The organism is Marininema halotolerans, from assembly GCF_900116235.1.
In the GTDB taxonomy this organism is placed as follows: Bacteria; Bacillota; Bacilli; order Thermoactinomycetales; family DSM-45169; genus Marininema; species Marininema halotolerans.
This window is the reverse complement of record NZ_FPAA01000014.1, coordinates 1-57,671: the sequence shown is the minus strand read 5'-3', so window position 1 is coordinate 57,671 and position 57,671 is coordinate 1. Positions and strand designations below refer to the sequence as shown.

Below are 57,671 nucleotides of genomic sequence, written 5' to 3'. Positions count from 1 at the left end.
GATCCACGTTTTCATAGTCCCTTTCACCTCCGTTGCATGTTATTGGTTATTTTACATTCTATCGGAAAAGCATATTACCGTCAATCCCCTATTGAAATTTCTTTAGAATTGGACGAACTTCAAAATCAATCGATTTATTTACTCATTTTGTTAATCGGACACCCTTATAAGATAAAACAAAAAAACAATGACTTCCAATTGCTTCTCACACAATGAAAGTCATTGTTTTTTACTTACATGGTGGCAATCAACTCGGTTACCTTGTCCTTTGAATCTGCAGCCAGAAGCTCTTCACGGAATTCATCATCGATCAACTTACGTGAAAGTGCCTGCAAAATACGAAGATGATCATCTCCTGCTTGCTCTTTCGGTACTGCGATCATAAAGACTAAAGTTGCTGGGTCACCGTCAATACTGTTCCAGTCAATTCCGGTACGTTTACGACCAAAAGCGACACGCGGTTCCTTTACCCCATCTGATTTACCATGGGGGATCGCAATTCCAAAACCAATTCCTGTGCTACCATGCTCTTCCCTCTCATAAAGGTCCTTTTTAAAAGTTTCTCGATCACTCAATACCTGAGCGTCATCCAATCGGTTGAGTAACTCCTCCATCACTTCTTCACGATTGGAGCCATCAAGTTCCAATATCATGAGATCCTCTGTTAATAAATCGGATAGCTTCATCCTCTTGCACCTCTTTTTTTACCTGCTATTTTTTGTCTATTTACGATCTGTACGGAATGATCACCCGTCTTGTACAGGTTTTTTTAGTAGATTAACCATGGTTGCTGTCACCAATGTACCCACAAGGATGGCAACAAAAAACATTGGAATATTATCCACGGCCTGCACAACAGCTACGATGGGTCCCCCATGGGGTACATGGTCCGTCACTCCAGATAACATGGCAATCACAGCACCTGTCATCGAGCCAACCATAATGCTTGGAATCACCCGTAGTGGATCCCCAGCAGCAAAGGGTATAGCACCTTCTGTAATACCGACTAACCCCATGGCCAGTGCTGCCTTTCCTGCTTCACGCTCTGCTTCTACATACTTTCGTTTTGCTAATAAAGAAGCAAGTCCCATACCAAGGGGGGGAATACAAATGGAAACCGCGAGGGCACCCATAATAAACGTCTGTCCTTCACCAATCATCGCAGCACCGAAGAGAAACGCCACTTTATTGATCGGTCCCCCCATGTCAAAGGCAATCATTGCACCTAAAATCAAGGCCAATAGTACTTTGCTCGATCCCTGCATTCCCTCTAAGAAACCAGTCAACCCCTGCATCAAGGACGCGATCGGCGCACCCAGTACAAAAATGAAGAGGAATGCCACAATAAGCGTTGTTACCAAGGGAATCACCAGAATCGGCATAATCGGTTGGATCATCTGTGGCACTCGAATGGATTTAATCCATTTTGCAATGTATCCCGCCAGAAACCCCGCTACAATTCCACCAATAAATCCAGCCCCTGCCTCTGAGCCATAGAAACTACCTGTCGCTGCAATATACCCACCAATCATCCCTGGAGCTAACCCTGGACGATCAGCAATACTGACAGCGATGTAACCTGCCAGGATCGGGACCATGAATGTAAAGGCTGCTTGACCCACCATAAGAATGGAATGCCACATGGAGTCCTCAGGAACAACCATTCCTTTAGCCGTTGGCTCTCCTCCGATTCCTAAAGAAAGGGCAATTAGAAGACCTCCAACAACCACAAAGGGAATCATAAAGGAAACGCCATTCATCAACGAACGGTAGAAAGGATTCTGTCCTTTTTCCTTTTTCTCCTCATCCGCATCGTTACTTTTGAGGGGTGTGTCTTTTTCTACTTTGGCTTCGTACACCGGAACATTGCCATCAACAAAGCGCTGAAAAAGCGCTTCTGGTTTACGGATTGCATCTGCAACTGCACATTGCAGGACTTTTTTTCCATGAAAACGATCCATTTCCACTGCTTTATCCACCGCAAGAATGATCCCATCCGCTTGACGAATTTCTTCAGGGGTCAGTTCATTTTCAACTCCGATGGAACCTTGTGTTTCGACTTTGATTTCAATATCAAAATCGCCTTCATCTGCTGTTTTCGTTAGTTTTTGCGCTGCCATATACGTATGGGCAATCCCATTGGGGCAAGAGGTAACCGCTAGTAATTTCATAGGATTTTCACCTCACGAAGTTGTATTTTGTTGTAACTGTTGGATCCACATATAGGGATTTTGCAATGTTTGAAGCTTATCCAAACGGGCTGCATCTGCAGATAAATCCACCAACTCACGAAAAATTCGTTGTGACCGATCTCGTTCCTCAGGGAGTAGGGCAAGGAGAAAAATGGTATGGATAGGTTCGCCCTCCCATTGAATCGGTTCTTTTAAAGTGGCTACTGCAATCCCAGGGTGATGGATATGATGCAGAGCGCCATGGGGAATTGCCACTCCCCCACCGATGGCAGTTGACGAGAGATGCTCTCGCTTCAACACACTTTCCACATAAGCGTGATCGACAAAACCTGCTTGAACTAAGGCATCCGCCAACAAACGAAGAACTTGATCCCGTTCCATATTTTCCAACTGAAGAAAGAGACGTTCCTCGGACAACAACTCATTTAAGGATACGTACTTTCTTACAGAGGAGGGACCTGTATTGCCTTCCAAGAACTGTTGAATCCGTTCTTGGTCTTCTTTGAAAAGAAACGGACTTACCTGAATAACGGGTCGCCCTTCCATGCCATTCACGGGATACGTACTGATTACAAAATCAGCACTGCTTCTGTCCCAGACGCGATTGAGTTCATAGGAAGCGATGATATCCACTACTTCCAACTCAGGGAAAAGTCGCATCAGTTTGGCCTGTAACAACTGGGAGGTTCCGATCCCTGAGGTACAGATTAACAACACTTTCCTTCGTTTGGTCATCTGAGAACTTCGCTCTAAAGCCGCTTGAAAATGAAGGGTGAGAAAGCCAACTTCCTCTGCATTAAAATGGATACCTTTCTCTTCCCACTCTGGGAGTAAGGAGATGATCAATTCAAACAAGAACCGATAGTTTTGTTTAATTTCCGCCAACAAAGGGTTGTCCAAATGAATTCCATAGCGATTCCGATTGAGCGCAGCATGAAGATGGAGCCCAAGGCCCGCTAATAATGATTGATCCTTATCAAGGGGTTGATCCAGTAAACTACTCAGCCGCCTTATCATGCAATGGGCAAGTTCCCAAGCCTCCGCATCAACTCGCTCTTCACCGTCACTTCGATCCGGCTGCTCCACTGACTGTCGTACCTTGGCACTAAGCAGATGAATGGTTAGATAGCCAATTTCTTGAACAGGTAAGTGGACCGCATACCGTTTCTCTAGGCGCTTAGCCAAAAATTCTGCATAACGATACTCCGGTTGGGATTTTAAATGATCCATCTCTTCCTCGGATAGATTGACCCGTTGCAATCGCCGAATACGATGCATGGCTACAGACAATTGTATCGCCAGATTGGTAATCCCTTCTTCGGTATAAGAAAGAGAGAAGCTTCGTTCAAGGTGGTTAATCTCATCCTTGATCAGGCTTATTTCATCATTGCCCGGAAACGCTTCATTACACACTCGGTTCTCTTTGATCAATTGAGATAAGGCTAACCTTCGGGCTTTTTCCGCCCCATCTACCCTAATTCCTACATTCGGCTTACGGACAATGCTTAAATCATGCTCTAGGAACCAAGGCTCTATTTGATCGAGATCCGAATGGACAGACCCTTTACTGATATAAAGTTCCTTCGCGAGATCTGCTAAGGTAAGCGGTTGATCCTCCTCAAGTAACAAACGAGTCAACCGAAGCTTCCTTACCCCACGATCACGTTCCTTTTCGTCATCGGATCCAATGACTTTCAGCGCATGCATCACTCGCTCTTTTTCTTGCTCACTTCCTTCAAGATACACCCCAACACCTGAGCGCATCGTGAGGGTTAGATACCCTTGATCTTCTAGGTATCCCTTCACCACACGAAGGTCATTCCGTACCGTTTTCTCGGAGCAACCAATCTCTTCCGCTAAGAAACGTACGGATAAAGGCTCCTTGGCTTGAATCAGGTGTCGGATCAGTTGGACCCTACGTGGACGCATACCACTGATCACCACCTGTAAAAAGAAAACGTTTTCGTTTTCTTTCTTTGATCATAGCATGACCCATTCCAGTCAATATTCGATTTCATTGCCGTAACTTCTGGCATTTATTGAATATCTATTTTCTTCCAATTTATAATTGCTGGCACAGTTGGGTAGGACCATCAAAAAAAAGCCGCCATATGGCGGCCCACTGAGCCCTTGCTCCCTCATCCCCATCCTATGTAGAAAACGACAGGTTGTCACGAAATCAGGGAGTGGAAAAAATTTCGCAGTGATTCACTCGGGAAAAAGGATTTGAGTCACTTTTTTTATGGCGAATTTCATGGGTTTTGGTTGCTCCTGATGAAGAGTGCCTGATGAATATTGTATCGGTTGCTGCTGAAAAGGGGCTGCATGGACATGATTTTGAATCGCAAACAACGTTAAGGCTATTCCCACAGCCATTATCTTTATTTGAAATTTTGTCATCATCTGCACCTTCTTTATCGACCAAATCAAATTGTACTTCTTATCTTTATTATTCGCAGCAGGCATTCATTTTGTGTCCATTTTCATCGTTTTTGCAATATGAGAAACCGGCGCCATAATCTCCTCTACACCACCTTATAACAACAAACCTGCCCACACCGTTTCTCTCGATTTATCATAGAGTAATAGCAGAGGTGAACTATTCTGACGAAATTGATCATTGACCCGGGACACGGGGGAACAGATCCTGGTGCTGTAAGTGGTAGTTTCAAGGAGAAGGATTTTACCCTTACCATCTGTTTAAAGGTAAGAGAATATCTCCTGGCTAACTATGAAGTAACCATTCTTATGACACGAACCACAGACAAAACCGTTAGCTTATCCACACGAACCAACTATGCAAATACCAATCACGGCGATTACTATTGTTCCATTCACATCAACGCAGGTGGAGGTACGGGTTGGGAAAGTTATATTTATAATGGAAGCGTTTCCACCTTTACAATCAATGCGCAAAAAACCATACACGCTACTGTAATGGGAGCCATCGGTGCAAAATACGATGTCAAGGATCGTGGCAAGAAAAAAGCAAATTTCCATGTCCTAAGGGAAGCCAATATGCCGGCCATTCTCTTAGAAAATCTGTTTATCGACACCACCAAAGACCTTAACTTACTTCGTAATAGCGCCTTCACTAATGATTTATCAAAAGCCATTGCCATTGGACTTGCAAACGCACTTTCTCTTCCTAAAAAATCGGTACCCCAAACGCTTTATCGGGTCATTGCGGGTTCCTTTACCAATGAAACCGGTGCAAAAAGCCGGAAAGCATTCATTGAATCCCATGGAATTGAAGCCATTGTGATTTCTATACAGATCAACGGCAAAACCTATTATCGCGTGCAAGCAGGCGCTTTCTCACAACGTGCCAATGCCGAAGCAAGACTGACACAAGTAAAAGCCATTGGTATCTCCGATGCTTATATCCTCACCGACTAATTAACGATCAAGAGTTTGGCCTTCCAAAGGGAAGGCCATTTTGCATACACCGCTATCGTAACTTCTCAGAACGCTTCTCTAATGTCTTAAGAGCCATGTCCAAATCCTCAAGCAAATCCTCGGTCTCTTCAATTCCCACGGAATAACGAATCAGCCCTTCAGGGATCCCCATCTCTCTTCTCTCTTCTTCTGTACACTCCACATGACTTGTCGTTCGAGGGGGTCCTGCAATTGTCTCGACCGCCCCCAAGTTTGCAGCACGATGAGCATAGGTCAGTTTGGGAAGAAACTGTCGAATTGCATCAATTCCACCCCTGAGTGAAAAGCTCATCACTCCACCAAATCCACTCATTTGCTTCACTGCGATCTCATGATGAGTATGATCCGTTAAACCCGGATAATAAACGGCTTCGACTAACGGATGTTGTTTTAAAAAACGAGCAATGGTCAACGCACTTTGATTTTGTTGACGAACTCGTAAATGAAGCGTTTTCATACCCCGAAGCAACAAGTAGGCAGCCATTGGATCCAGCGTCGCTCCATTAATTTCACGGAAGTGATATACTTTTTCAATCAAATCCTTCGATCCACAAACAACCCCACCTAATGCATCCGCGTGCCCTCCAAGAAATTTGGTTGCGCTGTGAATTACCAAATCCGCTCCTAGAGTAAGCGGGTGTTGATTAATCGGCGTCGCAAAGGTATTATCCACGACGACGATCGCACCTACCTTTTTAGCCGCTTGCGAAAGCCGGTCAATATCAACCACTTTCAGAGTCGGGTTGGTTGGCGTTTCCAAATATAAAAGTTGGCACCCTTTCTCAATCTCCGCTTCGAGCGTCTTATGATCATGGGTATCAATTAAATCCACATCAATATGAAACTTAGGCAGAAATCTACGAAAAATCTGATTCGTTCCTCCGTACGTGTCTTTGATGGATACCACTCGATCACCTGGTGATAGGAGCGCAAACAGCGTGCCACTTATCGCGGCCATCCCCGTTGCAAAACTGGTCGCTGCTTCTGCATTTTCTAAACCACGTACCTTTTCTTCAAACACCTGAACCGTCGGGTTAGTATTACGACTATAGATATGGCCCTCTTTCTGTCCCAACGCCACCTCTTGCCATTCATCCATGTCCTCATATCCAAAGGAAACGCTATGAACTACGGGTATCTGGGTAGATCTTTGAAAGAAAGACGACTGCTCTTCTCCACCCCAAACGGATTGTGTGCCGATCGATCCCTTTCCCTGTTTTTTTCTAATCATCAGACCCCTCCTCATTCATACAATGTCATTACGCCCCATTCTCTTCTAACGGGGGAACCATATTGGGAATGGACGGTCGTTGAATTAATTCACGGGGGGATGTAGAAAAGAGTTCATACCCCTTCTCGGTTACGCGAAAAGTCTCTGAAAATTCCACACCATAGTCATCCAACCACATTCCAGGAATCAGATGAAAAGTCATATTGGGTTGTAGCACCGTCTGATCACCCGCTCGAATACTGGCAGTATGTTCCCCCCAATCTGGCGGATAATTAAGCCCTACAGAATAACCGAGGCGAGAATCTTTTTCATAGCCCCAACGCTTGATTACTCGACTCCATGCCTGTGACATCTCTGCACAGGTTACCCCTGGCACTATTGTGTCCAATACGGCTTGCAACCCCTCTGAAACAACTTCAGCTAGCTCCCTTACCTTTGGATCGGGCATTCCAATCACTGCCGTTCGAGCTAAAGGGGTATGATAGTGACGATAACACCCCGCTAATTCAACAATGATCACCTCATCGACACGGTAGCGCCGATCCGTCCATGTAAGGTGAGGGGTACAACTCTTCTCGCCAGCAGGTAGCAAAGGGACAATGGCTGGATAATCTCCTCCATACTCTGCTAATCCACTAATTTGAGCATGGCTAATCGCTGCGGCTACATCACATTCTCTAACACCCACCGCAATCGTATCCATGGCAATCCGCATGGCGCGTTCTGCAATTCTCCCCGCTTGTTTCATATATTCAATCTCTTGATTTGATTTAATCATCCGTACCCGATTTACTAGTAAGCTGGCATCAATAAATCGGGCATTTGGTAATCCTCTTTGCAATGAAATGAAAGAGCGTGCCGTAAAATAATAAGCATCCATTTCGACTCCAATTCGCCTTGACCCATGCCCAATCTCCTGTAAAATATACGCTACATAATCCATCGGATGATCAAGATTCGCGTGAATCAATTCTTCGGGATAAGCGAGGATGCGATCGAGCTGAAACCATACGGTCAACTTTGCACCATTGGCATCTTGTTTACGACCGATCCATAGGGGTTGTTCTTCTTCCAGAATAATGACCACTAGCTGGGGGACGTAAAAGGACCACCCATCATATCCTGACAAATAGTTCATATTTGCAGGATCGGTTAGTAGCAAAACTTCCATTCCTTGCTCCATCATCTTTTTCTTTGTTTTTTGTATTCGTTCCGCATACTCCATGATGGAAAAAGGCAAATCCTTGAGCATCTCCCCGCCCCCCTTTTTTGAGTATTACTTCCATTTTAAGGGAGGTGAACTTTCTTCACAACTGACATTCTGTATAAAGTTGCAAAGGATCTTTTCATCATTTTATTGAATACCATACTGATTTCAACGTGAGGATGGTCAAACACCTTTTCATCTCTTTGAATACGGGAGGTGAGTCAATGCAGCAGCTAACCGTTCGCGATATCTTACAATGGGATATCATGAACGAAGCCCATGTATTAACTCCTGAACATTCGCTAGACAATCCCGTAGAATGGATTTCCGTTATCGAGGTTCCTGTAGAAAATTTTGTCCACTCTAAGGAACTCGTTCTCAGTACTGCTGTAGGATGTAGTGATAACCCTGCCCTTTTTACTCAATTTCTGAAAGAGCTCATTCATACAGGTGCTTCCGCATTAGCTGTCGCAGTAGGGCGACATCTCAAAGAAATTCCACCTGAAGCGATCCTAGTTGCAAGCAAGCATAAAGTCCCCCTTATCGAATTGCCATGGGGGATTCGCTTCTCCAATATTATTCATCAGGTCTTACGGACCCTCGATCAACAGCAAGATCCGTGGACGACTTATTCCAAGGAAACCCAGGAAGAATTATTGCAATTGATCCTACAGGGAGCGAATCTCAATCGCTTAGCGACTGTGATTTACAGGAAACTTGCCTACCCAGCACTTTTTACTAATTCACAAGGGGATGTATGTGGCAGGAGCCCTCAAACAAACTCCTTGATTGACCATTTCACTCAACTTCCGGCGACCTCCTTTAAAATCCCGAGTGCCCATGGCGATTGGTTACAACACTCCACTAATTCTCACTCTCTAATTGAAATCCCCATTCATTCCGCACGAAAGCGACAGGGTTCTCTGTGGCTTCAGCTCCCCCTCACCAGTACCCCTTCTTTTCAGAAAAAAGCACACATTTTTTTAGAGCATGCGGCCACTGCAGCAGCCCTCTGCTTTTTACAAGAATCCGTTGCCTTAGAAACCGAATTACGCCTACGCAATGACTTTCTTTGGAATTTAGCCAAAGGAAAAACCCCTTCCATCGAGGCAGCTTCTCCCCAAGCTGAAGCCTTAGGTTATGATTTATCAATCCCTTATGTCTGTATCGTCGGCTCTCCCGATGTACCACCGTCACCTCAACCCACAAACCATCACCAAGAATATCTTCATGTCATCGAAGAAATTCAATTTACGGCCCGTACACTGGGGGAAATTGTCCTAACCACGCGTCACCTAAATCAATTCATTATTTATCTAAACACCCTGCCCACTCAAGCCATTCAACGGGTTCAATCCTTTCTTGACTTGTTAGATAGTCGCCTCCATGAGCGCTTCCCAGATCTTCCTCTCTCCTGGGGAATTGGAGAAAACCGCGTCGGCATCTTTTCCTTTCACGAAGGATACTTAGCGGCTTATTCTGCTCTTACCATCGGACGTCGCCAAAAAGGAATTGGACATCGTAGTTTTTATATGGACACGGGTTTATATCGGGCCTTGGACCAACTTGCTGAGCATCCGGAAATGAAGGAAATCACCAATTCGGCCATGCATCATCTCCTCGACTACAGTAAACAGCGTGGAATTAATTTAGTCGCTACCTTTAATGCTTACCTGCGAAATCAGATGAATGTCAGTCAAACCGCACGTGAAATGAATCTTCACCGCCAATCCCTGCTATACCGTCTCCGTAAAATTGAATCGTTGACGGGTCGCTCCCTATTCAATCCAGATGATCTTTTTTTATTACAACTCTCGATTAAACTATGGCAATGCAAAGGCGAAGTTGAGTAACCATCTTCCTTTCATCAAAAAGAGGAGAGCCGTAGCCCTCCTCTTTTGTCATGTGCGATTTCGATTTATCATACATTGTGACCCTTTCCATCAATACCAAATCGATGTAAAAACTCACCCAATCGTTCCGTTTTCGGCTCGTTTAATAATTGAGAAGGGGGTCCCTCCTCTTGGATTTTCCCTTCATCAAAGAAAGCAATACGATCTGCAATATCCCTGGCAAAACTCATCTCATGGGTAATCAACAGCATCGCCATCTCACGATCTTTTGCAATCTCTTTAATCACTTCCAGCACTTCACCGACGGTTTCTGGGTCCAATGCCGATGTCGGTTCATCGAAAAGCATTACTTTAGGGTGCATAACCAGTGCACGCGCAATGGCTACGCGTTGTTGTTGCCCACCTGATAGCCGTGCAGGATATTGATCCGCAAATCCCGCCATCCCTACCTTCTCTAACATTGCCAATGCTTCTTCTCGTGCTTTAGCTTTGGACATGCCCTTTACTTTGATTGGAGCTTCCATCAAGTTTTTTAACACCGTCATATGGGGAAAAAGATGAAAGTGTTGAAAAACCATCCCAATATCTCCCCGAACCTCATGCAAGTGTTTTTCATCGGCCTTTTTAAAGTTGCCATTCACTTCTTTATGCCACAATTGTCGGCCATCGACTTCAATAAACCCATCCGTCGGCTCCTCCAATGTCATTAGGAGTCGTGCCATGGTCGTTTTTCCTGAACCACTGGGGCCGATGATCGCGACTCGCTCTCCTGGGTATAAATCAAAATCAACTCCATTTAACACCTGCAAATCCCCAAAGGATTTACTAATGTTTTTAAAACGCACAATCGGATCTTTCCCTTCGATGGGCGCCTCCGTATGGGGTCGTTCCGTTGATTGTATATTGCTCACGTAAATTCCTCCTTTTGACGTACTAGCGACGATTAATATCCATCCGCAGTTCGATCCGTTTGACAAGTAGGGATGCCCCATAACTCAGAATTAGGAAGAAAATCCCCACCATCGTGATTGGTTCCGTATAACGGAAGCTCTGGGAGCCAATAATTTGTGCTTGACTCAACATCTCTACCACTGTGATTCCTAGTAACATAGGGGTCTCTTTAAATAAGGTGATCAAGTAATTTCCCATAACCGGGATGATTGGACGAATTGCCTGTGGCAATATAATGTGGACCCATTTTTGTCGAGAGGTAAAATTAAGGGCGGTGGCCGCTTCCCATTGCCCTTTGTCTACGGAATCAATTCCCGCACGATATACCTCGGATAAGAAGGTACTGTAATGGATACCAAGACCCAAAATCCCTGTCATCAATGCGCCCATGGTGATCCCAAATTGCGGCATTACGAAAAAGAGAAAGAACAACTGTACAAAAGGGGGCGTAGAGCGAATAAATTCGACGACAAAATAGGTTACTCCAGAAAGCAACCGGTTTGTTGAACGACGTGCAAATGCCAAAACCAACCCCAATATCATGGCGACAACAAAGGCCCCTAGGGTTGCCGTAATCGTGACATGAGCGACTTTAAGGAGTCGGGGCAAAATTTCAAAGGCATACTGCCAATCCCAAATCACTGGTTATAACCTCCCTAGAGAATATCGACGCTCGACCCAACGCATCAGCATCGTAAGTGGATAAGCTATGGCAAAATAAATGAGAAGTAGCCAAGTAAAGATTTCAAGCGTATGGGCAGCATCACTGGTCCGCATGACCAACGCTTCGAAGGTCATCTCCGGAATGGTGACTAATGAGACGAGTGCTGTCCCCTTTAACAATTCAATTAACAGATTTCCAAAGGAAGGAATCATGGTACGAAAAGCTTGTGGAATAATGATATAGCGCATTCGTTGGAAGGCGGTCATATTTAATGCGATCCCTGCTTCATGTTGCCCCTTTGGTACGGATAACACCGCACTACGAACGACTTCAGATCCGTATGCTCCGTAATTAAGACCCAAAGCCAAGAGGCCGACCATTCCTGACTCTAAGCGAATTCCCATAAAAGGGAGTACGTAAAATAGCCAAAATAATTGAACCAACAAGGATGTCCCACGGAAAAATTCAACGATAAACCCTGCCAGCCCCCGCACGACTGCAAAACGAGATAATCGACCAAGTCCTCCCATAAATGAGAGTACAAAGGCTAACATCGCTCCCAAAATCGTCAACTGAATCGTTGGAACTGCACCCGGGAGCAGATTCTTCAATATCTCAAGATGGACTTCGATCAGGATCACTTCCTTTCCATAGAATTAAAACCCTACATGATTACTGCTTACAGATTTCTTCTGCGGTCTCATCGCCGGGTAAATCTTTCTTTGTAAAACCAAAGGGGTGAATCGTATCGTACAGTTCCCCTGATTCCTTCATCTGAGCAAGTCCGTCGTTGTATATCTTCACAAAGTCCTTATCCTCTGGCCGAAAGGCCGCCGCACCAATCCCCTTAATCTCCTTCCCATCAATAATCGGTTGCTTGAAATCTTCTACAACGGACACATTCTTTGCTTTCGCAGATTGTAAAATGGCAAGCAAGGAAGGGCCTGTCATCGTCACACCATCCACACGGCCAGAATTAAGAAGCGCAACCGCAGTCGGTTGATCTGCAACGAACTTAATCTGATTCTCTTTTACTCCCGAATCTTTCATATAGGACTCTTCGATTGCTCCTTTCATCACAGCGATCGTCGTATCGGGTTGATTTGCCACATCCTTATAGCTGTGAATATCTTTGGGATTTCCCTTCTGCACAGCTAACCCCTCACCAATGTTGTACTCTGGATTAGCAAAGGCTACCTGCTTACAACGCTCAGGAGTAATATACATGCCTGCGGTAATTACATCGAAGCGACCGGCTTTTAATCCAGGGATCAAAGAACCAAAATCCGTTAGCACCGGTTTGATATTGGTAATTCCCTGGTTTTTAAAAATTTTCTTTGCAATTTCCACCGCTTCGCCTGTCACCTTGCCATCTTCCTGATATGCATAGGGTTTTTCATTTGCAAATCCGATGACGACACTTTTTTGGTCCTTTGCTTCTTGAAGCGCTGATTCACCCGAAGAAAAAAACTGCAATCGCCCACATCCCGTAACCAGGAAGATGAGAAGAACCAATATGAACACTTCTTTCCTGATCTTTAAAATGCCAATCCCTCCTTTTGAAAATGTCCAATTATAGCGGATTTCATATGCAAATCCCTCCTTACAACCTCCCTATTGCCGCATAATTGGAGAATCCGTTTAAAATCATTAAAAAATGCCTATCCTTTCTTTACATATCACAAAACATACCGGATGAAACCTATTTTTTCACCAAAAATAATCATTAGCAAATTGGATAACATGTCCATCGAATGAAATTAAAAACTGCTAATCCCCTATGGATCAATTAATATGAAGAAAAATCAGTGATTATACTAGACAATCTTCTGTATATCCCTTTTTAGATAACATGGAGTCTGATTCGTATCATTCCACAGGATATGTTAGAATCTCAGCCCTCATTGACCCTCATCAAGTCCTGCCATGTTTAACCGTAATCTAAGCGGGTACAGTACTTTCGACGGATGGTTCCGTACACGTTACGATAAAAGACGGGTAGTTTTACTGATGATATTAATCAATAAAGGATGGTGATCTAGCTATCAATGATCGACAGAGTCCGTCTCCACTGAAGACAGATGATTCGCTGAGATCAAAAAGTTCCGTAAAAAAGTACCGTCATCCAGGTAATCAAGTAACGTTTCGTAAACCTACTGAAGAGGACGGTACTGCTGTATGGAAACTGATTAAAGGTACGGGTGTTTTAGATTTAAACTCAAGTTACAGCTATCTCATGCTGTGTAAATATTTCTCTGAAACATGTGTATTGGCGGAACAAGAAGGGCGTGTCGTTGGTTTCGTTTCTGCCTTTGTGCAACCTGAATCCCCTGATGTGGTCTTTGTATGGCAAGTCGCCGTTGATCAAAGTCAGCGTGGAAAAGGGTTGGCCAAATCCTTGCTAAGGAACCTCCTCAACCGGGAAGCATGTGAAAATGTACGCTTCCTCGAGGCTACCGTCTCACCTTCAAACAACGCTTCTCAGTCCCTATTTAAAGGCTTGGCAAGAGATATCCAAACGACCTGCCATACCTCTGAATGTTTTTCCGAAGATTTATTTCCTGGAGATGACCATGAGTCTGAGTGGACATACCGAGTAGGGCCGTTTGAAAACATTGAGGAGGTTTAATTCATTTTGACTTCAATAACCGAAGCAACTACAGATATGAGCACATTTGAAACCTTGGAATCCGAGGTACGTAGCTACTGCCGTAGCTTCCCTACCATTTTTGATAAGGCACGTGGGTATAAGCTCTGGGATGTTGAAGGCCGTGAATTTATTGATTTCTTCGCTGGTGCAGGAGCATTAAATTATGGTCACAACAACCCTCAAATAAAAAGCAAACTGATTGACTACCTTACCAACGATCATGTTGTGCACAGTCTAGATATGGCAACCGTTGCTAAGGAAAAGTTTTTACAACGTTTTCAACAAGTGATTCTCGAACCGCGGAAGATGAATTACAAAGTGATGTTTCCAGGACCGACCGGTGCAAATTCCGTTGAAAGTGCTTTAAAGCTCGCACGAAAAGTAACTGGACGACAAACCGTCATTAGCTTTACGAAAGCCTTCCATGGGATGACGCTTGGTGCGCTCTCGGTCACAGGTAATTCCTTTAAACGACATGGTGCGGGTGTTCCTCTCCACCATGCTGTTTCAATGCCCTACGACAATTATCATGATGACGTAGATTCCCTGAGCCTACTTGAACGCTATCTAGAAGATGAAGGAAGTGGCCTGGATTTACCCGCTGCCATCATCCTAGAAACGCTACAAGGCGAAGGCGGAATCAACGTTGCCAGCAACACTTGGCTACAAAGGATCGAAGATATTTGCCGCCGTTGGGACATCCTGCTCATTGTTGATGATGTACAGGTTGGTTGTGGGCGTACAGGCACCTTCTTTAGTTTTGAAGAAGCAGGTATTCAACCTGATATGATCTGCCTATCCAAATCCATCGGGGGATATGGTCTCCCATTTGCCATCACGTTAATTCAACCTAAGCTGGATAAATGGGCGCCAGGTGAGCATAATGGCACATTCCGCGGTCATAACTTGGCCTTTGTTGCCGCTACAGAAGCGTTAACCTATTGGGAAACGGATAAACTGGAACGGGAAATCCTTCGCAAAGGCGAAATCCTTCAGCAGGCTTTGAATTCCATGACAGCGAAACACCCTGACACGGAACCCGAGGTACGCGGTCGCGGACTGATGCAAGGAATCGCTTTTGGCCAAGAAGGATTTGCAGAAAAAGTATGTGCTGCCGCCTTTGAGCGTGGTTTAATCATGGAAACTTCAGGGCCTGATAGTGAAGTTGCCAAGGTGATGCCTCCACTTATCATTGACGATGAAGGATTAAATAAAGGCCTCGCAATCTTGGAGGAATCGATCCAAGCAGCAAAAAACACACGCTAAACCCTATAGTGAAAGGATGAACACCTCGTGATCGTCAAACATCTCGCAGATCTCATTGGTACCGAAAACGAAGTCAAGGGAGACACTTGGGAAAGTAGACGTTTTCTCTTGAAAAAAGATAATGTGGGCTTCTCCATGCACGATACGATTATTAAAGCTGGAACAACCACCACCATGTGGTATAAAAACCATATTGAAGCCGTTTATTGTGTGCAGGGAGAAGGAGAAGTAGAAACCCTTGACGATGGAAAAGTTTATCCGATCAAAGACGGAACAATTTATACGTTAAATGGACATGAACGTCACCAAGTGCGGGCAAAATCCGATTTACGTCTCGTTTGCGTCTTCAACCCTCCTTGCACAGGACTTGAAACCCATGATGAAGACGGTGCTTACCCCTTACTCGATTAAGGAATAGGAATTCTATCGTCTTTCTTCCACTTCACATTCAACGACATGTAGACCATTCGGTCAACCACCACGACCGGGTTTTATTGCCAATCGAAGTAGGATGACACCGACAATTGCAGGCTAAGTTGCAAAGACCGCACCTTAAAAAAAGGTGCGGTCTTTGCAACTTTTATCCGTCCTCGTTCGTCATTATAATGAGAGGACGTTTAAATCTTGCCATAACGGGAACTCCCATTCATAATGAACCCTCAACCACATCCCGCCTTCAAAGGGCGATTACTTAAGAAAGGAGGATATCCGGTGCACCGCATACCCCTGGTTCTTCCTGTAATTGGTTATATCATGTTGATCGCTGGAATCATTGTTACCTTTCGTTAACCACCCAAATAAAAAACCGACCGTCGATCGGCCGGTCATGAATAACGTTTTCAGAATCATTCATTAATATCCCTGTAGATTGTTAAGATATCTTTGGAAGATGTATTCTTCCTTTGAGTCGTTGATACAAAGGGATAAAGAGGAGGGCAGTCAATACTCCCTTTACTAAGTTAAAGGGACCGATTCCATAAAGAACTAACGACGTCTTTGCTGGTCCGACCACTTCCCAATGAATGAGGAAAGCGTAAGCAGGTAAGATCACCCAGTAATTCGCGATACTCATGATAACAGCCATGAGTATCGTAGCCACTGTCAAACCCGTGACCAGCCCTTTAATCCCTTGTAGCTTCCGTGTGATAAGAACCGTCGTCACCACAAAGATACTACCTGCAACAAAATTAGCCAATTGACCAATCGGGATCCCTGTATCACTCCCACTAAATAAATAGTGAAGAAGATTTTTAAGAAATTCCACAAGTACACCTGCCAAGGGTCCAAACATCAACCCAGCTACCAAAGCAGGTAATTCACTAAAGTCCACCTTTAAAAATGGCGGAAACATCGGCAGTGGAAAATTTAAATACTGCATTAAAAATGCAAATCCAGCTAAAATCGAAACGGTTGTCAATTTCATTGTTGAACCCTGTTTCGTCATCAGAGAACACTCCCTTTTCTTATGTGTTCTGATGACGCCGTACAGCGAAAAACCCGAAGAAAGGCCATGCATTAGCCTTCCTTCGGGTTTAATTTCTATTGGACACTCTCAAATAAAGGTCTCGAATTTTCATAGACCTACGCATCCACACGCGTACGTGTCATCCTTCTCCCATCCAGACTATACTGTCGGCCCCGGATTTTCACCAGGTCCACCGCATAAAGCGGGTCACGGACTGAGGTACTCATAGGTACCATCACCGCCGGTCGGGAATTTCACCCTGCCCCGAAGGATTGAAAACGTTATTCACTTTCCTCCATTTTACGAGGCAACGATCGATTTGGCAAGGGGGGACACGATTATGAATGAGCATTCAATCATTATTCGATTTGCTTGGTGGTTTCTTTTTCTCCTGCTTCTCCTTCTTTTGTTGCTGGTCTAGCCGGTAGATTTCTTCCATTACTTGGCGAAAAATCTGTTGCCCTCGCATCTCTTTGGGGTCCGCCGATGAGCGAACGACAACGGATACCGCCCATCGCGGCTTATCATAGGGAGCATAACCGATCATCCACTTATTATAGTGGTCTCCCTTCACACCAACCTGAGCCGTTCCTGTCTTCCCTGCCAAGGGAAGAATCGCTGTTTTCATCGACTGTGCAGTGCCCTTCGTCACGACTCCCCTCATCATCTCCCGCACCTGTGCAAGTGCACGCGAGCCGATTCTCTCCTTCGTTTTTAACACATGATCCGGAAAAGTAACGACAGGCGAACCATCATACCGCCGAATCTCCTTTACGATGCGTGGATTAGGGGTACTGCCATTGTGAAATAACGTAGTCACCATGTTGGCTGCTTGTAAAGGCGTCACTCTTACATCACGTTGCCCAATTCCCGTCTGCGCAATCGCTCCCTTGTCCTCTTTCGATGTCCCAGGTGCAAAAATCAACCCCTTCTCCTCTCCCTGAAGTTGCTTAAAGTTTTTTTCTTGAAATAGCTCCCCTGTCCATATCATTCGTTGACCTAACCCCATGCGTTGGGCATACAATTCAATGGTTTTGGCTCCTACTTTTTCTGCAATCTGGGCAAAAACAATATTACAGGAATTCGCGTATGCCTGCGCAAATGTTTCCTTTCCATGAGCATGGGTATCTGTCAATCCGTAACGACCCAAACTTCCATTGCAGTGAAAAACATCCGTCATTTTTACTTTTCCTGTATCGAGTGCGGCAAGTGCAACAACCGTCTTAAAAATGGAGCCAGGGGTTGTTTCCATCAGTGCACGGTTATCCCATGGATTCTGCTCATCTTTTGCTGTACTTTCATCGGGTTGACTCGCCATTGCGAGGATATCTCCACTGGCTATATCTTGTACCACAATGGCCCCTTCTTCTACTTTCTGCTTTTGTAAAATCCTCTCCGTTAGGCGCTGAATATCCATATCCAACGTTGTCACTACACGATAAGGATAAAACGCTTCATTACCCTTCTCCTTGATCACTGTGGTGCCATTTAGAGGCCGCCCCCGTCCATCCTTCTCAAAGAGTAGATATTCTCCTCCGTCTCCACGAAGGAAGGGTTCAAAGGTCTCCTCTAATCCAGTAACGCCAATCCGCGACCGTGAATCATACATCCCCTTTTCCCATTCATCAGGATACCGCTCTTGAATCAAAAAAGGATTTCTCTCCAATCTTCCAATCACTGTTTTTGCTAAGGAGAACCCACTGCGATCATCCGAACGACGTGCATAGATCCCAGGAATCGCAAGTTTACTAATCGCCTCGGCTTGGCCTTGCGTTAAAATCCAATCACTGTTCCCATCTTTTTTTAAGGCTTCTGGACGATGAATTGCCGTCAATTGCTTACTTAATGACTGGACAGATATATGTAAAATCTGTGCAACACGCGTTAATTGTTTTTGATTGGTAGACACCTGACGTTCCGAGAGTGGAAAGACAACTAAGCGCCAATCCTTTTCATAGGTAATGGGTCGACCGCGTCGATCAAGGATGGCTCCCCTTCCACTATCCACAATAAAGTCTCGATTTTGTTGTTCTTGCGCACGAGCAACCAAATCAGCCTTCTCCCGAGAAAACGAGTGCACTGCGGAGATTTGAATCCAATATAATCGAACCAGGATGCTGACAAAAGCAAAAAACAACAATACCGCTATCCACTTACTGCGCCAGTGTTTTCTCACCATACCCTTCGTCACTCCTCTTCCTTAGCAGTCTCGTCAGGAGATGAGGAGCCTAAACACATCCTCTATTTTAAAAGTTAAAATCCCCCTTGATGTGTGTCATGTTTCGCTATGCCTAGGGATGGGAATATTAGTGTCGATCCTCTGATATACAACATGATCAAACCAAGCAGCTTGAGGTGAGTTTATGATTAAATTGAGCGTACTGGATCAATCGCCAATTCCCAAGGGAAAAACGGCTATTGAAGCCTTAGCAGATACCAGTCGATTAGCACAAGAAACAGAAAAAATGGGATACCATCGCTTCTGGGTATCCGAACATCATTTCTCAAAAAGTCTAGCAGGGTCTAGCCCCGAGGTACTCATTAGTCACCTTGCCGCAAAAACCAACCATATGCGCTTTGGTTCGGGTGGCGTAATGCTCCCCCACTATAGTCCATATAAAGTAGCGGAGAATTTCAAAGTACTTGAAGCGCTCTATCCAAAAAGGATTGATGTCGGTTTAGGAAGAGCTCCTGGAGGACTTCCCCTCGCTACACGCGCCCTTCAAGAAGGGAAGAAGGTAACAAGGGATCCCTATCCACAACAATTAGAGGATTTGATTACCTATTTATATGATCAAACAGATGAAAACCATCGATTTCCTCAACTTCTTGCCACTCCCCTTGTTGATAGTCACCCTGAAGTATGGTTGCTTGGTTCTAGCGGAGGCAGTGCACATTTAGCGGCACAACACGGGGCGAGCTACGCCTTTGCTCAATTTATTAATGGAGAGGGAGGAGAGGAAGTCGTACAGTTCTATCGCGATCATTTCCGCCCTTCATTAATCAATTCACACCCCCATATCCTCCTTGCCATCTTCGTTATTTGCGCAGATACTGAGGAAGAAGCAGAACGACAAGCATCGGTCTTGGATTTATCCCTCCTTCTTCTGCAAAAAAGCGCCGGCAACCCAGCGGGTATTCCTAGCATCGAAGATGCCCAGAGTTATCCTTATACCGAAATGGATCGAGCCATCATTCGTCACAACCGCCAGCGAATGATCGTTGGAAATAGCGAGCAGGTTAAAGAACGCATTCTCGCTTTAGGTGACTCCTATGGCACTGAGGAATTTATGATTGTGAGTATTCTTCATGATATGGAGGCGAAGTTACGCTCCTATCAACTCGTTGCCGATGCTTTTCGAGACGAGCTCTCATCATAAAATCAATCCTTCGATAACCAGTGAGCGGCGAAAACGCCTTGCACCCACTCGTTTATCCTTTTCACACGACAAAAAACCACCCTCTCTTTCACCTGAAAGAGAGGGTGGTTTTACATCATCTGATTAGTTCCCTACATGTACAGAACGAACCAGCGTCCGTTTAAACGGTTCTCCATTCTTCATTTTACCGTTAATTTCAATGGTGATGTTATAGACGCCATCCTGTTTACGTGTACGGAATTCACCTTGAAATTGACCGCGATGCTTTTTCTTTTTGATCATCTTTAGCTTCTTTATTCTTTGTTGATTGACATATTGTTCAATGCCATTGGAATCAACAACCTTCATTGCTACCTTGACGGTTTGCGGATCATATTTCTCCGTATCCAATACATTAATATCTACAGGGATTTCATCTTGTTGGCTACCTTTGGTATCCACATCCACATCGAAGGCTTGATCTGCTCCATTAAAGGCCGCTAACATAAAGTAAGCATCATTCTTCTTACTCGTCATTTCTACTTTCCAATTCCCTGCTTCCGGTTTAGCAATACGATAAGCTTGCACCGTTGCTCTATCAAAAAACTCTTTCCCTTTTCCTGCCTTATAAGCACTACTTTGATTGGAGTACACTTTTCCAGAGGGAGAAGTCAATTTAACCTTGACTTTTCTTTTACTCAATACATGGAAGATCACATCGTTAACACCCGATTCAACAGCGACTTCTTCCTTCACGGTTTTTCCACTTGCTAATTTCCCACCATGAATATACTGTTCACCAGGATCATTGATCTCATCCGCTTGGTCAACCCGATTGGATTGACTCGAGGCCATAACAGGCAACGAAGTTTTCTTCGCAACAGGTGCTGGGTACAATCCAAGCAACTTTCCTTTAAGCAGCAAAGACTGTTTGGCCCCTGTAACAATCGGATCATCAATCACCGACTCAAATCGAGGAAATACATCGCCCTTCACCATTGAGTAGTGATTCAAGGAACTTCCCGTATACAAGTGGCTCCCATAGGTCAGCTTCGAACTCCACACATTTACTGCACCATCATTGGAACCATAGGACCACAGATAAAGTCCCCCAAAGTATAGGGAGCTGCCAAATGATCCCCAATCTTTACCTGCCAAGGTGTAGATATGGTTGTTTTTCACTTCGGCACGCGTATCGGTCATCTGTCTGAACTTATCCATTTCTCCGGTCTGTAACGATTGCGTACCGGCAGATTGTTGTCCAATGAGATCCGCTAACCAACCTGCATACCAGCTATAGGAGAGGTTTGCCAAATTCGAACCGTGGTGTGGGGAACTCAATGTGACAACGTTATCAACATACTGATCGGCATCATAATAAATAAGTGCTGTCTGTGTATCAATACCGCCCTTACTATGGGCAACCACATTTACTTTTTTATGGTAATATTGCGAAATTTCTTTTATTTGTTTCGCTAGCATTTCGCCATTTTTCCATTGATTATTGGCAAATTGATCGCCAGCAGCGTCATACAGTTGAACAAATGCGGTTTCATAACCCTGTGCTTTCGCCTTTTCATACATGTTCCCTGAGTTTTCAATCCAGGTCAATGCACTTGAGCCTAACCCTTGTACAAACACAATCGGATGCTTACTTGCATCAAGATTGCTTGGTTTATCACCCACATACCACGTTCCAGGTATCATGCCAGTTTTCGTTTTCGTTTTCCAACTAGCTACTTCACCTGCTGGCAATACATTCCCCATCTCATGAAGCTTTTTCAATTGAGTCAGATCAACCGATTCATCTCCATTCCCTGCCATTACTGGGTTTGGAAGCGCTATCATAAGTAGACACACCCATACTAGCGCTAGCCGTCCAACTTGCTTCAAGAACATCCTCTCCTTTTTAAGCATAGTAACCAATATGACCACCTTGGCTAAGCTATTATACTATTAAAAATATAAAATAGCGATGAGAAAATTTGCACTCCAATTCAAAAATAAGGAATCGTAAAATTTATAGGGTAGGAGGTAAGACGTCTAGCCGTTGATCCATGGCTTTTACTCGGATCTTATCAATACCATTCAGTAATTCGTTACACTCAAAAAAACACCCTCGAGAAATTCAAGGGTGTTTTTATAAATTCTTTTACTTTTAGTGTTTCTTTGCTTGCTGCTTACTCTTCTTAATGTTTTGCTCATGTTCTGCTTCTGTTCGAGCAAAGTAATGGCGTCCACTACCATCTTTTCGTGTGACATAAAATAAATACGAATGTTTCTCTGGATATAGTGCCGCATGGAGCGCCGCATCGCCAGGGTTGGCTATGGGTCCAGGTGGAAGTCCGTTTATTAGATAGGTATTGTAAGGACTTTTCACCTTCAGATCCTTGTAAAGCAAGCGAGATTTTTGCTTACCAAGAGCATATTGAACCGTGGCATCCACCTGAAGTTTTTTACCCGTCCGTAACCGATTTTCGATGACACCTGCAATACGAGGAAGCTCTTCACGATCGAGCCCCTCCCGTTCCACGATTGACGCAATCGTTACCCATTGGTCCACAGCCAGATGACGACGTTGTAATTGTTCTTTCACAGAAGGATCTTCTAGCCTTTTTGCAAATTGACGGAGCATCGCATCCACTAGTTTTTCGGGATTCTCTTTTTTCGGGAGGTTGTAAGTAATCGGGAAAAGATATCCTTCTAGCAGATATTTACGATCACTATTTTTAGAAATGTTTTGTACAAACTGATAGGGATACTGTCGACGATTAACTGCACGGAGAAAATCCGCCTGTTGAATCCCTTTCTTTTCTAAGCGATAAGCGATGCCATTCACTGTTGTCCCTTCTGGGACAGTGATCCGCATCACATTATTCTCACCATGAGTCAAAATTGAAAGTAAGTCTTCTGTACTGGAGTTCGGAGGCACTTCGTACATTCCTGCTCGAATTCCCTTTGCCTCGCCTTTTAAATACGCATACACCGCAAAGAAAAGATCGTCTCGAATTAAGCCTTTTTTCTCCAGTAGCTTTCCAACATCTAAAATAGAAGCCCCCATCGGCACTTCTACCTCCACTGCCTGCTTCGCTGGTGAAGATAAACTATGTTCGATATACGCATATCCGCCTGCAGACAACACAGCAAATATAAATAGCGTCAATAATAATCGAAGTATCCATTTCATGGATAGATTGTCCCTCTCTCGCTGAGTATCACCCATACCTTACCACACCACTTGTCCAATGTACACGTCCGAAAAGAGTATTATGGGACTGAATATGCTTTCCCCTTCCCTTAACCATTACCCATGCCGAGGGGAAATGCTAGGATTGACACAACTCTCGTATTGATTGTTTAATCAAGTGGATATCATAAAGATCCGCTACCCCTTTTCCCTAAATTAGGGAAAAGGGGTAGCGTTGTAAAAAATAAAGACCAAAGGAAATATCAAATTTCCTTGGCCATTTTTCATGTTCTTCAGTCTTCTTCAGTCTTCTTCAGCCTGCTTATTGTGTATGTTGATTAGGCTGAGCCGTTTTACTCTTCTTTATATAATACCGATGTTGTTTAAAGGTTTCTGCAAAATAATGCTCATGGGATCCATCTTTTTTTGTTACATAGTAGAGATAGTGATGTTTTTCAGGAAATAGAGCTGCATTGATTGCGCTTTCCCCTGGGTTTGCGATAGCACCCGGGGGGAGCCCCTTCACTTTATAAGTATTATAGACACTTGATAATTTTAAATCATCATAGGATAACCGCTCTTTTTGCTCTCCACGCGCGTACTGGATGGTCGCATCCACTTGCAGACGCATGTCTTTATCCAAACGATTATAAATGACACCTGCTATGCGAGGCAATTCCGTTTTCTCTTGCCCTTCTCGTTCGACTATGGAAGCCACCGTAATCCACTTATCAAGAGTGAGATCCTTCGCTTTCAACTCACCCATGACACCCTCTGGTTTTATCCGGGTTTCAAATTGTCCTAACATCAAATTAACGACATTCTCTGCTTTAGCATTTTTGGGAATGTTGTAGGTTGTCGGGAATAAATACCCCTCTAAACGATACTTTCGCTTCGGGTTATCAGGAAGATCTTTTAAAAATGCATAATGATAGGTTCCTCGTTGTACTGCTTGAAGAAAATCTTCTTTACTGACATACCCCTTTTTGTCAATGACCGTGGCGATTTGATCAACAGTAAAGCCTTCTGGGATCGTTACTGTGTAAACATTGGTTTTCCCTTGAGTAATCAAATTAAGAATTCCGTTGACATTTAAATTTGGGGGAATCTCATACACGCCTGCTTGTAAACCATCCGCTTTGCCGGTGATAAATGCATAGGTACTAAACAGCCAGTCATTACGGATCAAACCCTTTTCCTCCAACATTTCTCCGATTTGAGTGGATGAAATCCCTCTTTTTATCTCAATCGGTACAGGATGTTCCCGTTTGGGAGAACTGAGTGAATGATCCACATAAAAATAAGCTAAAACCGACCAGGCAGTAAACAGAGCAAGGGTGTAGAGTATTCGCATCAGCCATTTCATCCGTTAACTCCTTCTTATTGCGGTTTTGCTTTTCTATGGTACCACAACTGTCATAAAAAAATAACGGGGAGTTTCCCCGTTATTCGTCAATGTTCTACATCATGTAATAGATCCTCGATTGCATCCACTACACAGTTCCACTCCACCTCATCTTCAACATGATCGATGCGTCTTTTTGCTCCTTCACCCATGACTCGATAAAGATACGCATCAGAATGCTTTCCATCGGAAGACCGTAAGACTGCGTAATGGCGCCCTCCAATATCTAACTCCCGAAGGATGTGATGGCGGGAGTCCGGTTCAGCCTCAGTTTCATCGCTCAATATGAGTTCTTGTCCGAATTCTACTTGCAAACGATCAAGCATTTTCGGAGGCGTGTCCTTATCCCATCCATCCATCACTTTGATTCCTCAACTTTCGTGGTCATTCAATTCAGTTTCAAGGGTGTGAAGAACTTCCTCCACCATATCCCATTCATCATCATTTTCGATAGGGATTAAAGAAATCCCCTCGCCATCCTCTTCTTCTTCATAGCGGAATGCATACACTTCTTGCTCTTCATCTTCTCCCTCATTTTGCTCTTCTTCCAGTGGGACAAGCAAGATGTACTTTGTGTCATCGTCTTTCTTAAAACGATAGAGAACCTGAAAGGTTTCATCCTCATCATTCTCGTTTTTAATGACGATTGTTTCTACGACCTCTTGTTCTTCTTCATGATTTCCATTGTCATTCATGGATATTCCTCCTTTTTGAATCTAAGTATCCTTGTAAAATCCACGAGGCTGCCATCTTATCTACTACTTTGCGTCTTTTCTTCCGACTCATATCGGCCTCAATCAATGTACGTTCCACAGCCATCGTAGATAAGCGTTCATCCCATAATTCCACTGGCAAAGAGAATCGTTCCTTGAGCATTTCAGCAATCTCTTGGCAACTCTTCCCCTTGTCCCCAATCGTTCCATCCATATTCCGTGGGAGTCCAACAATGATCGATTCCACTTCGTATTCACGAATCAGTTCACTGACTCGGAGAAGCCATTGATCATCCTTTGTTCGGGCAACCGTTTCAACGCCTTGGGCAGTCCATCCCATCAAATCGCTGACCGCGATTCCCACTCGTTTTTCTCCCACATCCATTCCCATAATACGCATTGTTTCCTCCTAAACCAACCCTATCCCTTATTTCAATCCTGTTGATTCTCTAAAAAGGATTTAACCAACTCTTCCAGAAGTTCATCCCGCTCCAGTTTTCGAATCAGAGCTCGGGCGTTATTGTGACGAGGGATATAAGCCGGATCTCCTGAAAGGAGATATCCTACAAGCTGGTTAATTGGGTTGTACCCTTTATCCTTGAGAGCGCTGTATACAGTCAACAACACCTCGCGGGGATTTGCTTCCTGTTCTTCTCCACGGAAGTCAAACTTCATCGTTTTATCCATGGTCACGTCACACACCTCTCTCACGTCGGATGCTTGCAGGTGCCAATAGAGCGGCTTTTCCATGTAAATTTCGCCTTAGGGGAATTAATTCCTCTTTTTCCTAATTCCATGAGTTAAACCAATGGATTAACCCCGTAGCCCATGTGGATCCCCTTTATCTTATCATGTGCAAAAGGGCCTTGTTCAGTTTCTCACTATGCTTTTTTATAACTGTTTTTCAACATAGGGACGAACCACTTGCAATGCTCCATCCAGTTTTTCTGGATTTTTCCCTCCTGCTTGAGCCAGATCCGGACGGCCGCCTCCGCCTCCGCCACAGTGACTAGCCACTTCCTTCACTAGCTTACCTGCATGTAATCCTAACTTAATATACTCCTTTGATACACTGGCTACCAATTGTACTTTACCTTCATTCGCTGCTCCTAAAACGATTACCCCTTCAGGAAGGCGATTCTTAAGATCGTCCATCATTTGGCGAAGGGAATCCATACCGGGGACATCCACCTTTGTTACCAATACCGGTACGCCTGATACTTCTTCCACTTGTTCGATTAAGCTGGCACTTTCAAGGCGATTCAACTTACTGCGAAGCGATTCGTTTTCCCGTGAAAGTTCCTTGGTCCTTCCTTGGATCGCTTCCACTTTTTCTACTACATCCAGGGGATTGGATTTTAACCGATCCGCCACTTGATGAAGCTGATCCACTTGTTCTTCAAGAAAACGGTACGCGTTCTGTCCAGTCACAGCTTCTATCCGACGGATACCCGAGCCGATGCCTACCTCACTTACTAATTTAAAGAGACCGATTTCAGCTGTTTGTTGAACATGGGTTCCACCACAAAGTTCAAGGCTATAATCCCCTACCTTCACCACACGAACCTCATCTCGGTATTTTTCTCCAAAGAGAGCCATCGCACCCATCGCCTTTGCCTCAGCCAAGGGTTTAACCATGGTTTCTACCGGTGTGTTTGCCCAAATCTGAGCATTCACTTTCTCTTCAACAATCCGTTTCTGATCTTCTGTGAGCGGTTCGATATGGGTAAAGTCAAATCGGAGCCGATTGGAGGAAACAAGAGATCCTGCTTGGTTTACATGTTCTCCTGCTACCTCTTTTAACGCTTTGTGAAGAAGGTGAGTTGCTGTGTGATTTTTCACCACATCATTTCGGAAGGAGACATCTAGCGTGGCAGTTACGTCATCCCCTGTACGAATGGACCCTTCCTCAATGCGTACAGAATGAACATGCTCTCCCTTTGGACCTTTTTGAACATCCTTTACAATTAAGCGAGCGCGTGAAGTTTGAATTTCTCCACGATCCGCCACTTGCCCCCCACTTTCCGCGTAAAATGGCGTTTCATCTAGGACAATATAACAGTCCTGACCTTCTCCAGCGACATCAACTAGTTGATCGCCTACAATTAACGCACCGATTCGCGTTTTTACTATGGGACTGGTGTAACCAACAAAACGGCTCGTTACACTTAGCTCAGAGAGAACGCCACCTTGTACTTGCATCCCACCTGCATCCTGACGGGCTTCCCTTGCACGCTTCCGTTGCGCTTCCATCTCTTGGTCAAAGCCATCGGTATCGACTTTCAATCCGTGTTCCTTGGCATAATCAACCGTAAGATCGACAGGAAAGCCAAAGGTATCATAGAGGGTGAACGCATCTTTTCCTGAAATTTCACTTTCTCCACGTTTTTTCAGGTCATCGGTCATGCCAGACAGAATCGCTAAGCCATCCGATAACGTTTCTAAAAAGCGCTCTTCCTCACCCTGAATCACTTTGGTAATAAACGCTTGTCGTTGAGCGGGTTCTGGATAAAAATCATCCATGATGGATGCAACCACTGGAGTCAATTGATAAAGAAAAGCACGGTCAATCCCAAGGGAACGAGCATAACGGACAGCCCGGCGTAGCAGACGCCGCAAAACATACCCGCGACCCTCATTGGAGGGAAGTACGCCATCACCAATAGCAAACACTAAGGTACGAATATGATCCGCAATCACCTTCAAGGCAATATCTTTCTCGCGATCTTCACCATAGGTGACTCCCGCCTCTTTACAAGTAGCCTCAATGATCGGCTGGAAAAAATCCGTATCAAAGTTGGTACGCACATTTTGCAACACCGATGCCATCCGTTCAAGTCCCATCCCTGTATCAATATTTTTTTTGGGTAAGGGGGTATAGGTACCATCTGGATTATGATTATATTGTGAAAAAACGAGATTCCATATTTCTAAAAAACGTTCATTCTCTCCACCAGGGTAACATTCCGGATCCGAAAGATCGCCATAGCTTTCTCCTCGATCATAGAAGATCTCTGTGTTGGGACCACTCGGCCCTTCCCCAATATCCCAGAAATTCTCTTCAAGGCGAACAATTCGTTCCTTCGGTATCCCAATCTCATCATGCCAGATAGCAAATGCTTCGTCATCCTCTGGGTGAATTGTGACCGAAAGACGATCTGAGTCCATTCCCATCCAACGTGGATCCGTAAGAAATTCCCATGCCCAATGGATCGCTTCTTTCTTAAAGTATTCACCGATGGAGAAGTTCCCCAACATTTCAAAAAAAGTCTGGTGTCGTGCTGTATACCCTACATTTTCGATATCATTAGTCCGAATGGACTTTTGTGCATTGGTGATACGAGGATTATCAGGGGTAACACGCCCATCAAAATATTTTTTTAAGGTAGCCACTCCACTATTAATCCACAACAATGATGGATCATCGATGGGCACTAATGAAGCAGAGGGTTCAACACGATGTCCCTTTTCTTTAAAAAAGTCTAGATACTTCTGTCTAATTTCATTTCCTTTCATCCTACCTTGCTCCTTTCGCTCTCACCAAACGCAGACAGCAAAAAGCCTTTCCCGTCCCCTATAAACAGGGACGGAAAAGGCTTTTCCCGCGGTACCACCCCGATTACCCTTTCTCCATAGGGAAAAAGGATCACCTCGTAGCGGGTAACGGCGGCTGACGCCGGCGGGCTTCGTCACCCGCACTCGGAAACTGGCTTTCAACTGCCCATACCGGGGAACCTTACAGCCATGAGTTCCCTCTCTGGATCGGTGGACAATTTACTTCGGTAACCTCAACGTATTCATCCTTATATGGATCAGATGCGCACTTGTTGCTCATCCGTGTCTGGTTTGAGAATGGTTGCCCTCTATTATACATGGAAGTGCCTAAGAAAGAAACCTTGGGTCTCATGTGTAGTTTGTTCAAGTCTCATTTGTTCATGCTCGATAAATATAATGGCGGAAGGTATGATCAATAATCACTTTCCCGGCAGCAAATAACGGGACCGCAAGAATCAGACCAAAAATCCCTCCCAACTCCCCACCCACTAATAATGCAAAAATAATAAATAGCGGGTGCATCTGTAAACTTTTCCCCACAATTTGTGGCGAAAGGATATTCCCTTCTAAAATCTGAACGATTAAATTGACCACAATGACTCCGATCACCATCTCTTTAGAAACCGTAACGGCTACCAAAAGAGCAGGAATGGCTCCGAAAAATGGCCCCAAATAGGGAATAACATTAAAAATACCAACGATTGCCGCCATTAAAAGGGCATAGGGCAAACCGATTAGTAGATAGCCAATATAGGCTAACACCCCCACTGCCACACACACGATCAATTGCCCCCGAATGTAGTTTCCTAAAGCCTCATGGATTTCACGAAACATTTGAATGACTTCACGCCGTCGTTTCGTTGGAAGCAATTTCACAACCGTATTTTCGATCACATGGACATCTTTCAGCATATAAAATACTAAAAATGGAACGATGAAAGCAAGAAACACTTGATTGAGTGTGGAACCTAAATCCCCCACCATGTTACCAACACCGTCGGTTATGGTTCCCTCCAACCGATCCAAGGATTTCTCAATCCCCAGCCGAACACTTTCTGGAAGCGCATCCTTACTTTCATTCATCTGGTCTATCCATGTCTGCACTCGTTGATTCCATTCAGGAAAATGCTCCACCAACTCATGCACTTGATGATTAAAGAGGGGTAGTAAATTGGTTACGATTATGGCGATGGCACAGATAAATAAGGTATAGATTAAAAGAACAGCCAACGAACGGGGTACTGCCCGGTTGGAAAGCATATTCACGATTGGATTCAGTAGATAAGAAAAGATGATGGCGATGATAAATGGACCGAGAATCGCTTTTAAGAAAATGATGAGGGTATGAAGGAGCGGACTAATTTTCACAAGGAGAAAGAGAATCCCTAAGAGCACTAGAATTACGAGCGAGATACTCAGTAACCGATGATGGTTAAATCGCTCCATGACACTCCCTCCTTCCCGATCTTTTTCTATTCAACAGTATATGTCCAACCCTTCCCCTTTACGCACCTCATATAGAAAGCCGTCCGAATGACGGACGGCTTTTGAGGGTGTACGGTCAGAGAACCTAATTGATTGATTAGCGGGCCATTCTACGAATCCATTTGCGACCGACCATCATGGAAATCAGACGAGCTCCCTTGATATTCAGGCGCATCTTGCGTAACCAACGAGGCATATCCATCCAGCTCATTCCACCCATTCGCCCCATCAATCGTCCAGCAAAGGTCGTTGGACGACGAAAACGACGGTACAAAAGGGTAATGATTGAACCAATCAACAATGTCGACATCAATCGTCTCAAAGTGGAGTCCCCCTTTTTGAAAAGAGAATCACATCGTCAGTGAATCTTGTCCCCCACTTAGGAACAAATCATCTAGCGAACTTAACGTTCCATCTTCCTCAACCTGAAATACGGAAGAGATCTTACCCTCGGATACACATAATTCGATAAAACAACCCCAACAGTAAAATTGATTCGTCCCGACACGTCCGAGATCATGGGTGTTGCAGTTGGGACAGCGAAGCATTTGGGTAACCCCCGTTTCATTGGACGTCACTTACGGGTGGTTCAGCGGGGGCGATCAACATTTCTTCCCCCTCCCAGACTAGCGGTACTTGAGGACGATAAACCTTCCGTCCATCACGCAAGTCGTTGAAAAACCCGTCGGACAGTTCATATCCAGACAGGATTCCCATTTCTTCCCGAAAATAGACACCCTCCACAGTCCCTAATTCTTGTCCATGTTCAGACAAGATGGAGCGCCCCTTCAATTTCCGTTCTCCCGTCAGCAGATTCACCCAACCCTTCTGCCCCCGCGAGAGAGGAAATATATCCGCTTCGCTGTCCAAAATGACTGCATCCACTCCAAATGCCCGTATTCGCTCGACCGGAATAAACCGGCCACTGCGAATCCACCCCCCACATTCCAACAACAAGCCACGGAGGCGTTGCTCTTCATCGAAGAGCAAATCCTTTACTTCGCCCAATCGTTTGCCTGTTTTCACATGGACCACCGGCAAACCGATGACATCCTGTGATTTGCGCAAGGATGATCACTCCTCCCGCTTGCCTTAGTATGCCTAATCCCCCCTTCATTTCATCCGAGATGATTGTTACCATTCCATTTCGATTAAATCCGTTAATTGACTGTTCCGCACTTCTTTGTCGCGACTCTTTACCCCTAAGGCTAGGGCGTCTGTTTCCCCACAAAGGATTAAATAGGACTTTGCCCGAGTGATCCCCGTGTAGATCAGATTGCGTTGCAACATACGGCGATAGGACATCAATAATGGGAAAATAACAATTTCAAATTCAGACCCTTGCGCTTTATGGACAGAACAGGCATAAGCCAAGGAAAGCTGATTCAATTGACTTCGTTTATACGGGACTTCTTGTCGATCAAATTGCACCCATAGCACGGGGTCATCCTGACGCGCATCAGGCTCAAGAGCCGAAACATGACCCATGTCTCCATTATAAACCGGATGCTCGGGGTGGTTACTTAGTTGAAGTACTTTATCGCCTTGACGAAAAATTGTTTCTCCCCAGCTAATTTCTCGTTTGCCGTCTTTAGGGGGATTTACTTCCTGTTGAAGTGCTTCATTAATCCCATTTACCCCAGCAGGCCCTTTATACATCGGAGCCATCACCTGAACATCAAAGAGCGTATAGCCTCGATCCATTGCATTTCGATACGTTTGCAAAATGATCGAAAGGGCTTGATTACGCTGGCACGGAAAAAAGCGCCGATCGGGTTTCGGTTCTGTAAGGTCAGTTGGCACTTCCCCCTTTTTAAGAGCATGGGCAAGATGAATAATCGAGGATCCACCCTCTTGACGATAAATGTCCGTTAGCTCTACCCGCGGAATTTCCTTCACTTGTAAAAGGTGATGGAGTACCTTACCCGGACCAACGGAAGGGAGTTGATCATCATCCCCTACCAACACCACCTTCATCCCTTTGGGTACTGCTCGGATTAATTGATTGGCTAACCAAACATCTAACATCGATACCTCATCGACAATTAACAAAGAACCCTCAATCGGATGGTCCGCATCCCGCTCAAAGAAATCCCCCCGCCAACCCAACAACCGATGAATTGTTGTTGCAGGCATCCCAGTCGCCTCAGACATCCGTTTGGCGGCTCGTCCAGTGGGGGCCACCAAGCGGATGGGAAAAGGATTCTCAGTGTTTTCATAATCCCCAGGGTCAATCGAACACTCTTCTAAATGGGCAAACAAATGGCAGATTCCTCGAATCACTGTCGTCTTTCCGGTACCCGGTCCTCCTGTCAGTATCATAAAGGATGAATCGACAGCAGTCGTCATCGCTTCTCGTTGACGTTCTGCATAGGCTACCTTTAATTTTTCTTCGACATCACCCACGGCTTTAAATAATTCATGAGCGGGTGTTGGTTCAACCGATCGTTCTAAAATCTCTCGCACTCGCATCGCCAGTCCATGCTCTGCCCAGAAAAGGGAAGGTAAATAATAATTCCCGTGATCCTCAATTAATCGTTCTTCCTCAGCCATTTTCATCAGTAAAATTTTTCGTTTTTCTGCAGGAAAACACGCCTCTCCATCCGGCGCAAGGAGGGGTTCAATTCCTCCCATTAACTCCGCCTCACTCACATATACATGCCCATGGGAGAGCGACGCCTCTTGGAGCGCATACAGGGCGGCTGCCTGAAATCGTTCCGGGGCATCTAAGGCCATCCCAGTCTGACGTGCAATTTCATCCGCTCGCCGAAAACCAACGCCTTCGACTTCATCAATCATCCGGTAAGGGTTATTTTTCACAACTTCCAATGTCGCACCCTTAAAAGCCTGCACCACTTTGAGTGCTGTAGCGGGTCCCATACCAAATTGATACAGATAAACCAAGGCTTGCTCCAATGAATGATGCTCTCTTAAGCTCTCTGCGATCGTCTGCGCCCGTGCATCGGTTAAACCAGGCACTTCCGCTAACAGCCCAGGATCATCCGCCGCTTTTGTCAGCGCATCCGGACCTAAATGTTCGACAATTTTTTCGGCGGTTTTTTTCCCTACACCTGGGAAAAGGCCGCTTGCTAAGTATTTCGTTACCGCTTCTCTTGACCGAGGTAATTCCTTTTTGACCATTTCGGCGTGATATTGCTTTCCATAGCGTGGATGCTCCTTCCACTCCCCATAACAAATGACCGTTTCATCGGGGTGGGGACGCATCATTCTGCCAACAACGGTGACTTCATCCGTATCTAAATCCTCAGTTGCTTCCATGACTCGAAGTAAAAAGACGCCATATTGATTCTCTTCGTTATAATAAATTTCCTGAACGAAGGACCCCTTCAGGTAATGGTTCTGAAAGAGATCCAGGCCTGGTTGTTCCATCGCTCGCACCCTTTACCGATCAAGTGTTCTTCTCCTCCCAGTATACTGGTTGTCGCGGACGGATGCCACAATCCCTTTATTTATCCGTGTTTGGTTTGCGTCCTTGGAGAAATAAATACAAGGGAATTCGCTTCCTTCGTTGATATTCTTCTTCGGAGGTAAATTGCCTCCGGTCTGGGCAAGATTCTCGTATGTTTTCCACGATCAAACCCGATTCCTGCAACAATCGATACCAATCCTCTAACGTACGGTGATATATCTTTACTTCACTTCCTAACCAAGGCTTTACTCTTTCCCCAGTACAAAAATAATCATCAACCAACCAATTTTCACGTCGATGGCCCTCAGAGCTTTTAAAACAAGCGGTTACAACAGGGTGTTCCACCGAAAAAATAAGACGTCCCCCTGGCCGCAAGGTACGAACAATGGCCTTTAGTAGCTGGGGGATGTCTTTTACATAATGCAAAACCAAGCTAGATAAAACCCGATCGAATTGTTCGGGTGGGTAATCCCATGTGGTAATATCCGTTTCCACGATCTTTCCAGGCGTATCCTTTAAACATTCCCGTCCACGTTCAGCCATGCGTGTCGCCCCCTCCAATCCTACATAGGATTGACATCCTTGTTGCAAAAGGAGCTGCCCAAAGCTGGCATCGCCACACCCTAAATCTAAAAAGTCCAATCCCTTTACCGCTCCCACCATTTGCGTCATGATCGGACGTTCGATGACGCGATTGGGATTATCCCTTTTCTCTCTGCGTCTCATATAACGTAGAAATGAATCCTCTTGATTAAACAATTGGGTACCATCCATATCTTATAACAACCCCCTTATTGACAAATTTTTATTATATTCGACAAATCAGCAGTACATCCTTCTTTTAAAAAATATTACTTTAGCGATTGACATCCCTCAAGTCATCGTAATAAAATGTTTTTACGAAAAACATTATTGTTTCGGAGTTGATCCTATGCAACCCCTTCAAGAAACGTATCGCATCACGTCAACAGAACAAGCAGCTGCTCTACTTCATCCCTTACGGGGAGAGATACTGGCTCATCTTACCCAACCCGCCTCTGCCACCGAAGTCGCTCGCCAGATTGGTGAAACACCTCAACGTGTCAACTACCACCTTAAAACGTTGGAAAAAGTAGGCCTCGTTCACCGAACAGGTAGCCGTCATGTCAAAAACCTTGTGGAAGGGCTTTATCAAGGGGCAGCACGTACCTACTTACTTGCTGATACCTTGGGTCTCTCCCCAAAGGATCTACAACGATTCGAACAAGAAACCTCCCTCTCCCATTTAATTCAAACATCCGAGCGGATCAAAGAAGCCGCGATGCGACTCATGGATCATACTGACACCGATGAGGAAATTCCTAGCGCCACCCTAACCACACAAATTCGCTTACAAGACGAATCAGAACGCCGTGCCTTTCTCGATGAATATGTCCAGCTCTTGCAACATCTGGCTACAAAGTATTCAGCAAAGGAAGGGGAAAAAGGCGCTCCCTATCGGATGGTCATGGCGGTTTACCCGGAAGCACAAGACTCCACCGAGTGAAATCTTCAGTGCCCCCTAAACACAAGACGTAACACGATCCCTCTGATGCCCAGAGTGGATCCATTAAAAAGGAGGATCACCCATGCCACAAAAAGCGAACCCGAAGATGGATCCTGTTCAACGTCCCCTGGCAAAGGAACTCCCCCAGCTAAAGGATGATTCAAATATCATTCCTTTTCCAATCCATACCGAACACCCTTCTTCTCGTCCAGTCACCGTACACCGAATCACCACCAGCACGACGCCTCTTGTTATTACAGAAGTCTCTTCAGGTTTTGGATCTTCGACTCCCCAGGCGATGCTCGCTGCATAATTCCCTTTGAACTTTGCTAATGGTCTAACACCCTTAGTTAGAAGGAGTGATTTGTAGTGAATTTAGTACCTACTGTCATCGAACAGACTCACCGTGGAGAACGCGCCTACGACATCTACTCTCGTTTGCTAAAGGATCGGATTGTCTTTCTCAGTGGCGAAGTGAATGACCAATCCGCCAACTCCATTATCGCCCAGCTTCTTTTTCTCGCTTCCGATCAACCCGAAAAAGATATTCAATTTTATATTCATTCCCCCGGCGGATCCACCACAGCAGGTTTAGCCATTTATGATACGATGCAGCATATTCAGCCCGACGTTGGAACCATCTGTGTCGGCATGGCCGCTTCCATGGGAGCGGTACTGTTGGCAGCAGGCGCTAAAGGAAAGCGTCGGGCACTACCCCATGCCGAGGTAATGATTCATCAGCCCCATGGGGGTACGCAAGGGCAGGCAACCGATATTGAAATCAGCGCCCGTCGCATTCTTAAAACCCGTGAGACAATCAATCAGATTCTGGCAGAACGAAGCGGTCAATCCCTCGCCAAAATTCATCGTGATTCCGATCGAGACTTTTTCCTCTCCGCCAAAGAAGCGAAGCAATATGGCTTGATCGACGAGGTCATTAGCTAATCCTTTAGCATCCAGGTCTGTTAATTATCCAGAAATTCGTAGAGGAGGACGTGTGGGAGCACAAGAGTCTTGTCACCCCCGAGGATGTAAAAAATCCGCTGCGGATTAGCTGAGGACGAGCAGGGCAAACACCCTTCGGGAAGCGAATTTGAGGATCCTCCTAGTCCCTATACGCTCGACCTCAATGAACCCTTCACTAACTAGGTCAATGGCAATGCTCTTTTTGCCCCTCACACGCCCACTTTCAAAAACTAGTTATGAGCCTGTTTAGCATTCCCTTTAACGAATCGAGGAGATCAACCTTGAAACTACTCATTATCGGTGGCACCCAATTTGTGGGGCGTCATTTAGCAAAAGCTGCCCTCTCCCGTCATTGGGAAGTCACCCTCTTTAACCGTGGAAAAACCCAACCCGGACTCTTTAAAGAGTGTGAAGAGATTCATGGCGATCGTACGGAAGGATTATCGGCTCTCGCTCACCGTCATTGGGATGCCGTCATCGATCCTTCGGGGTACCTCCCGCATGTAATTCGGAATAATGTACGCACCCTCTCTCAACTTACCGACCATTACACCTTTATCTCCAGTATCAGTGCCTATGCCTCATTCGCCCACGGACAAAACACAGAAATCTCTCCCGTCGCACCATTACCAGCGGGAGAATCAACGGATACACTCACACCGGGAAACTATGGCCCACTCAAAGGATTATGTGAACAGGTCGCCGAAGAAGAAATGCCCCAGCGAGTGTTCACGATTCGTCCAGGGCTTATCGTCGGCCCTTATGATCCATCGGATCGATTCACCTACTGGTGTCGTAGAATTGTTAAGGGGGGAGAAATCTTAGCTCCTGGTCGACCGGATCTTCCCCTGCAATTGATTGATGCTCGTGATTTAGCCGAATGGACCTTGGATAGTGTGCAAAACAATCTTACCGGGATCTACAATGCCGTGGGACCTCGTACGCCACTTACCCTCGGTCAATTTTTGAATGAGGCGCGTCACGTCCTCAATCCATCCGCTCGCTTTATCTGGGCCGAGGATCAATTTCTTAGTGATCATGATGTACAGCCCTGGATAGAGATGCCCCTTTATATCCCTGAAAGCGGATCATGGATTGACCAACATGGTCCGATGCAAGGATTTTTAAAGACATCCATTACAAAAGCCATACAGGCTGGACTCACCTTCCGTCCCCTAAGCGAAACGCTTCGAGATACATGGCAATGGGAAAAGAACCGCACCACACCCCTCCCACAACGAACCATCGCTTCTGGAAAGAAAGGGCTGGAGGAAATTCGCGAAAGAGAGCTTCTTCAATTACTACGACAAAGAAACCTCACTTAACGACAAAATCCCCAGTCACTATTGATCGCGTGACTGGGGATGATTTATGAGCTACCCCTGGATGGTTTGATAACGCCGATTGGCAATGGCGATTACCCCTTTACCCGTCCATACATGGAGTCCAATGAGAAGAAGGGTCCAGATTCCTTGGATCTCTATAAAGGAGAGTTTCCCGAATTTTAACAGGATCCAGGAAAGGAAGATTAAAGTTCCCCCTAAGAATAGAGACAATATCATAAATAATAAATTTCCAAGTCCAAGCTGCTTCGCCAACTCTTTCGGCGACTGCCAAGTCAAGTTTGGCCTCCACAGGTCATGCAGAATGCCCAGCTGGCTAAAGAGTGAGCCAGTCAGTATCCCCAACACCAGTGTCCAACTAGCAAGGATCCAATCGGAAATAAGGATTCCTTGGATCACTGAAACCAAGAGACACGCGAACATCATTATCATCATCGAAAAGGTATACTTCGCTGCAATCTGTACTTTATAGGGAACAGGTAGCACCTTTGATAGATAAAAAAACCGCCCCTCTCGGGAAATGGTTCGTAATATGCTGTTCATTCCGCCCATCAAAAGGCAAAGGATGACACTTCCCCAAAGAATAACCATTTGGAACATAACTGAAATGGGTTCATTTTCTTCAATTCCTCCCCCACGGATAAAGGAAATGGCTATAAACAGAGGTAGACCGATCAATTGAACTAAGGTCTGCGCTACAAAAAAGGGCGTATCCATCAATAAATGATATTCGCGTTTAAGCATTAGACGAAATAATGACCGACTCCTCAACCCCTGTTTTCCTTTTTTCCGGGTATACCGCTGTGACCCACTACTATTTCTAAACATCTGAAGACCCCTTTGGTACAAAGGAGCACCCAACAAAAGAAAAACCACCATCATACAAAGGCTAAAGCTATCAAACAACAAGGCATTCACCCAAGCTGTAACCCCATTGCTTCCGATTCCAAACGCCCAATGCAGGGGATAAAAATAGCTCGCGAAGGTGTTCGGTACATCCAATAATTTTGTTATCCATGTAAATGAGCCGGACGCACCCGCATTCATCATGAATCCATTAATCGACATGATCATGATAAAACTGAATAGTGGAAACAACAACGAGAGCAGACGCTCAATCTGTTGACGATATTTTCCCCAGGGAACGATTCTGACTACAACAAGCACAAACCACCCTGAAATCACGAGGGGAAAGAAAGGCAAACTGAGCATTAAATCAGCAACGAGGATGTAAAAGCCCACCCCCTTATGCAATTGCATTCCATAGAGGATGAGGCCCGGTAACCAAAGGACGATGAGAACCAGGATCTGTCCCAACCATACCCCAGCCATCCGTGCACCCAACACCTCACTTGAAGAAAGGGGCAACCCACTAACCCATTCGATATCGTTCGTAAAATAGAGTTGTCTCATCATGTGCGCCACACTACTAAAAAACACCCAAAGAATGGCTCCTAACACAAGGATGGAAAATACCTTCCCTGGGTGATCTTCTAAAGACAACAGGTGATACGCTCCTTGATAAACACCAACGATCATCCATTCTAATAAAACTAAAAGAACAAGAGTAGCAGGGATCTCCCAGCGCGAATCTATATTCTTTTTGTAACGTTCCGTTAAATAAGAGAGCCCATATTGACCACGAACGATGACCTCAAATAACGCCCATGCCCCCCTCATCATTCCGTCAACTCCAAAAAGAGTTGCTCCAATGTCTCTTCATCTGCAATTCCCACGCCAGAACCGCGCCGAAGTTCCTCCATTGTTCCTACTGCGACTAATCTTCCTTGTTGTAAAATGGCAATGCGATCACAAAGACGTTCGGCGACTTCTAACACATGGGTGGAAAAGAAAACCGTCTTCCCATGATCTCTGCGCCATTTCATCTCTTCTTTCACTACTTTGGCAGCATGCGGATCCAAACCCACCATCGGTTCATCAAGCACCCACACCGCTGGATCATGCAAAAGCGAAGCAATTACGGCGATTTTCTGTTTCATCCCCCGGGAATATCCTTGAATTAACTCATCAATCACGTCTTCCATTCTGTATCGTTCTAAGTATTGAACCAGCCGGTCCTCTCTTTCCGCAGGAGATACCCGGTACACATCTGCAAAAAAATGCAAATACTCTCGTCCGGTTATCCTCATCACGGACTCAGGCTGATCGGGCACATAACCGATTTTCCTTTTCGCCTCCAATGGAGAACGAATCATCGATCGATGATCCACTTCAATCTCCCCTGTATCAGGGGGAATAATGCCTGTCAACATTTTGATGGTCGTCGTCTTCCCAGCGCCATTGGGCCCGAGAAAACCCACAATTTCACCTGGATCTACCTGTAATTGCAATCCATCAACCGCCAACCGACCTCCCCGCTCATAGCGTTTACTAACATTTCCAAACCATATCATTGCTAACCGTCCTCATTTCGCGATTCATTTATAAAATTGACTTCACCTTTGATCGTATCACATTTTTTCCGGCCTGTTGTATGGACTTGGCCCCAAAAGAAGTCGATCGGCCTCCATGAGACCGATCGACTTCTTCATACTGCCATTATAAAAAAAACACCCAAAACAAGATTGCCGCTACAAAACGGTAAACCGCAAATGGAGTTAGTTTCACCTTCGAAATCAACTTTAAGAATGTAACAATCGCCACCATAGCCACTAAAAATGCGGTAATGAAACCTGCGATAAACATCGGAATATCTGAAGCCGATAAAATGTCCCAGCTCTTATAAAGATCTAAACCACTCGCCGCAATCATCATCGGCACTGCTACGATAAAGGTAAATTCCGCAGCAACTCGGTGACTTAACCCGATAAATAGCCCACCTGCAATCGTCGCTCCGGATCGAGAAAATCCTGGCCATAAAGCAAGGCATTGAAACAATCCCACCCCAAACGCCTGTTTATATGTCATCTGGTCTAAGGATTCGGTTACGGTGGTCTTGGGAGAGAATTTTTCCGCTACGATCATAAAGATACCACCGACAATGAGCGCAATAATCACCGTTTGCATGTTATCTCCAAAGAGATTCTCTTTGATCCAGTCCCGTGCCAACAAGCCCAATACAACGGCTGGCAACATCGCTAGAAAAATGTGAATGAGATTGAGTCTACCTCCACCTCGCGTGGGTTGGGGAGCCTTGGCTAGTCCCACTAGACTAAGTAGACGTCGCCAGAAAACCACAACCACAGCCAATATGGACCCTAACTGAATCACTACCTCAAAGGTTTTTACTCGCTCTCCCGTAAAATCCATCAAATTTGCTGCCATAATCATATGCCCCGTTGATGAAACCGGGAGAAATTCGGTCAATCCTTCAACCAGCCCAAGAATAATCGCCTTGATGATTTCCATGATTCTCTGGTTCAACTCCAATCTCCGTACTGAAAGGCTTTTACCTACTTCATCGATTGTAAACGGAAGTGAAACATTTGACCATGCCCCAAAAGTATAATTTTTTAGTCAAGTACAATTGTTGGAATATACCATTCCACTCTGCTACTGAATTCTTCTTAATCGGAACCATGGCTCTAGTTCTATATCGGGTGGATAAAGTAGCCCCCTCATTGCATCGGGGGGAATAGTGGATAGTCGGGGTGCCCATCCCCAACACAAAAAGGCCCTCATGCAGAGCAAAGATACCAGCACAGTCATTACGACAGCCTTCTCTGATTGACCCGCACGAGGGAAATCTAATCAATTAATCGATACGATGGATTCCTTCAACGGAAACATTCCATCCTATCCAATTCAAAATCGCCTTACACCCATTACGAAAAGCAGCTGCTCACCAAGAAAAACCTGAATTGATGTCCCTTTATGGAAGACAAGAGCCGCTTCCCTTGGTCAACTGATTGCTACTGAGACCTTAATGCTACGCCTTGAAAAAGAAATAAGGAATCGGCTTTAAATCTCACTCACCCATCATGCGTTAGCTGGCTGTCAATCGTTGTACCACCTTGACCACCGTACGTGCGGCGGATGCTACTTGTTCTGGTGTATTTCCTAATCCAAAACTAAAGCGAATCGCTGATTGCGTAATCGGATCAGAAAGGTTCATCGCTTGCAGGACATGGGAAATTTCTAACGTCCCCGATGTACAAGCTGATCCACTTGCACAGGCTATTCCTTCAAGATCTAGATTCATCAACATCGTCTCGGTCTCTGTCCCTGGAAAACTGACGTTGAGGATATGAGGGAGATGCCTCGTAGGATGGCCATTGATCTGAAAATCAATTCCTGCCCGTCGCCACTCGGCTATCATCGCCTCACGGCACTTTATCGCCTCATCCCGATGCAGGGGTCGCTCTCTCGTTGCCAACTGAGCTGCTTTCCCAAAGCCTACAATACCCGGTACATTCTCCGTGCCGGCACGGCGACGACGTTCTTGTTGCCCACCATGCATCTGGGGCCATAGATTGACTTCTTGCGCGAGCCAAAGTGCTCCGACCCCTTTCGGACCATTAATCTTATGGGAAGAAATTGTTACAAGGTCCACAGGTAATGATTGTACATCGATGCTCTCCACACCATAGGCTTGAACAGCATCTGTATGAAACCAAGCGCCGAACTCACGACTGATGGTACCCAGCTCCACAATGGGTTGCAGGGTTCCCACCTCGTTGTTTCCCATCATCACGCTAACCACAGCCGTCTTTTCATCAATCGATTCACGCAAATACGCTGGATCCACACACCCAGTCTCATCCACGGGCAGAATCGTTATCTTGAAGCCAAGCTGCTTTAAATACGCACAGGTATCTAACACCGCATGATGTTCCACCGCCGACGTGATAATATGGTTCCGTCCAACCTCTCTTCTTGCAAAGGCAGCGCCAACCAGAGCCAAATTATCAGCCTCTGTGCCACCACTTGTAAAAATCACATTTCCTGGATCGGCAGCCAGTCCGCCAGCAACCTGATCCCGTGCCTGATCGATCGCATTACGAATTTCTCGTCCGAAGCGATGCATACTGGATGGATTGCCAAAGCGATCTTCTAAATAAGGAAGCATGGCTTCCCTTACTTCCAAGTGAATCGGTGTCGTTGCCGCATGATCCAAATAAATCGCCATAATTTTTCTCCTGCCTTTAAATATAAAACATATAGGAGTCATCACTCTCCGAGGATTGATTGTTTAGATCGGCTAAGGTTGTATTGTCCAATACATCAGCAATCGCATCTCGGATTTTTTTCCATAACTGACGGCGTCCTGGATTATCTTCTTCTTCAAATTCAACTGGACTGATCGGTCCTTCTAATATTCTTATCACATCACCTGCAGTGATCTCCTCTGGTGAACGTGACAATTTATATCCACCATAGGCACCTCGGACACTCCTTACCAATCCCGCATTGCGTAAAGGTGCAACGAGCTGCTCAAGATAATGCTCTGATAAATCATGACGCTCTGCCACACTTTTAAGCGATGTGGGCTTATCCCCGTGCCTTGTCGCCAAATCCATCATGATAGTAAGCCCGTATCTTCCTTTTGTGGAAACCTTCATCTGATCCTCCCCTTCTCAACCACTGTGCAATCATTTTCTCCCAAAATCCTATCGAAACCTGCATAAAAGGTCCAATAAATATTGAAAAAATAACGGTTCCAATAAAAACAGTCCCACCTAGCAGCCAGCCTACGAGCAATACACTCACTTCCATCATCATCCGCACCCGACTGATCGAGTACTTCCAACGCTTATTAATCGCCATAACAACCCCGTCTCGCGGTCCTGCTCCTAGCCGGGGAGCAATGTATAAACCATTCCCAACGGCAATTAATAAAAACCCTCCCACCATAAGAAATGCTTTCTCCCACCATAGGGATGGCACAATCAGCCAGCTTTGCTCCAGATAACGATCCACAAACCAACCCACCAGTAGCATATTTAAAATGGCACCTGGGCCAGGCATTTTTTTATCTATAATTCCTGCGATGATTACCATCACAATCCCTACAGATTGTAACCATATACCAACGGTAAGAGAAGATTGGATAGCAAGTCCCATATGAAGTACATCCCAAGGAGCCAAACCCCATCCGGATCGAACCATCATGGCAATTCCAAGCGCCATCATCGCCAAGCCACAGAAAAACGCACCCCAACGGATGAGCCAAAAACGTAAGGTGTGATACCGTCTGTTCCAACCTTGATCTTTACTTGCATCATCCGCTGCTCGCAACCCTATCACCCTTCATATGTGAGGATTTTCGACAACTTTCTTTAACGACTTCTAGTAGTTTACCATAATCAACAATCGCCTGTGGAGAAAAGCATAACCACCTTGCTAAGTACACATCAGTATGTTAATCATGAAGAACGAGATTCATTGATCTTCTTCAAGGAAAGGAAGTGTACAGGCGTCTTTTCGCTGTTGTCATGAACCTTTTTGAATACGGACAGGAAAAAGAACGGCAGGGACCTCTGGCCGCACGTATGCGCCCTCGTACCCTCGATGAAATTTCAGGACAAGCTCATATCTTAGGAAAGGGAAAATTGTTACGGCGATCCATCGAAGCCGATCAACTCTCTTCCATTATCCTTTACGGTCCACCAGGAACAGGGAAAACGACCCTTGCCAAAGTGATTGCAGGCACAACAAAAGCCGTCTTTGAGCAATTAAACGCCGTCACCTCAGGGGTATCCGATATTCGCCGTGTTACCCAGGAGGCGCGAGAACGTCTTAGCATGTATGATTCCCGTACATTGCTTTTTATTGATGAAATTCATCGATTTAATAAAACGCAGCAGGATGCGTTGCTTCCCTATGTAGAAGATGGCACAATCATTTTGATTGGAGCAACGACGGAGAACCCTTCCTTTGAAGTCAATTCTGCGCTTCTTTCTCGCTCACGCATCTTTCAACTTGATTCTCTCAATGAACAGGATCTTGCTCAGCTTGCCAAGCGAGCGCTTTCCGATGAAGAACGAGGGCTTGGTTCCTATCAGCCTACAATCGACGCAGAGGCTCTTGAACACATTATCCGTGTAGCCGGTGGCGATGCGAGAAATATGTTTAATGCGCTGGAGCTGGCTGTCGTTACTACTCCACCAAACGAGAACGGAAATCGCCATATCACCTTAGAAGTGGCTGAGGAGTCCATTCAAAAGAAAGTCATTCGCTATGACAAAAAAGGAGACAATCATTATGATACGATCTCCGCTTTTATCAAAAGCATGCGTGGCTCCGACCCCGATGCCTCTCTATATTATCTAGCAAAAATGATTCACGCCGGGGAAGACCCCCGTTTTATTGCCCGCCGCGTTTTTATTCATGCTGCCGAAGATGTTGGCCTTGCAGACCCACGCGCCCTGTTGATTGCCTCGGCTGCCGCCCAAGCGGTGGAGCATATCGGTCTTCCTGAAGCCCAAATCCCATTAGCAGAAGCCGTTTTATATATCGCAACCGCCCCCAAATCGAATGCAGTTGTTCAAGGGATTCACGATGCCCTTCACGCAGTTCGCAGGGAATCCCGCGCAGAAGTTCCACCCCATCTGAAAGATTCTCACTTTAACGGCGCCAACGAACAAGGACGAGGCATGGGTTACCATTACCCTCATCAGTATCCCCGAGGGTGGGTCGATCAACAATACTTACCTGATGAACATTTAGGTACTACTTTCTACCACCCTACCCAGCATGGATATGAAGGGAAATTACAAGACTACATGGCATGGGTTAAACAGCCGCCCCATAAAAAGACGTGACCACTATAGTGGTCACGTCTTTTTATAATCATCCTCCGTTGTCAATCCATTGATAAGCTTGGTCCCAATGGGTCATCCGATACACCCCTTGGGTATACGAGCAGTTATAGGATGCATCCATCACAACCGTTGGGATTTTCGCTCGAATGAGCTTGTCCAAATGATGGGGATCATCCTCAAAAAAGAGTTCAACACCTAACTCTTGTGCAACTTTTCCTTTATCCTGAGAATTCATATATAAATTCTCACCATCAAAGGGAAAGTCATGTTCTTTTAACCACTCCCGTGTCACACTGGCTACTTTTGGGATATTGGGACGCGCGGTAATAAAGTAAATCGTATGCCCCTTTTCTTTCAGATCATTCAAGACATGAGGTGCATTTTCTAATGGAACCCCAAGAGAGTAAATTTTCGCTTCTAACTTCCTCCATAAGCGGCGACCTTCTTTACGGGTAATTCCATAGGCTTTATCCATATGAAATTCCTTGACATCCTTACAGGATACTGCCCGACCCAGTTCATCGTTAAAGCAACGAATTGCCGCTTCTTGGGTGTTCTTAATCGTTCCGTCAATATCTACTCCGATAATCATAGCAGACTACTTCCTCTCACTGAAATCTCCTCTATTATCCCACACACGACAAGGATCTTTCACCTAAATGTGAAGGATTCCCCCCATTGTGTGTTGTGAATGTCCACAATGAAGAAAAGTTTCCCCATACTATCGATTAAAGAATTCCCTTTAGGTTCAGGTTCTCTGTGAATTTTATTATGATTAAAAGAACAAAAAAAAGAGCCCCATTTATGCCGTGGTCTCCTCAGTTTTGAACCTGCTCTCGCAGGTGGGTGCTCTGCACGAATGTTAACAGGTCCCATAAGGGCATCTGCGCTCACCCGTGACGCAAGCTCCCGAAAAAAAGGTGTTGGCTCAAAACTTTGGAGGATACGGACATCCCAGGGCTCTCTCTTGTGGCTTTATTTTACCACAGTGATTGGTTTTTTATCAAGTCATGATTCTCGCAAAGAAATATGAAGCTCACGCAATTGATTTTCTTCGACAGCAGAAGGCGCATCGGTTAAAAGACAACTTGCACTGGCCGTCTTTGGAAAGGCAATCGTATCACGAAGATTACTGCGTCCTGCCAATAACATCACAATCCGATCCAGCCCAAAAGCAACCCCACCATGGGGAGGTGCTCCATACTCAAAAGCATCCAGAAGGAAACCAAATTCTTCCTTCGCCTCTTCCATCGTAAAGCCTAGGGCACGAAACATGGCTTCTTGCACTTCACGGCGGTGGATCCGTTGGCTTCCTCCACCTAATTCATAGCCGTTCAGCACCATATCATAGGCTTTGGCACGAACACTTCCTGGGTCGGTCTCTAACAGGGGCAAATCCTCATCCATCGGACTAGTAAAGGGGTGATGTTCAGCAAACCATCGATCTGCTTCTTCATCATAAGCAAGAAGGGGGAACTCCGTCACCCAAGCAAATCGAAATACCCCCTTAGGGATTAAATCAAGGTGTTTTGCTAAACGAACACGTAGTTCACCAAGTACCTCCGCTGATTTTTTGGGTTGATCTGCAATGAAAAAGAGAAGATCTCCGGTTTCTGCTTCTGTCGCTTTCATAATATCGTGCCATTCGGTCTCTCCAAGAAACTTAGCAACAGGGCCCTTCGTTCCTTCCTCTTTAACAGCAAGCCAAGCCAAGCCCTTGGCACCAAATTGTTGAGCGATTTTCCCCCACTCATCGACCTGTTTTCGACTCCAACCCGCTTGCCCCTTGACATTAATTGCCCTTACACGTCCCCCGTTCGCTACAGTGGAGGCAAATACTTGGAAGCCACTTTCCTTCACCATCTCCGAAAGATCCACTAATTCCATATCAAAGCGAAGATCCGGACGATCCGATCCAAAACGATTCATCGCCTCTTTGTAAGTTAGTCGTTCAAAAGGAGTCGAAACCTTATGCCCAATCGTTTCTTCACACAAATCTGCCACCATGGTCTCCATCATGGATAAAAAGACTTCTGGCTCCAGGAATGACGCTTCAATATCAATTTGAGTAAATTCAGGTTGCCGGTCTGCACGTAAATCCTCATCCCGGAAACAACGTACGATTTGGAAGTAACGTTCCATTCCGGAAACCATCAACAGCTGCTTAAAAATTTGCGGAGATTGGGGCAGTGCATAGAACTCCCCTTTATGAACACGGCTGGGGACAAGGTAATCCCGTGCACCCTCTGGAGTACTTTTCGTCAACATCGGCGTTTCTACTTCAATAAAACCCTCTTCCGATAAAAAACTACGAACCTTTTGCATGACTTGATGGCGAAGAATTAGGGTGTTTTGCATCATTGGACGACGAAGATCGATATAGCGATGCTTCAAGCGAGTCGTTTCGTCCACCTCTACATCATCCTCTACGGCAAAGGGAGGCGTCTTCGCTTCATTCACAATCTCTACTTCTTCTGCCACAATCTCAATCGCACCGGTTTTCATCTTTTTATTAATGGTTTCTTCTGACCGTGAAACTACTTGACCTTGAATCGCTAACACAAACTCGCTACGTACTTTTTCAGCAATTTTAGTGGCTTCCGGTGCATGTTCCGGGTTACATACCACTTGGACAATCCCTGAGCGATCACGAACATCCAGGAATATTAGCCCTCCCAGATCTCTTCGTTTTTGTACCCAGCCATTTAATGTAGTCATTTTCCCTACGTGACCTTCATTCAGTTCCCCGCAGGTATGCGTTCGATATCGCATCCATCCGTCGCTCCTTTATCAGCTGTGATCTTTTCCGCTAATTTCACGAATATAGGTCGCCAGTTTGTCCAATTGAATGGTGGTTTGTTCTCCCGTTGCCATCTCTTTTACTACGATCTGATTTTTTTCCAATTCATTCTCACCTAGAATGGCGACAAAACGAGCCTGTGCCCGATCAGCAGCTTTTAACTGACCCTTCATTTTCCGATCAAGGTAATCCCTTTCCGCAGTTGAGCCTGATTGTCGTAGTTCTTTTAATAGCAGAACGGATCGCTTTTTTGCATTGTCTCCCAAGGAGACAATATAGCAATCAACGCCATGGGCAATGGGTAGCTTTACCTCCTGACTATCTAAGGCGAGCATCACTCGTTCTAACCCCAGACCAAAACCAACACCCGGCATCTCTGGCCCACCAACTTCTTGTACAAGCCCATTGTATCGACCGCCACCACCAAGCGAACCTGCATGACCTCCCTGACCTTCTAAAATGTATTCAAAGGCCGTTTGCGTATAGTAATCAAGCCCTCGCACTAAGCGCGTATCTAAAAACCACTCCACGTCCAAGAGATCCAAATTCTCTTTTACTGCTTCAAAATGAGGTTCACATTCTTCGCAAAGATAGTCGACCATACGAGGGGCATCATGTGTCACCTGTTGGCAACCCTCATTCTTACAGTCAAGAATGCGCATGGGATTTTGATCAAAGCGGGTCTGACAATCCTTACATAAGGCTTCTTTATGAGGAGTCAAATACGCCACTAACTTCTCTCGATGACGCGGACGACAAGTCGAACAGCCCACACTATTTAAAGCAACCTTCACTCCACGAATACCTACTGAGTGATAGAACTGCCAACCCAGATCAATCAGTTCCGCATCTAATGCAGGATCGGTTGCCCCAAAGGCTTCAATACCGAATTGATGAAACTGACGTTGTCGGCCTGCTTGTGGTCGTTCATAGCGGTACATCTGACCAATGTAATACCATTTTGTCGGCTGGGGTTCCCCATACACCTTTTTCTCTACAAAGGAACGCACCACCCCAGCAGTTCCCTCTGGACGGAGCGTAAGGCTTCGGCCACCGCGATCCAAAAAGGTATACATTTCTTTGCTCACCACATCCGTGGTTTCACCCACCCCACGCTGAAATAGCTCTGTCTGTTCAAAAATTGGGGTGCGAATTTCGGAGAAGTGGTACCGCCGACATAGTTCCCTCGCCTTATCTTCAATGTATTGCCATTTCTCTACCTCACCGGACATGAGATCTACCGTGCCCCGAGGAATGCGAAAGCTCACAAAAAACGCCTCCTTAACTTCCCATGAATATAAAAAATCCCCCGCCACTGACCGCATTGTCAGGGACGAGAGATTGGTTCACAATTCCCGTGGTACCACCCTAATTGAAGGCACGATGCCTTCCACTCAACGCCAGGTATCGGCTGGCGAACCGTCCGGCTCTATTATCCGATCTGGATTTCGATCCGGAACCTCCGGGTGTCTTTCCTTATTCTGGTGCAGAGAAGCGCTTTCAGCCAGTGGCGCCTCCTCTCTAACTGCCCGGGGAATAAGTACTTTTCCCTTCATCGGTGACTGGTGTAGAAGATGAACTCTTCTTAAGTTATATAAGATAGTATTGTACGGGATCCGCTACCACAAGTCAAGACCTCACAGGATAGAAGCCTAAATTTAATCTTTTGTACTACAACAGTATTTACATATCTCATCTGTTATACTATAATGTGTACTAATACAGATGGGAGGGATGACGGATGCATACGCAAAAGGAAGTCTGTCATATCTGCGGGGAGCCCATTGAGGAGAGCCGCGATGCCAAGTTAAACGAATGTTGCTCGGCTCAATGGATCAAGCAACAAATTGATAACTACTATCTCTAATCGACCTGGCACAGGGTTGCCGTTCTCTTGATTCATTTGATTCGCTTCACTACTTTAACCTGATCCCCGGATGACGGGGCTTTTTTGTGTTCTAATACAGATTATTAACCCACTAGGAATTTTTATTCATAAAGGTAGCTCGATGTTCGGTATTGACTCGCTCAGCATATTCCTTGTAATTCTTAATAACCGGAATAGACGTTGGAGGATCCCATTCCAAATATTTTAAAGCATGCGCGGTATTATAAAGAACCACACGCTCTCCAGAACGAATTTCACCAGCTTCACGAAGGTGAAGTAAGCCCGCAAATACCACTGCGCCCTCTGGCGATGACGATATCCCTTGGTAACCCATATACGCTTGTGCTTGCAAAATCTCATCCCTCGTAACAGCGACGGCTGTTCCTCCAGTTTCCCGAAGAATCGATAGAATCAGATCGCCAGCAGGTGGATTCGGGACGCGCACACCCGTCGGTGAAGAAGTGGTGTCATCCCCATAGGGAACCAATTTTTTCGCTCCAGAACGAAAAGAATCGACTACGGGTGTACATCCTACCTCTTGCACACTGACAAATCGGGGCAACTCCCCTTGTAACATCCCCATTTCCTTTAATTCACCAAGCGCCTTCCAAATACCGATTAAACCCGATCCTCCCCCCGTTGGATATAACAACACGTCTGGCATCTCCCAAGAGAGTTGTTCGGCTAACTCCAAACCCATGGTTTTCTTTCCTTCTAATCGCCCTAACTCTTTAGCAGTACCAACATTCACCCAACCTTCTGATGATTTACCCTCTTCAATTATTTTGCCTGCATCGTGAATAAGTCCATCTACCCGAAACGTCTTTGCTCCATAACGAATCGATTCTTCGACAATGATTCCTGGGCAATCCATGGGGACAAATACATACGATTGCAACTTTCCTCTTGCCGCATAAGCTGCCAATGCCGAGGCTGCATTACCATTCGAGGGCACCGCTACTTTTTCTATGCCACGCTCTTTTAATAAGGATACTGCCACCGAAAAGCCTCTTGCCTTAAAACTACCGGTAGGATTTTGTTCATCTCTTTTCACCCATAACCGTTTCAAAGTGAGCCTCTCTTCCCACTCAGGAATGCGAATCATGGGTGTCCACCCTTCGCCAAGGGTCACCGCTTCATTTGGACGATCGACTGGCAATAGTTCATGATAGCGCCACATCGTAGACGCTCGATCTTTCAGGGGATTGACCGACCAACTTGCTTTTACACGCTCGAGGTCGTAACCAACCAAAAAAACACCCCCGCAGGAACACTGACCTGCCCCTGCATTAAAGGGAATCCTATGGGAGCATCCTGAACAAACTAACCAACCATCCCTCATTCTCTTCCCTCCCGAATCCTAACCGTGGTTTATAAACCTTAGTTGTCCAGCAGGTTCTTTATGCCTCTCTTCTCTACATTCTCTCAGTATATGCAAGGATTCGCGGATTGTCGTTACAAAGAGACTCTCCCTTTATTTTTATTCCTTTGACCATGCGAAATGTAGCTCCGACCCCTTTCCTTCCATAGACCGCAGTACACGATCGACTCCTTGCCCATAATTAATTATAAGATTTACAAAATTTAACACCACCTTCATGTCACGCACTTACAATCAATTGTGATCACAAAAGGATAAGGAGAGGTTGCCTAGTGTTTGGATTGGCAAAAAAGGTCACTGTTTTCGCTCTCATGATGACCCTAGTCGGGATTCCCTTCAACGCATGGTCAATGGAGAAAGCGTCGGCGAAGTCCCCTCCTCCACCAAAAAAGATCAACTATCACGGCGCCTTTATTAATGTAGCCCATCGCGGGGCATCGGGTCATGCGCCTGAAAACACCATCGCCGCTTTTGACAAAGCGGTCGCCATGCACGCAACCTCCTTTGAGTTTGATGTTCAACGTACCAAGGATGGTCATTTAGTTATCATGCATGATACGACAGTGGACCGTACAACCAACGGAAAAGGCGCAGTCAAAGACCTCACCTTAAAACAAATTCGAAAATTAGATGCGGGAAGTTGGTTTGGTAAGTCCTTTGCCGGAGAGAAAGTTCCCACGCTTCGAGAGACACTTAAGCGCTATCGAACCAAACCGATTCGTATCGTCATCGAATTAAAAAAACCTGAGCTTTATCCCGGAATTGAGAAACAAGTGGCCCATATGCTGACTAAAACTGGGCTTACTGTGATTCCTAGCAAAGTAACCGTTCAATCTTTTAATGCTTCATCTATCAAAAAGTATCATCATCTGCAACCAAGAGTTAAAACTGGCGTCATCGTCAGCTTAACAGAATATTCCAAAGGCGTACCCGAACAAAAACTAACCGAATGGAAAGCCTTTGCAAACTACATTAATCCAAACTACAAGCTTGTGAATAAAAGCCTCGTGAAGAAAATTCATGACCGTAAAATGAAAATCCTTCCCTACACCATCCTTGACAAAAAAACAGCAACTGCTGTCCGTGACATGGGTGTGGATGGGATGATCACCAACTATCCAGAACTCGGTAAGTAAATGACTCGAATCACGAACCCTGGAGCACATCGCTCCAGTTTTTTTTATGCATTTGCCCATTCCATTTTCTGCTGAATTGCGATATAGTTAGTTTATAAAATGAAACTCAGTTTCGTGTAATGAAACAAGGGGGCGATTTCCTCATGGAAGAGAATAAAAGCGCCGTTCAAAAGCAATTTTCTCGTACTGGATCTCGTTATCAAAAAAGTATCCTTCACGCAAAGGGATCTGATCTACCGTGGATTACCCAGTTAGCCGGCTCACCTCTACTTGCCTTGGATGTGGCAACAGGAGCCGGGCATACCGCTTTCACCCTCAGTCCACTCGCGAAGCGTGTAATCGGTCTTGATTTAACCGAACAAATGCTTCATATCGCAGAAGAAGGAGCACGACAACGTCAATTGACCAATATCACTTGGTTTCAAGGCGACGCAGAAGCCATACCCCTTCCAGATAAACTCTTTGATGTGGTGACTTGCCGGATCGCAGCCCATCATTTTCCCCACCCCGAACGCGCATTTTTTGAATGTCGCCGTGTATTAGTTCCAGGCGGCACATTGATCCTTGTGGACAATTATGCCCCTGACGAACCACAAGCTGCGGAATTGATCAATGATGTGGAACGCCTTCGTGACCCTTCTCACTACTACGCCTGGAAAAAGGATCAATGGCTGGAAAAAATGACAGCAGGGGGCTTTACTTCGATCTCGCTTCAACACGAGTGGACAACCCCTGTCGAGTTAGAAGACTGGTTTCGACGCGCTGATACACCGATCGCCTCCCGCTCGGAAATTCGTCATCGCCTCGCTACCGCTTCACCCCCATTACAAAGCCTCTTTGGCTTTGAATCCACTGCGGCCACCCCTCACCTTTTATTGCACAAAGGGTTATGGACCGCACAACGACCAAACTAATTTGAGGGGGATTGATCATGCCAATCAACTTTTATTCGGAGGAGAACCGAACCTCTTATGTTACACGAGCCGCTGATTCACAATGGTGCCATTGGTTTAAACAGCATTGGGATCCGATGGGTAAAGTCGTTGTCGATCTGGGTTGCGGTGGCGGAATATATAGCCGTGCCTTTCTGCAGATGGGAGCACGACAAGTAATTGGCATCGATGATTCTCCTATTATGCTTAAGGCAGCACATTCAACCACCTTATCGGACCGTGTCGATTGGATGTGTTGCGATGCCGCTCATACGCATCTTCCTGATCAAAGAGCTGATCTGCTTTTTATACGAGCCGTGATCCACCATCTTCGCGAGCTTGCCCCTCTCCTTACCGAGGGTCTTCGCATATTAAAACCAGGCGCATCAATCATTATTCAAGATCGAACACCTGAAGATTGCTTTCTACCACCTAGCACCTCCCATTTACGTGGATTTATCATGGCATCTCAGCCCGAGTTGCAATCCATTGAAGCGAAACGCCGGTATCAGCAAAACACAGTAACCGAGTCGCTAAAAGATGTGGGCTTTGATTCCATCCAGTCAGAAACTCTTTGGGAAACACGTTGTACATATGCTACCCTTGATGATCTTGCTCAGAATATCCTTCAACGTACAGGGCGTTCCATTCTTCATGACCTGACGAATCATCAACTTGCTTCCCTAAGTCAACAGATTCAACGCGAATTGATCCGTCAAGGATATGTGACCAACATCGTGGACCAAGATCGTTGGACGATATGGTCAGGGATAAAACCCTCTTTAAATTGATTTTTTTGTCATTATTTTCTCCGCATATCCTCCCTTGAGCAATGCTCTACTCCTATCGGGAAAGATCCCGCCAGTCGACAAGAGACTTTGAAAATCCCCCATCCCCAGCGTTGACGTAATTCAACTTGATATTCACCTCCTTTCTTCGTGGGATTCGTGCTTGTTTTTTTACTGAAACTGCCCCATAATTTCTGTGTGGAGGGAGGACACATCAATGGTAACTATACACAATATCCCCATTTCCCAAAGTCGTACGGAGGCAATTGTCAATCCGATCAATTGTACCGGACGGCTCGAAGTAGGTCCCATGCTCCAACTCCGTGAAGCCTTTCCAATGAACTTTATTGCGTACCGTCGTGCGTGTCGTTTGCGACGAATTCAACTCGGAGAGATGTACGTCGTTCCTCTCTTATCAGAAGATCGTGAACCCGACTATATTATTAATTTCCCAATAAAAAAAAATCGGCGTCCCCCACGCCTCGCCGATATTCAACAAGGGTTAACGAGTCTCGTTCACACCTGCCACGAGTGGAACATTCGCTCCATTACTTTACCTGCCATAGGGACTGAGCCAGGTGGTCCACCATGGTCCGATATAGAAGAGGCCATTATGCAGGCTTTTCTACACTCACCCGAGCTGGACGTCTACCTCATCCCTCCAGCGGAACATCACCCTACGCCTGATCCCGTTCAATAAGTAACAAGCAGACCAGGAAGGTTGACCTCTTCCTGGTCTGCTTGTTGTTATGAATGGATCGTTCCATACGCCTGATCAAGGGCTTTTAATTTTTTTATGGTCTGTTCTTGCACCGTATCAATGTAGGCTTGAGGCTCCTTTGGGTTGGGCCAGCGGTTTAATCGACCGCCCCCTGGTGGAATAATTTTGCTGACGGCTCCGCAACCGAGACCAATAATTGTCTGACGCTCTTCCATAATGCTAATGTTGTACAAACTCTCTTCCCCAGGAAATGCGTAGCCGACATTTTCTTGATTGCCAAGAATATTTTTCTGCCGATAAAGATAATAAGGAACATACCCTTGGTTCCGCGTCCAAGCACGTGCTTCTTGTACCATTTGAGCGATCTCTTCACCCTCTGCCACCCGATATTTATCAGGGTTTCTCGTCATATGGGAACCTCGTTTAAAGGAAAGGGTATGCACAGTTAATGACTCCGGACGCAATTCTTCCATAACCCGTAGGGATTGCCTGAAACGATCAAGTCCTTCGTTTGGAAGACCAATAATCAAATCCATATTGATGTTATGAAGACCCATTTCCCGCGCGAGATAAAATTTGTCCAGTGTCTCTCTCACCGTATGATGCCGTCCAATCAGCTTTAATGTACTTTCCTCAAAACTTTGAGGATTAATGCTGATGCGATCCACCTTCCACCGCTTCAATAATGCTAACTTTTCCACATCCAGTGTATCTGGTCGTCCAGCCTCTACTGTCAATTCCCGTACAAGGTCGTAGTTTGGGATCGATTGTTTAATCTCTAAAAAAAGTGCCTCCAGTTGGTCCGCCGTGATAGACGTCGGTGTACCCCCACCAAAATAGATGGTCGTTACACGACGGTCATGGCGATGCAACCATTCTCCAACGGCTGTAATCTCCTCATGCAATCCCTTTAAAAATTCCTCAACCGACCCATTACGTCCTTGAATTGCATAGGCAGGAAACGTACAATAGGCACATTTTGTAGGGCAAAAAGGAATTCCGATATAAAGGCTGACTTCTTGATCCAACTGATAAAGGTCCGGTAACACGGTAGTTTGACGCTGTACAATCTCATCAAGTAAATCCACCTTATCGGGTAGCAAAGCATAGTCCTGCTTGAGCACTCTTTTGGCTTCTTCTACCGGAACTTGATCAAACATCATGCCATGGTATAGTTTCGTTGGACGGACCCCCGTTAAGATGCCCCACGGTTGACGTGTTCCTGTCGCCTTTTCTAGCACTTGAAGTAACGCATGTTTGATCACGTGTTTTACGCGTCGTTGAATTTCCTTTGGTGTACCACTCATAATGGTTTCTTTTTGATCCGTAGCTACCCACGTTTGATCCTTACGGCCCAAGACATTCAAAGTGACTGAGACAATGATCTGACCGCCTTCTTCTCTGACTACAAAATCAAGAAAACCATCTGTCTCTTCTTCTCCTGCAGGATTTACCTTCGCCTTCGGAAAAAAGAGCCCAATTACTCGTTCGATATCTAATTCAAAGGACGGGTCTACCCCCGTTACTCTCCATTTCTTCACATCAAAACCACGGCACCCTCTATAGGGTCCGCGTCCCCCCTCACATCATACACATTCGTTTTATTTAGTCTAGCTCAGTCATTGCTGGAAATCAACGAACTTACTTGGATGGTATCCGTTCATTGGAGCTTGACTCCTCCTTCCATCCACCTGTCCTTGTAATGAGTCAGTTGCCCCTTGATTATCGTGAGGATCGACATAACCATGAAGAATCATTCGGGTCACATATTCAAATTGTTGTTGTGTTCGACGCATCAACTTTTCTCCTTGTGGATTTTTCTTCATTTTGTCCAAAAAGGAGGGATGATTAACCACTTTGAACCTCCCCCACCTACGCTAACGCTAAGAGGTGAGGGATTCTTGGAAACTCCCATCGACTGACAGGATACACTCCAAGCTTAGACCGTCGTCCCAACGGCAAGAATCTTTAGTCCTTCTTGCAAAATGTTTTTGGATGCATTGATGTCTCGATCATGATGGGAGTGGCACGTAGGACATGTCCATTCTCGTAGGTTGAGGTTTTTTACGTCCTTATTGCGGTAGCCACAGGCTGAGCATAGCTGGCTGGAAGGGAACTGTTTCCCTACTTTCACGACGTTTCGTCCGTGCCATTCTGCCTTGTAGGTGAGCATGGCAACGAACTCCGACCAGGATGCATCCGTGATCGATTTGGCTAACTTGTGATTCTTCACCATGTTCTTTACGGAAAGATCTTCGATGCAAATCGTTTGGTTTTCACGAATCAGCTTCGAGGACAGTTTATGTAGGAAGTCGAGACGCGCGTTTACGATCTTCTCATGGATACGGGCGACTTTGATGCGGGCTTTGTGCCAATTGGAACCGCCTTTAGTTCGACGGCTCATGATCCTTTGCGC

The 57,671-nt window shown here is 45.5% G+C and carries 54 protein-coding genes, 1 other RNA gene, 1 pseudogene, 1 riboswitch and 1 other annotated feature (1 of these 58 running past the window's edge); of the genes and pseudogenes, 16 read left to right on the top strand and 40 right to left on the bottom strand.

The window, feature by feature from the left end; all coding sequences use genetic code 11:
* From CHX35_RS15390 to CHX35_RS15370, 4 genes and pseudogenes are all read right to left on the bottom strand, one after another.
* On the bottom strand, positions 1-15 hold the 5' portion of the coding sequence (locus CHX35_RS15390; protein WP_091839091.1) for a hypothetical protein. It extends 267 nt beyond the left edge of the window; only the first 15 of its 282 coding nucleotides appear in the window; it begins with the start codon at positions 13-15; its stop codon lies off the left edge, out of view.
* Positions 16-233: 218 nt separating this feature from the next.
* Positions 234-2,171, bottom strand: a pseudogene (locus CHX35_RS15380) (fructose-specific PTS transporter subunit EIIC).
* 12 nt (positions 2,172-2,183) lie between these two features.
* On the bottom strand, positions 2,184-4,121 hold the full coding sequence (locus CHX35_RS15375; RefSeq protein WP_091839082.1) for a BglG family transcription antiterminator: 1,938 nt from the start codon (positions 4,119-4,121) through the stop codon (positions 2,184-2,186).
* A gap of 279 nt (positions 4,122-4,400) precedes the next feature.
* Complete coding sequence (locus CHX35_RS15370) at positions 4,401-4,592, bottom strand: hypothetical protein (RefSeq protein ID WP_140413638.1); 192 nt, start codon at positions 4,590-4,592, stop codon at positions 4,401-4,403.
* A gap of 213 nt (positions 4,593-4,805) precedes the next feature.
* Here CHX35_RS15370 and CHX35_RS15365 point away from each other — a divergent pair, with 213 nt between their 5' ends.
* Positions 4,806-5,591, top strand: coding sequence for an N-acetylmuramoyl-L-alanine amidase (locus tag CHX35_RS15365; RefSeq protein ID WP_245838881.1), 786 nt, complete (start codon positions 4,806-4,808; stop codon positions 5,589-5,591).
* A gap of 52 nt (positions 5,592-5,643) precedes the next feature.
* Here the strand turns inward: CHX35_RS15365 and CHX35_RS15360 are convergent, their stop codons facing one another.
* Positions 5,644-6,861 (bottom strand): cystathionine gamma-synthase family protein, encoded by a 1,218-nt coding sequence (locus CHX35_RS15360; RefSeq protein WP_091839075.1) that lies wholly within the window; start codon positions 6,859-6,861, stop codon positions 5,644-5,646.
* Positions 6,862-6,889: 28 nt separating this feature from the next.
* Positions 6,890-8,113, bottom strand: coding sequence for a M24 family metallopeptidase (locus CHX35_RS15355; RefSeq protein WP_091839073.1), 1,224 nt, complete (start codon positions 8,111-8,113; stop codon positions 6,890-6,892).
* A gap of 179 nt (positions 8,114-8,292) precedes the next feature.
* On the opposite strand from CHX35_RS15355, the gene CHX35_RS15350 reads away from it, so the two are divergent.
* Positions 8,293-9,921, top strand: coding sequence for a PucR family transcriptional regulator (locus CHX35_RS15350; protein ID WP_176392126.1), 1,629 nt, complete (start codon positions 8,293-8,295; stop codon positions 9,919-9,921).
* 68 nt (positions 9,922-9,989) lie between these two features.
* On the opposite strand, the gene ehuA is transcribed toward CHX35_RS15350, so the two are convergent.
* From ehuA to ehuB, 4 genes are all read right to left on the bottom strand, one after another.
* The gene (gene ehuA, locus CHX35_RS15345; protein WP_281252094.1) at positions 9,990-10,832 is read right to left on the bottom strand and encodes an ectoine/hydroxyectoine ABC transporter ATP-binding protein EhuA; all 843 of its coding nucleotides are present in this window, start codon (positions 10,830-10,832) and stop codon (positions 9,990-9,992) included.
* A gap of 22 nt (positions 10,833-10,854) precedes the next feature.
* Positions 10,855-11,511 carry an ectoine/hydroxyectoine ABC transporter permease subunit EhuD gene (ehuD, locus tag CHX35_RS15340; RefSeq protein ID WP_091839118.1) on the bottom strand — a complete coding sequence of 219 codons (657 nt, stop codon included), beginning with the start codon at positions 11,509-11,511 and terminating at the stop codon, positions 10,855-10,857.
* 6 nt (positions 11,512-11,517) lie between these two features.
* Positions 11,518-12,147, bottom strand: a complete 630-nt coding sequence (ehuC, locus tag CHX35_RS15335) for an ectoine/hydroxyectoine ABC transporter permease subunit EhuC (protein ID WP_342743139.1) — start codon at positions 12,145-12,147, stop codon at positions 11,518-11,520.
* Positions 12,148-12,208: 61 nt separating this feature from the next.
* The gene (ehuB, locus tag CHX35_RS15330) at positions 12,209-13,012 is read right to left on the bottom strand and encodes an ectoine/hydroxyectoine ABC transporter substrate-binding protein EhuB (protein WP_245838879.1); all 804 of its coding nucleotides are present in this window, start codon (positions 13,010-13,012) and stop codon (positions 12,209-12,211) included.
* Positions 13,013-13,559: 547 nt separating this feature from the next.
* On the opposite strand from ehuB, the gene ectA reads away from it, so the two are divergent.
* Genes ectA through CHX35_RS15315 form a run of 3 tightly spaced genes read left to right on the top strand, consistent with a single transcriptional unit; the run spans position 13,560 to position 15,863 of the window.
* Complete coding sequence (ectA, locus tag CHX35_RS15325) at positions 13,560-14,165, top strand: diaminobutyrate acetyltransferase (protein ID WP_342743140.1); 606 nt, start codon at positions 13,560-13,562, stop codon at positions 14,163-14,165.
* A gap of 36 nt (positions 14,166-14,201) precedes the next feature.
* Entirely contained in the window at positions 14,202-15,452 is a 1,251-nt protein-coding gene (gene ectB / locus CHX35_RS15320) for a diaminobutyrate--2-oxoglutarate transaminase (protein ID WP_425435381.1), read from the top strand.
* 27 nt (positions 15,453-15,479) lie between these two features.
* A complete protein-coding gene (locus CHX35_RS15315) occupies positions 15,480-15,863 on the top strand; it encodes an ectoine synthase (RefSeq protein WP_091839061.1) in 384 nt (127 codons plus the stop codon).
* A 460-nt stretch (positions 15,864-16,323) separates the two neighbouring features.
* On the opposite strand, the gene CHX35_RS15310 is transcribed toward CHX35_RS15315, so the two are convergent.
* Complete coding sequence (locus tag CHX35_RS15310; protein WP_091839060.1) at positions 16,324-16,896, bottom strand: ECF transporter S component; 573 nt, start codon at positions 16,894-16,896, stop codon at positions 16,324-16,326.
* A 159-nt stretch (positions 16,897-17,055) separates the two neighbouring features.
* Positions 17,056-17,193: riboswitch (FMN riboswitch) on the bottom strand.
* A gap of 76 nt (positions 17,194-17,269) precedes the next feature.
* Entirely contained in the window at positions 17,270-19,096 is a 1,827-nt protein-coding gene (locus tag CHX35_RS15305) for a peptidoglycan D,D-transpeptidase FtsI family protein (protein ID WP_091839058.1), read from the bottom strand.
* Positions 19,097-19,280: 184 nt separating this feature from the next.
* On the opposite strand from CHX35_RS15305, the gene CHX35_RS15300 reads away from it, so the two are divergent.
* Entirely contained in the window at positions 19,281-20,297 is a 1,017-nt protein-coding gene (locus CHX35_RS15300; RefSeq protein ID WP_091839056.1) for an LLM class flavin-dependent oxidoreductase, read from the top strand.
* Positions 20,298-20,420: 123 nt separating this feature from the next.
* On the opposite strand, the gene CHX35_RS15295 is transcribed toward CHX35_RS15300, so the two are convergent.
* From CHX35_RS15295 to CHX35_RS15230, 14 genes are all read right to left on the bottom strand, one after another.
* Complete coding sequence (locus CHX35_RS15295; RefSeq protein WP_176392125.1) at positions 20,421-22,169, bottom strand: esterase/lipase family protein; 1,749 nt, start codon at positions 22,167-22,169, stop codon at positions 20,421-20,423.
* Positions 22,170-22,434: 265 nt separating this feature from the next.
* Entirely contained in the window at positions 22,435-23,463 is a 1,029-nt protein-coding gene (gene mltG / locus CHX35_RS15290; RefSeq protein ID WP_176392124.1) for an endolytic transglycosylase MltG, read from the bottom strand.
* A gap of 322 nt (positions 23,464-23,785) precedes the next feature.
* Complete coding sequence (gene mltG, locus CHX35_RS15285) at positions 23,786-24,829, bottom strand: endolytic transglycosylase MltG (RefSeq protein ID WP_091839049.1); 1,044 nt, start codon at positions 24,827-24,829, stop codon at positions 23,786-23,788.
* Positions 24,830-24,915: 86 nt separating this feature from the next.
* A complete protein-coding gene (locus CHX35_RS15280; protein ID WP_091839046.1) occupies positions 24,916-25,227 on the bottom strand; it encodes a DUF1292 domain-containing protein in 312 nt (103 codons plus the stop codon).
* A 12-nt stretch (positions 25,228-25,239) separates the two neighbouring features.
* The gene (locus CHX35_RS15275; RefSeq protein ID WP_091839043.1) at positions 25,240-25,563 is read right to left on the bottom strand and encodes a DUF1292 domain-containing protein; all 324 of its coding nucleotides are present in this window, start codon (positions 25,561-25,563) and stop codon (positions 25,240-25,242) included.
* Positions 25,556-25,981: a Holliday junction resolvase RuvX gene (gene ruvX / locus CHX35_RS15270; RefSeq protein ID WP_091839041.1), complete on the bottom strand. Its 426-nt coding sequence runs from the start codon at positions 25,979-25,981 to the stop codon at positions 25,556-25,558. Before ruvX ends, CHX35_RS15275 begins: the two co-directional genes overlap by 8 nt.
* 32 nt (positions 25,982-26,013) lie before the next feature.
* On the bottom strand, positions 26,014-26,331 hold the full coding sequence (locus CHX35_RS15265; RefSeq protein WP_281252092.1) for an IreB family regulatory phosphoprotein: 318 nt from the start codon (positions 26,329-26,331) through the stop codon (positions 26,014-26,016).
* A 141-nt stretch (positions 26,332-26,472) separates the two neighbouring features.
* Complete coding sequence (alaS, locus tag CHX35_RS15260; protein ID WP_091839038.1) at positions 26,473-29,097, bottom strand: alanine--tRNA ligase; 2,625 nt, start codon at positions 29,095-29,097, stop codon at positions 26,473-26,475.
* Positions 29,098-29,514: 417 nt separating this feature from the next.
* Complete coding sequence (locus CHX35_RS15255) at positions 29,515-30,582, bottom strand: AI-2E family transporter (RefSeq protein ID WP_091839035.1); 1,068 nt, start codon at positions 30,580-30,582, stop codon at positions 29,515-29,517.
* Between the two features lie 136 nt (positions 30,583-30,718).
* A complete protein-coding gene (locus CHX35_RS15250; RefSeq protein ID WP_091839031.1) occupies positions 30,719-30,943 on the bottom strand; it encodes a hypothetical protein in 225 nt (74 codons plus the stop codon).
* A gap of 28 nt (positions 30,944-30,971) precedes the next feature.
* Positions 30,972-31,169, bottom strand: a complete 198-nt coding sequence (locus CHX35_RS17915; protein ID WP_091839029.1) for a hypothetical protein — start codon at positions 31,167-31,169, stop codon at positions 30,972-30,974.
* 16 nt (positions 31,170-31,185) lie between these two features.
* Complete coding sequence (locus tag CHX35_RS15240; protein ID WP_091839026.1) at positions 31,186-31,689, bottom strand: PRC-barrel domain-containing protein; 504 nt, start codon at positions 31,687-31,689, stop codon at positions 31,186-31,188.
* Positions 31,690-31,755: 66 nt separating this feature from the next.
* Positions 31,756-34,011, bottom strand: a complete 2,256-nt coding sequence (recD2, locus tag CHX35_RS15235) for an SF1B family DNA helicase RecD2 (protein ID WP_091839024.1) — start codon at positions 34,009-34,011, stop codon at positions 31,756-31,758.
* A 76-nt stretch (positions 34,012-34,087) separates the two neighbouring features.
* A complete protein-coding gene (locus CHX35_RS15230) occupies positions 34,088-34,825 on the bottom strand; it encodes a class I SAM-dependent methyltransferase (RefSeq protein WP_091839022.1) in 738 nt (245 codons plus the stop codon).
* A gap of 157 nt (positions 34,826-34,982) precedes the next feature.
* Here CHX35_RS15230 and CHX35_RS15225 point away from each other — a divergent pair, with 157 nt between their 5' ends.
* From CHX35_RS15225 to CHX35_RS15210, 4 genes are all read left to right on the top strand, one after another.
* Positions 34,983-35,576 carry a winged helix-turn-helix domain-containing protein gene (locus tag CHX35_RS15225; RefSeq protein WP_091839020.1) on the top strand — a complete coding sequence of 198 codons (594 nt, stop codon included), beginning with the start codon at positions 34,983-34,985 and terminating at the stop codon, positions 35,574-35,576.
* A gap of 82 nt (positions 35,577-35,658) precedes the next feature.
* Positions 35,659-35,889 carry a hypothetical protein gene (locus CHX35_RS15220; RefSeq protein ID WP_091839017.1) on the top strand — a complete coding sequence of 77 codons (231 nt, stop codon included), beginning with the start codon at positions 35,659-35,661 and terminating at the stop codon, positions 35,887-35,889.
* Between the two features lie 56 nt (positions 35,890-35,945).
* Positions 35,946-36,521: an ATP-dependent Clp endopeptidase proteolytic subunit ClpP gene (gene clpP / locus CHX35_RS15215; RefSeq protein WP_091839014.1), complete on the top strand. Its 576-nt coding sequence runs from the start codon at positions 35,946-35,948 to the stop codon at positions 36,519-36,521.
* A gap of 302 nt (positions 36,522-36,823) precedes the next feature.
* Positions 36,824-37,867: an NAD-dependent epimerase/dehydratase family protein gene (locus CHX35_RS15210; protein ID WP_091839011.1), complete on the top strand. Its 1,044-nt coding sequence runs from the start codon at positions 36,824-36,826 to the stop codon at positions 37,865-37,867.
* 51 nt (positions 37,868-37,918) lie between these two features.
* Here CHX35_RS15210 and CHX35_RS15205 read toward each other — a convergent pair whose 3' ends face one another.
* From CHX35_RS15205 to CHX35_RS15180, 6 genes are all read right to left on the bottom strand, one after another.
* A complete protein-coding gene (locus CHX35_RS15205; protein ID WP_091839009.1) occupies positions 37,919-39,568 on the bottom strand; it encodes a putative ABC transporter permease subunit in 1,650 nt (549 codons plus the stop codon).
* Entirely contained in the window at positions 39,565-40,299 is a 735-nt protein-coding gene (locus CHX35_RS15200) for an ABC transporter ATP-binding protein (RefSeq protein ID WP_091839006.1), read from the bottom strand. Before CHX35_RS15200 ends, CHX35_RS15205 begins: the two co-directional genes overlap by 4 nt.
* Before the next feature lie 145 nt (positions 40,300-40,444).
* Positions 40,445-41,257: an undecaprenyl-diphosphate phosphatase gene (bacA, locus tag CHX35_RS15195; protein WP_425435380.1), complete on the bottom strand. Its 813-nt coding sequence runs from the start codon at positions 41,255-41,257 to the stop codon at positions 40,445-40,447.
* A 574-nt stretch (positions 41,258-41,831) separates the two neighbouring features.
* Positions 41,832-42,974: a cysteine desulfurase family protein gene (locus CHX35_RS15190; RefSeq protein ID WP_091839001.1), complete on the bottom strand. Its 1,143-nt coding sequence runs from the start codon at positions 42,972-42,974 to the stop codon at positions 41,832-41,834.
* A gap of 16 nt (positions 42,975-42,990) precedes the next feature.
* The gene (gene cymR / locus CHX35_RS15185; RefSeq protein ID WP_091838998.1) at positions 42,991-43,407 is read right to left on the bottom strand and encodes a cysteine metabolism transcriptional regulator CymR; all 417 of its coding nucleotides are present in this window, start codon (positions 43,405-43,407) and stop codon (positions 42,991-42,993) included.
* Positions 43,337-44,083: a YczE/YyaS/YitT family protein gene (locus CHX35_RS15180; protein WP_091838995.1), complete on the bottom strand. Its 747-nt coding sequence runs from the start codon at positions 44,081-44,083 to the stop codon at positions 43,337-43,339. The genes cymR and CHX35_RS15180 overlap by 71 nt, the downstream gene beginning before the upstream one ends.
* Positions 44,084-44,280: 197 nt before the next feature.
* On the opposite strand from CHX35_RS15180, the gene CHX35_RS15175 reads away from it, so the two are divergent.
* Positions 44,281-45,609 (top strand): AAA family ATPase, encoded by a 1,329-nt coding sequence (locus CHX35_RS15175; protein ID WP_091838992.1) that lies wholly within the window; start codon positions 44,281-44,283, stop codon positions 45,607-45,609.
* 28 nt (positions 45,610-45,637) lie between these two features.
* Here CHX35_RS15175 and CHX35_RS15170 read toward each other — a convergent pair whose 3' ends face one another.
* The 4 genes from CHX35_RS15170 to hisS form a co-directional block, all read right to left on the bottom strand.
* Positions 45,638-46,201 (bottom strand): 5' nucleotidase, NT5C type, encoded by a 564-nt coding sequence (locus tag CHX35_RS15170; protein ID WP_091838989.1) that lies wholly within the window; start codon positions 46,199-46,201, stop codon positions 45,638-45,640.
* Positions 46,202-46,400: 199 nt separating this feature from the next.
* Positions 46,401-46,573: non-coding RNA, 6S RNA (gene ssrS / locus CHX35_RS15165), on the bottom strand.
* 44 nt (positions 46,574-46,617) lie between these two features.
* Complete coding sequence (aspS, locus tag CHX35_RS15160) at positions 46,618-48,381, bottom strand: aspartate--tRNA ligase (protein WP_091838987.1); 1,764 nt, start codon at positions 48,379-48,381, stop codon at positions 46,618-46,620.
* Between the two features lie 18 nt (positions 48,382-48,399).
* Entirely contained in the window at positions 48,400-49,677 is a 1,278-nt protein-coding gene (gene hisS / locus CHX35_RS15155) for a histidine--tRNA ligase (protein WP_091838984.1), read from the bottom strand.
* 58 nt (positions 49,678-49,735) lie between these two features.
* Positions 49,736-49,974 (bottom strand) — a binding site (T-box leader).
* A gap of 176 nt (positions 49,975-50,150) precedes the next feature.
* Between hisS and CHX35_RS18050 the strand changes: the two genes are divergently transcribed.
* Positions 50,151-50,276 carry a hypothetical protein gene (locus tag CHX35_RS18050; RefSeq protein ID WP_281252091.1) on the top strand — a complete coding sequence of 42 codons (126 nt, stop codon included), beginning with the start codon at positions 50,151-50,153 and terminating at the stop codon, positions 50,274-50,276.
* 112 nt (positions 50,277-50,388) lie between these two features.
* On the opposite strand, the gene CHX35_RS15150 is transcribed toward CHX35_RS18050, so the two are convergent.
* Positions 50,389-51,639, bottom strand: coding sequence for a threonine synthase (locus tag CHX35_RS15150; RefSeq protein WP_091838981.1), 1,251 nt, complete (start codon positions 51,637-51,639; stop codon positions 50,389-50,391).
* A gap of 311 nt (positions 51,640-51,950) precedes the next feature.
* On the opposite strand from CHX35_RS15150, the gene CHX35_RS15145 reads away from it, so the two are divergent.
* The 4 genes from CHX35_RS15145 to CHX35_RS15130 all read left to right on the top strand — a co-directional run bounded on the left by CHX35_RS15145 (position 51,951) and on the right by CHX35_RS15130 (position 55,234).
* Positions 51,951-52,814, top strand: a complete 864-nt coding sequence (locus CHX35_RS15145; protein ID WP_091838978.1) for a glycerophosphodiester phosphodiesterase — start codon at positions 51,951-51,953, stop codon at positions 52,812-52,814.
* 143 nt (positions 52,815-52,957) lie between these two features.
* Positions 52,958-53,728: a class I SAM-dependent methyltransferase gene (locus CHX35_RS15140; protein ID WP_176392123.1), complete on the top strand. Its 771-nt coding sequence runs from the start codon at positions 52,958-52,960 to the stop codon at positions 53,726-53,728.
* A 17-nt stretch (positions 53,729-53,745) separates the two neighbouring features.
* The gene (locus tag CHX35_RS15135) at positions 53,746-54,537 is read left to right on the top strand and encodes a class I SAM-dependent methyltransferase (RefSeq protein ID WP_091838973.1); all 792 of its coding nucleotides are present in this window, start codon (positions 53,746-53,748) and stop codon (positions 54,535-54,537) included.
* Positions 54,538-54,751: 214 nt separating this feature from the next.
* Positions 54,752-55,234 (top strand): macro domain-containing protein, encoded by a 483-nt coding sequence (locus CHX35_RS15130; RefSeq protein ID WP_091838971.1) that lies wholly within the window; start codon positions 54,752-54,754, stop codon positions 55,232-55,234.
* Between the two features lie 47 nt (positions 55,235-55,281).
* On the opposite strand, the gene CHX35_RS15125 is transcribed toward CHX35_RS15130, so the two are convergent.
* The 3 genes from CHX35_RS15125 to CHX35_RS15115 form a co-directional block, all read right to left on the bottom strand.
* Positions 55,282-56,796: a coproporphyrinogen III oxidase gene (locus CHX35_RS15125; protein ID WP_091838969.1), complete on the bottom strand. Its 1,515-nt coding sequence runs from the start codon at positions 56,794-56,796 to the stop codon at positions 55,282-55,284.
* A gap of 78 nt (positions 56,797-56,874) precedes the next feature.
* A complete protein-coding gene (locus CHX35_RS17645) occupies positions 56,875-57,051 on the bottom strand; it encodes a hypothetical protein (protein WP_176392122.1) in 177 nt (58 codons plus the stop codon).
* A gap of 143 nt (positions 57,052-57,194) precedes the next feature.
* On the bottom strand, positions 57,195-57,671 hold a 477-nt coding region (locus CHX35_RS15115; protein ID WP_091836148.1), incomplete at its 5' end, for an RNA-guided endonuclease TnpB family protein.

Excerpts from the sequence above, each read along its gene's own strand:
- CHX35_RS15375 (WP_091839082.1), bottom strand. The coding sequence starts at position 4,121 with ATGCGTCCACGTAGGGTCCAACTGATCCGACACCTGATTCAAGCCAAG.
- CHX35_RS15370 (WP_140413638.1), bottom strand. The coding sequence starts at position 4,592 with ATGACAAAATTTCAAATAAAGATAATGGCTGTGGGAATAGCCTTAACG.
- CHX35_RS15360 (WP_091839075.1), bottom strand. The coding sequence starts at position 6,861 with ATGATTAGAAAAAAACAGGGAAAGGGATCGATCGGCACACAATCCGTT.
- CHX35_RS15355 (WP_091839073.1), bottom strand. The coding sequence starts at position 8,113 with ATGCTCAAGGATTTGCCTTTTTCCATCATGGAGTATGCGGAACGAATA.
- CHX35_RS15350 (WP_176392126.1), top strand. The coding sequence starts at position 8,293 with ATGCAGCAGCTAACCGTTCGCGATATCTTACAATGGGATATCATGAAC.
- ectB (WP_425435381.1), top strand. The coding sequence starts at position 14,202 with ATGAGCACATTTGAAACCTTGGAATCCGAGGTACGTAGCTACTGCCGT.
- CHX35_RS15310 (WP_091839060.1), bottom strand. The coding sequence starts at position 16,896 with ATGACGAAACAGGGTTCAACAATGAAATTGACAACCGTTTCGATTTTA.
- CHX35_RS15305 (WP_091839058.1), bottom strand. The coding sequence starts at position 19,096 with ATGGTGAGAAAACACTGGCGCAGTAAGTGGATAGCGGTATTGTTGTTT.
- CHX35_RS15300 (WP_091839056.1), top strand. The coding sequence starts at position 19,281 with ATGATTAAATTGAGCGTACTGGATCAATCGCCAATTCCCAAGGGAAAA.
- mltG (WP_176392124.1), bottom strand. The coding sequence starts at position 23,463 with ATGAAATGGATACTTCGATTATTATTGACGCTATTTATATTTGCTGTG.
- mltG (WP_091839049.1), bottom strand. The coding sequence starts at position 24,829 with ATGAAATGGCTGATGCGAATACTCTACACCCTTGCTCTGTTTACTGCC.
- CHX35_RS15280 (WP_091839046.1), bottom strand. The coding sequence starts at position 25,227 with ATGGATGGATGGGATAAGGACACGCCTCCGAAAATGCTTGATCGTTTG.
- CHX35_RS15275 (WP_091839043.1), bottom strand. The coding sequence starts at position 25,563 with ATGAATGACAATGGAAATCATGAAGAAGAACAAGAGGTCGTAGAAACA.
- ruvX (WP_091839041.1), bottom strand. The coding sequence starts at position 25,981 with ATGCGTATTATGGGAATGGATGTGGGAGAAAAACGAGTGGGAATCGCG.
- CHX35_RS15265 (WP_281252092.1), bottom strand. The coding sequence starts at position 26,331 with ATGGAAAAGCCGCTCTATTGGCACCTGCAAGCATCCGACGTGAGAGAG.
- alaS (WP_091839038.1), bottom strand. The coding sequence starts at position 29,097 with ATGAAAGGAAATGAAATTAGACAGAAGTATCTAGACTTTTTTAAAGAA.
- CHX35_RS15255 (WP_091839035.1), bottom strand. The coding sequence starts at position 30,582 with ATGGAGCGATTTAACCATCATCGGTTACTGAGTATCTCGCTCGTAATT.
- CHX35_RS17915 (WP_091839029.1), bottom strand. The coding sequence starts at position 31,169 with ATGCTTCGCTGTCCCAACTGCAACACCCATGATCTCGGACGTGTCGGG.
- recD2 (WP_091839024.1), bottom strand. The coding sequence starts at position 34,011 with ATGGAACAACCAGGCCTGGATCTCTTTCAGAACCATTACCTGAAGGGG.
- CHX35_RS15230 (WP_091839022.1), bottom strand. The coding sequence starts at position 34,825 with ATGGATGGTACCCAATTGTTTAATCAAGAGGATTCATTTCTACGTTAT.
- CHX35_RS15225 (WP_091839020.1), top strand. The coding sequence starts at position 34,983 with ATGCAACCCCTTCAAGAAACGTATCGCATCACGTCAACAGAACAAGCA.
- CHX35_RS15220 (WP_091839017.1), top strand. The coding sequence starts at position 35,659 with ATGCCACAAAAAGCGAACCCGAAGATGGATCCTGTTCAACGTCCCCTG.
- CHX35_RS15205 (WP_091839009.1), bottom strand. The coding sequence starts at position 39,568 with ATGATGAGGGGGGCATGGGCGTTATTTGAGGTCATCGTTCGTGGTCAA.
- CHX35_RS15200 (WP_091839006.1), bottom strand. The coding sequence starts at position 40,299 with ATGATATGGTTTGGAAATGTTAGTAAACGCTATGAGCGGGGAGGTCGG.
- CHX35_RS15190 (WP_091839001.1), bottom strand. The coding sequence starts at position 42,974 with ATGGCGATTTATTTGGATCATGCGGCAACGACACCGATTCACTTGGAA.
- cymR (WP_091838998.1), bottom strand. The coding sequence starts at position 43,407 with ATGAAGGTTTCCACAAAAGGAAGATACGGGCTTACTATCATGATGGAT.
- CHX35_RS15175 (WP_091838992.1), top strand. The coding sequence starts at position 44,281 with ATGAACCTTTTTGAATACGGACAGGAAAAAGAACGGCAGGGACCTCTG.
- CHX35_RS15170 (WP_091838989.1), bottom strand. The coding sequence starts at position 46,201 with ATGATTATCGGAGTAGATATTGACGGAACGATTAAGAACACCCAAGAA.
- aspS (WP_091838987.1), bottom strand. The coding sequence starts at position 48,381 with ATGCGATATCGAACGCATACCTGCGGGGAACTGAATGAAGGTCACGTA.
- CHX35_RS18050 (WP_281252091.1), top strand. The coding sequence starts at position 50,151 with ATGCATACGCAAAAGGAAGTCTGTCATATCTGCGGGGAGCCCATTGAG.
- CHX35_RS15150 (WP_091838981.1), bottom strand. The coding sequence starts at position 51,639 with ATGAGGGATGGTTGGTTAGTTTGTTCAGGATGCTCCCATAGGATTCCC.
- CHX35_RS15140 (WP_176392123.1), top strand. The coding sequence starts at position 52,958 with ATGGAAGAGAATAAAAGCGCCGTTCAAAAGCAATTTTCTCGTACTGGA.
- CHX35_RS15135 (WP_091838973.1), top strand. The coding sequence starts at position 53,746 with ATGCCAATCAACTTTTATTCGGAGGAGAACCGAACCTCTTATGTTACA.
- CHX35_RS15130 (WP_091838971.1), top strand. The coding sequence starts at position 54,752 with ATGGTAACTATACACAATATCCCCATTTCCCAAAGTCGTACGGAGGCA.
- CHX35_RS17645 (WP_176392122.1), bottom strand. The coding sequence starts at position 57,051 with ATGCGTCGAACACAACAACAATTTGAATATGTGACCCGAATGATTCTT.